Here is a 41,206-nt window from a genome sequence, read left to right as displayed (position 1 = left end):
GCGTGGGACCGGTTCATTCCGTTCTTGGCGTTCCCGCCCGAGCTCCGCAAAGTCATCTACACCACCAACTCGATCGAGTCGCTGAACTACCAGCTCCGCAAGGTCATCAAGAATCGGGGACACTTCCCCAACGATCTCGCGGCGCGCAAACTGCTGTGGCTGGCGATCTGCGACATCGAGGACAAACGGGCCCGGCAACGCGAGAAGGAACGCGGCAAGCCCGCCGCCACGCGCAGAGCCCCCGGCAGGCTCGTCGAGGGCCAAGTCGTGACGAACTGGAAACAGGCCCTCGGGCAACTAGCCCTGGCCTACCCCGACCGCATCGAACCCCACCTCAACTAGACCCAACCAGCAACCACAGGAAACCCAGGAGTCACGTTCTTACACAGACATCTTGACAAGCTCCGCCGACCCAGCCAGGTCGGCGGCATAGTCGTCGATCGTCGTCGCGCTACTTCTGAAGCCAGATGCGCGGCCCCGCGATGAGTTCTGACGAGCAGGCATGTCTATCCCTGCACAACACACTCGCACCACTCGCCAGGAGAACATGATGAGCCGCAACACCGTCACCGCAGGCACCGCCGACCCGGCGGGCGCAACTGACACCACCGCCTCCGATGAGGCGCAACCGACCCGCAGGAACTGGCGTCGCACAACGGGAATCGTCATCAGTGTGCTGATCGGCGCCTTCTTGGTCTTCGACATCGTGATCAAGCTGACGCGTCCGCAGGAGGTGGTCGATTCCATGGCGAAACTCGGTTTCCCGATCGACCAGGCGCTTGTCATGGGTATCGTCCTGCTGGTCTGTCTCGTCGTGTTCGCAATCCCGCGCACCGCAGTCCTCGGCGCCCTGGGGATCACGGCTTACCTCGGAGGCGCGGTCACCGCCAACATGCGAATCGAGGCACCGCTGTTCGACACGGTCTTGTTCGCGGTCTACACCGGCGTGCTGATGTGGATCGGGCTGGTCCTGCGCCGCCCTGAGTTGCTGAAGGTGGCCGGCCTGAAGCGCTGAGCGTCGCCGCTGCCCGGCCCCGCACCCGTTACTGATCTGGGATCGGACGGGTGCGGGGTCGTTGTGCATCTCTCGTACCGTTACGCGAGTGACTGGTGTGACCAGAGTGAAGCGCAGGAAACTGGCGGCGGCAGCGACGATCGCGGTCGCCGCCCTCGGCGGGGTGGCGGTCGGGACGTTGCCCGGACCGGACGCCTCGGTTGTGACGACGGCCTCCGCGATCGACCCGGCCGGCCTGTACAACAGCGCGCAGTCGAAGTTCGCCGGAGGTGACGTCGCGGGCGGACTCGAACTCCTCCAGCAAGTCCTTGCGGTGGCGCCGGCCGATACCGACGCGCTTGCACTCCAGGCGATCTGGTCGGACCAGGTCGACGACGTCGTCGCAGGACGCTCGGCCCTGAACCGGTTGTCGATGATGAATCCGTCCCTGGCGACAACGGCCCGCAACATCATCTCGGGCGTCGCGACCGCCGCGCAGATCGTCCCCGACACCACTCCCAAGGCGGTGTCGGGACGCCCGGCGATCGTCGTGCTCGGGTACGGCCTGAACGCGAACGGAAAGATGGCGCCGGAGCTCGTCAATCGCGTCTCCGCGGCGAAGGCACAGGCGGAACTGACCACCAACACACCGATCGTCGTCACCGGAGGGGTGCCGAAGAAGGGCATCACCGAAGCAGCCGCGATGCGGACCTGGCTCGTGGACAACGGTGTCAGTGCGGACCGGATCCTCGTCGAGGACAAGTCCGGGTCGACGGTCGCCAATGCACAGAACACCGCCGAGATCCTGCGCGCACAGGGAATCCGGGACATCGTTCTCGTCACGTCGCCCAACCACATCCGGCGCGGGGCGGCAGACTTCGGTGCCATGGGTCTGCGCGTCGTCGGGACACTCACCACCGCGACGGACCTGGAGAAGTACCGGACACCGCTGGCCAAGGCGCAGCAGACCGGCATACGTGTGGAGGCCACCCGGACCGCGCGTATCCCGGCTACCCATGAGCCCGGGCTCCTGCCGCAGAACCTACCCGAGACCGGCCCCGGATTGATCCCGGAAATCGGCGGCCGGATCCTCCAAGAGCTCCTGAAGGCGGGATCGTCGGCCTGACGGGCCGATCTCCTCGCACCGGGCGGCCGAGTCCGGTGAAGTGAATCACAGTGTTGCGCTGCTGCCCTGCGGTTTCACAGCTTCCCGATGGCAGAGTTCATCTGGAGTCAACAAACCGTCGGTAAGTTCGGACATATGCGAACAAAGGGGAGTCGGGGCCCCCGAATTCGCGAGGTGGTGCGGTACGACCTACCGGCATCTCTCGTCGTTTTCCTTGTGGCCCTGCCATTGTCATTGGGCATCGCGATCGCATCGGATGCCCCCGTGCTCGCCGGTCTCATCGCCGCGGTCGTCGGCGGGATCGTCGCCGGTCTGATAGGCGGTAGCGCACTCCAGGTTTCAGGACCGGCCGCGGGCCTGACCGTGGTGGTCGCCGACATGGTCGCCAATTTCGGTTGGCGCGTTACATGTTTCATCACCGTCGGTGCGGGTGCGTTGCAGATCCTGTTCGGCCTGAGCCGGGTCGCAGGTGCCGCGCTGGCCATCGCTCCCGTGGTCGTCCACGCGATGCTCGCCAGATCGGCATCACGATCGCGTTGCAGCAGATTCACGTGCTCCTCGGCGGCAGCTCGGCCAGCAGTGCATGGGAGAACGTGACGTCGCTGCCGGCCGGGATCGCCGACATCGAGACGTCGGACGCGCTCGTGGGAGGCACCGTGATCGCGCTTCTCCTCATCTGGCCACTGATGCCCTCGGCGGTGCGCAAGGTGCCGGGACCGCTCGTCGGTATCGTCGGGGCGACGGCACTGACCATCGTCTTCGGCCTGGACGTCGAACGGATCAGTATCGACGGCAACTTCTTCGAAGCGATTACGCTTCCGGAACTACCGGACAGCAGTTGGGGCGCAGTGCTTCTCGGAGTGTTGACGGTCGCCCTGATCGCGAGTGTCGAGTCCCTGCTGTCAGCGGTCGCGGTGGACAAGATGCACACCGGCCCACGCAGCGATCTCAACCGGGAGCTGCTCGGTCAGGGCAGTGCGAACATCACCTCCGGGATGCTCGGCGGGTTGCCCGTCACCGGAGTGATCGTGCGCAGCACCACCAACGTCAACTCCGGGGCGCGAACGTCGGCCTCGGCGGTGATGCACGGCGTGTGGGTGCTCGTCTTCGCGGCACTGCTCACTGGTCTCGTCGAGCAGATCCCCATGGCCGCGCTGGCCGGCCTGCTAGTGGTCATCGGTATCCAGCTGGTCAAGCTGGCGCACATGAAGATCGCGCTGCGGACGGGCGACCTGTGGGTGTACGTCATCACGGTGCTCGCGGTCGTCTTCCTCAACCTGCTCGAAGGCGTCGCGATCGGTCTGGCAGTGGCGATCGGACTCGTCGTATGGCGGGTGGTTCGCGCCGAGATCACCTCGCAGGCAGGCAGTACCGACGACAAGCGTCAGTGGACCGTACGTGTTCGCGGCTCACTGAGCTTCCTGTCGCTGCCGAAACTGAACAAGGCGTTGTCGCAGGTGCCGGACGAGGCGCACCTGACACTGGAACTCGACACCGACTTCCTCGATCACGCGGCGATGGAGATGCTCGAGGACTTCCGTTGGGCGCACGAGGCCGGCGGCGGCACGGTCCTCCTGGTGGAGAAGGGTCGCGCTCGGCTCGTCGACGCCCCTCGACGGCCACCGCGGCGCCACACGTCCGGATTCGCCGGTCTGACGCCGTGGCGTAACCGAACCGGGTCGCAGGCGTCCGCGTCCCCGGACCGCCCGGCCGCACTCAGATCGGTTCTCGGCGGCGTCGACGAGTACGAGAACGAGCACGCCGACGCCCTCCGCGCCATGCTCGCCGATGTCACCGAGTCTCAGGATCCCGACTCGTTCTTCGTGACGTGTGCCGATTCGCGATTGATGCCGAACATCATCACGGCGAGCGGCCCGGGGGACCTCTTCACGGTGCGCAACGTGGGCAATCTGATACCGACCGACAGCGACGACGACGTATCCGTGGAGGCCGCACTCGAATTCGCCATCGGCGAGTTGGGTGTGTCGTCGATCGTGGTCTGCGGCCACTCGTCGTGCGGGGCCATGCATGCGCTGCTCGACAGCGAACAGGTCGATGTATCCGACCTCCCGGCCGGATCCGAGAGCACGCCGATCCAGCGATGGCTCAAGCACGCGATCCCCAGCCGGGTGGCCTTTCGGCACGGACACCCCGCCGGGCGCGCCGCGGCCGAGCTGGGACTGGCCGAGGTCGACCAGCTGGCCGTCGTGAACGTGGCCAAGCAGATCGAGACCCTGGCGCGGCACCCGCTCGTCGGGCGCGCCGCAGCAGAAGCGCGGCTACGCATCGTCGGTCTGTACTTCGACATCGCCACCGCGCGGGTCTACGAGGTCACCCAGCAGAGCATCGCACCGGTCGTCGAGGCGGCAGCCGCGCGACCGTGAACGCCGGTCGGAAAGGCGCCGTCCGTGGACGAGTGTGGGCTGAGGCGCCGGTGTCGACGGTCTGTTGCTACGAGCCGACGGCCGCCTGCACGGCCGCCTGCACGCCGTGGCCGGCAACGACGATCGGTTCGATGGAGCGCAGGGTGCGGCACAACACGAACGCACCTTCCAGCGCGGTCAGCGTGATCAACGCCAGCCGACGACGCTCCGGCTCGGTGATCTCGAGTTGTCCGAACCACGTTGCGAGGCCGGTCAACCAGCTCTCGAAAACCTCGGCCGATTCCAGCCTGAGACGCTCGTTGGTACTCGCGACCTCCAGTGCGATGGTCTCGATGGAGCAGGCCTCGCTGTAGTCCTGCGACTCCAACAGTTTTCCGGCGTTCTCGAACAGCGTCGGGATGCCGGTCAGGGGGTCGGTCGTCTCCAGCTGGGCGCCGACGAACGCGCCGTAGCGCAACCCTTCGCGTCGGATGACCTCGACGCTGATCGCTTCCTTGCCGCCGGGGAAGTGATGGTAGATCGAACCGTAGGGCGCTTCAGCCGCCGCCGAGATCTGTTTGATGCCGGTGGCCGGCATGCCCTGCCGCCGGTACAGCTCTGCGGCTGCCTCCAGGATCCGGTCGCGAGTAGCGGAATCTGCCATGACGTCTCCATCCCTTGCGCATCGTGCCGATGCCAGCCTATCTTGCTTCTAAGTAGAACGATCTATCTAGGAGGCGACGTGCCCACAGTCGACGTGCCGGCCGGCTCCATCTCCTACGAAGACACCGGCGGTCCCGGGCCGATCCTGGTACTCGGCCACGGGTTGCTGATGGACGGGCGGCAGTGGCGCAAGGTGATCCCGCTGCTTCCCGAATTTCGTTGCATCACACCGACGCTCCCGATGGGGGCGCACACGGAGCCGATGCACGCCGACGCGGACCTCACTGAGACGGGTGTGGCATCGATCCTTGCCGACTTCCTCGATGCCCTCGACCTCGATGACGTGACGCTCGTCCTGAACGACTGGGGCGGTGGTCAGTTCGTGATCTCCCAAGGCCGGGACAAACGCGTTGGGAGATTGGTGTTGGCATCGTGCACGGCTTTCGACAACTATCCTCCCGAGCCGGCGCGTCCCGCGGCGCTGTTGTGCCGAGTGCCCGGCGGCGGGTGGATTCTCACCCGGATGCTGGGCACTCGATTCTTCCGGCACAGCACGCGGGCGTATGGCGCGCTGACGAAGTCGGGGATCCCGGACTCGCTGTTCGACGAGTGGTTCCGCCCCGCTGTCGAAAACGCATCGATCAGAAGGGATCTGGTCAAATTCGCCACAGGCGCGCCCTCCCGCCGGAGGCTGCTCGAACTGTCGGACATGATGCGGCGGTTCGATCGCCCGGTGCTCGTGGTCTGGGCAATCGAAGACCGGATGATGCCCCTGGAGCATGCGGACCGCCTCGTCGAGCTCTTCCCGGACGCATCCAAGGTCGTCGTCGACGATTCGTGGACTCTCATCCCGGAAGACCAGCCGGAGGCGATGGCCGACCTGCTGCGCGGGTTCGTCAGATGACGCGTCGTCGTCGCCCCGCCGGGGGCGGTACCGAGTGTGCCGTGTCGCCGACGATGTAGCTCGCCTGCCTTTCGATGCCGAGCGCCGAAGCGCAACGGCCGATTGCCGGCACCGTCCTGAATGTCAGAACATCACCGATCGGAAGTGGGTGACGAACCGCTCGTCGTCGTAGAGATGGAACGCGATCCCCGGCGGCTGACCGCGGTTGACGACCTCCCGGCCTTCGAACGGCAGGTTCAGTGTCGACGACACACCCGGTGCGATGCACAGCGGGCGGTCGGCGAACGTGGTCACCGCCGGGGTGTGGGCGTGTCCACACAGGAACGCGACGATGTTCGGGTGCTGATCCACCAGGGCGGCGAGGCGGCCCTCGTCGCGCTGGCGGATCGAGTCCATGAACGGCATCAGCAGGTCGACCGGCGGATGGTGAAAGGCGATGAACACCGGTGTCGCCACGGACGTCGCGGTGAGCCGGTCCGACAGCCAGGAGATGGTCGCGTCGTCGAGACGACCGTCGTTGCGTCCGGGCATCGAGCTGTCGCACATCAGGAAGAGGACGTCGGAGCCGTCGCGCCCGCGCACCGTCCGCGCGTGATTGATCGGACCAGAGGTCTCGGTGCCGATCAGGGCCGCGCTGAACGGTTCCCGGACATCGTGGTTGCCGGCGGTGATGAGCATCGGCAGCGGACTCTCGAGCACCCCGTACGCCTCGCGGTACTCGCTCGCGGCACCTTCATCGGCGATGTCACCGGTGACCAGCAGGACGTCGATCCCGGCGGCGCGGGCGTTGATATAGCTCAACGTCGACTGGATACGGGCCCGATTGAACCGCGTCCCGTTGAAATGCAGGTCGCTGATGTGGGCGACAACGAACACGAAGAGCTCCTGTCACGGTTCCTGGCTCCCACGAGGCTAACCGCAGGCAGGGTCCGACGACGCATCGCCTCAGGGCCGCGAGGCGCAACGCACTCCCATGACGTCGGTGTGGTTCAGCCCGCTCGGGTGCCGGCTCCCCTGTAACGCACAGCGGCCGGCGAGCGACATCGACGATGAGTCGCCGACCTGCCAACCCCCGACCTGGCAGGTCGGCGACCGTCTTTTGTCTCCGTCGATGCAAGACTTCGGCGCTGTTTGCATTCTCCCGAGTTCGCGCGCACACTGGCGAGCGGTGTTAGTTGCGCTCTGCAACTAATTGCAAAGAGCAAGTAAAACTTCTCGGGTAGGCGGTGAGGACAGTGCTCGATCAACACGCGATCGACGACCTCTTCGAGACCCTTCTGCGCTTCGTCCGCATCCGCGAACGGGCGGTCCACACGACGTTCCGTACGCGTGAGGGCGAGTTCGAGGCCGCGGCGTTCAAGGCGCTCTTCCCGCTCGCGCGACGGTCGATGCGATCGCGCGACCTCGCCGAGACGATGAATGCCGACCCGTCGACGGTGAGTCGGCACGTGGCTCAGCTCGTGGAGCACGGCCTGATCCGCCGCGAGGCGGACCCGGACGACGGGCGCGCCACCATGCTCGTCATCACCGCCGCCGGACGGGATCGCGTCGTGGCCATGCGCGAGATGCGTCGCGCCGCCATGGCCGATGTCATGGCCGACTGGACCGACGACGAACTCCACACCCTCGTGACACTTCTCGGGCGGTTCGTCGATGCCGCCGACGCAGCCCTGCACCCGGCGTGCCCGGACCGCAGCCCGGACACAGATGCGAATGACCCGAAAGGACGACAGTGACAGACTCTTCGGCCGCCGACACGGTGAACCACGACGAGGAGGTCGCCGGCGCCGGACTGACCCATCGCCAGATCCTGACCATCCTGGCCGGACTCATGCTGGGCATGTTCCTCGCCGCCCTCGACCAGACCATCGTGTCGACGGCGATCCGGACCATCGCCGACGATCTGCAAGGGTATGACCTGCAGGCCTGGGTGACCACGGCCTACCTCGTCACCGCGACGATCGTGACCCCCTTGTACGGCAAGCTGTCCGATCTCCACGGCCGGAAACCGTTCTTCCTGCTGGCGATCTCGATCTTCATCGTCGGTTCGCTGCTGTGCACGATCGCGTCGTCGATGTATCAACTCGCCGCGTTCCGCGCCTTCCAGGGGCTCGGCGCGGGCGGCTTGATGACGCTCGCACTGACGACCATCGGCGACATCGTCCCGCCGCGGGAACGCGCCAAATACCAGGGCTACTTCCTCGCCGTATTCGGCACCTCCAGCGTCCTCGGACCGGTCCTCGGCGGTCTGTTCGCCGGCCAGGAGACGATCCTCTGGGTGTCCGGTTGGCGTTGGGTGTTCCTGGTCAACGTGCCGATCGGACTCGTCGCGCTGTTCGTGGTCTACAAGGTGCTCAACTACGACCAGCAGAAGGGCGTCGGCGGGCGCACCGACTACTGGGGGGCGACGGCACTCGCCGTCGCCGTGGCTCCGCTGCTCATCGTCGCCGAACAGGGGCGCCAGTGGGGATGGACCTCCGGACTGTCGTTCCTCTGCTACGGGATCGGCGTCGCCGGCATCGCCGCGTTCATCTGGATCGAGCACCGCATGGGCGACGACGCTCTCATCCCGTTGCGCGTGTTCACCAACCGGGTGTTCAGCCAGGGCATCATCATCTCGGTCATCATCGGCGCCGTCATGTTCGGCGGGATCTCGATGCTGCCGCAGTATTTCCAGGTCCTCCGCGGATCGAGCCCCATGATCGCCGGCCTCCAGATGTTGCCGATGGTGCTCGGTCTGATGGCCGGTTCGATCCTGTCGGGCCAGCTGATCTCGCGCACCGGACGCTACAAGATCTTCACGATCATCGGCGCCGTGCTGATCACCGCGGGCACTTTCCTGCTGCACCTGGTGGGCACCGAGACACCGCTCTACCTGGTCATGCTGATGGCCGCGCTCCTCGGCTTCGGGCTCGGCAATCTGATGCAGCCGATCACCCTGGCGATGCAGAACATCCTGCCGCCCAAGGACATGGGACTTTCCACCGGCACCGCCACCTTCTTCCGTCAGATCGGTGGAACGCTCGGTGTCGCGGTCTTCTTCTCGCTGTTGTTCTCCGTCATGGGGCCGAACATCAAGGACGAGATGGTCGCGGCGGCAGCCCAACCCGAATACCGGGCCGCGGTCGTAGAGGCCTCGCAGAGCAGCGACCCGCAGGTCAGCGCATTCGGGCACTCGCTCATCGCGGCCGCTCAGAATCCCGGTGTTGCAACCGGATCGTCGGACAGTGTCATGAGTGACACCTCGGTCATCGAGAGGCTGCCGGCCGAACTGGCCCAACCCATCAAGGAGGGGTTCGCCGACTCGATGGACCGGGTGTTCTTGGCGGTGTCGATCGTCGCGCTGCTCGCGATCATCGGAACGGTCACCTGGAAGGAACTCCCGCTGCGTCAGGGACGGCCGATCGGCGCACCGGAGTCGTCACCCGCGTCGTGAGCGTCAGTCGGAGCGGACCCACCTCACCCCGACAACGTCCGCCGGAAGAGAGCCTTGAGCTCATCGAAGTGATGTTCGCAGGCCTCGTGGTGATACGCTGCCAGATCGGACATCGTATACCCGTGCGGCGCACCGGGATAGACGGTCGCCGAGTGCGCCACGCCCCCACCGGTCAGGGCGTGCTCGAACTGCGCGACCGCCATCGCGGGCAGTGATGAATCCTTGTCGGCGTGGATGGCGAGGACGAACGCGTCGATGCCGACGAGATGCAGGTGCGGACTGTCGCGGTCGTCGGTCACCAGGCCGCCGGTGTGGAACATGCCGACCGCGGCGACGTCGTCGGGCCGGGCGGCGGCGATGTTCAGCGCGAGCCGGCCGCCCATGCAGTAGCCCGTGACACCGACACGTCCGGGTGTGACGCCCGGGAGCGATTGCAGCGCGTCGAGGTAGGCGACGAGATCGGGACGTACCGCCTCGGGCGTGAGGGTCCGTGCCCGCGGCATCGCGGATCGGAAGAATGCGGTCCGCGCCTCGGGCAGCAGCAGATCCTCGGTGGGCGCCCACTCGGCCGCGGACCCGTACCGGTGGAACAGGTGCGGCACCAGCACGACGTAACCCCAGGACGCAATGCGGTCGGCCATGGCCTCGATGCGAGGTCGTAGGCCGATCACATCGGTGAGGAACAGGACTCCCGGTGACGTCCCGGATGAATCGGGCCGCGCCACATAGGCTTCGGTCTCTCCGTCGGCCGCCGAGATGGTGATCGTCTCACCCGTCATGTCCACGCTCCTCTGCTCGGTTCACGCCCCGGGTCACAGATCACCGGGCAGTTTGTCCCTCCGGATCCCCCGCCAGCTGGGATGCCGCAGATGCCCGGCCGTCGTCCAGTCCATGAACCGGACCTCGCCGACGATCTTCGGCAGGACCCACACCGCGCTGGACTCGACGGGCCGGTCGAGTTTGTCCAGGAAGGGCGACCGCGAGATCTCCAACGGTCCGAGTTCCTCTGCAAGCGAACGCAACTGTGCGTCGGTGAAGCCGGTTCCCACGCGACCGACGTAGCGGAGTCCGGTCTCCTCGGGCAAACCGATGAGCAGGGAACCGATGGTGTGCGCGCGGTTGCCGCGGCCCGGCCGATATCCGCCGACCACGACCTCGATGTCGCTCCAGTTCTTGTGTTTCAGCCAGGTCGTCGACCGGCGTCCCTGCTGATACACCGAGTTGCGGCGCTTGGCGACAACGCCTTCGAGATTGTGTTCACGGCTGTACTCGACGGCGGCCGATCCCGGGCCCGGAAGCAGCGGCGGCACTTCGACGAAGGCGGAGTTGCGGAACGCGGGCGCCAGCTCCTCGAGGAGTTCGCGCCGAACCGACCATGGCTTGCGCAACAACGACGAACCGTTCAGGAACAGGATGTCGAACAGGTGTAGCCGCAACGAATACGGCTCGTCGGTGTGCCGACGTGAGGTCAGCAGCGTGAAATTGGTGCGGCCCGACGAGTCGATCGCGACGACCTCGCCGTCGAGCACCACGTCCATGAGGCCGAGATCGTCTGCGAGGCCGGTGAGTTCGGGGAAGTCGGCGGTCATGTCGATACCCGATCGGGAGGTGAGCCGGAACTCGCCGCCGACCGAACGGATGAGGAGCCGATATCCGTCCCATTTGCCCTCGAACGCCCAGTCTCGACCGTTGAGTCCGTCGATCGACTCGTCGGTCGCGAGCATCGGGCGCGGGTCGGTGAGGCTGTCGGGGACGATCGGACGCGGTTCGTCGCTCATCAGGTGGGCAAGCCAGTTCTTCTCACCGGTCCGGATCAAGGCGTACCGTCCCTGCACGCGCTCGCCGTGGAGGCGGACGATGACCTCCTTGTCCCGCCACTTCTCGAGCTCGAATGTGCCCCTGTCCCAGATGGACACGTGACCGCCGCCGTATTCGCCCGCCGGGATGTCGCCCTCGAAGTCGGCGTAATCCATCGGGTGGTCCTCGGTCTGCACCGCGAGCCGGTTCTGGTCGGGGTCGGTGGGCAGGTTCTTCGGTACGGCCCACGACACCAGGACCCCGTCGTGTTCCAGCCGGAAGTCGTAGTGCAACCGTCGGGCGTGGTGCTCCTGGATCACGAAGATCGGTGCCCTCTCGGTCTGCGTGTCCGAGGAATCAGGTTCTGCAGCAGAGCTCTCGGCTTCGATGCGCTGTCGATGCGCTTCATCGCCGAAGGGTTCGGGTGTCTTCGACTGGTCGCGCTTGCGCCGGTACTCCTTCAGGTTGATGACCTGTCCCGCCGCGGGCTCGACGACGACCTCCGGCTCGTCGTCGTAGGGGTCGTCCAGGCCGTCGAGGAGATCGCCGAACTCCTCGACGCGGTCCAGCACCTCGGTGTAGAGCAGTTGGGAGAGTCCGGGGTCCTCCATCTCCTCCCAGGTGCGCGGCGCGGCCACCCACGGCTGCTCGCGTCCGCGCATCGAGTACGGCGCGAGAGTGGTCTTGGCGGCGGTGTTCTGGCTCCAGTCGATGAAGACCTTGTCGTCGCGCAGCGATTTGGACATCTTGGCGGTGATGAAATCGCTGTGCTGACGGGCGAACTCGTTGGCGACCTCCTGAGCCACCTTGCGCGCCGCATCCGACGTCACGGGCTTCGGGAGCCGCGCGTAGAGGTGGATGCCCTTGCCGCCGCTGGTCACCGGGTACGTCGTCGCCCCGCCGAGCCAGTTGCGGATCTCGCACGCCACCTCCGCGGTCCGGTGCAGCGGCACCCGTGGCCCGGGATCGAGGTCGAAGACGATGCGGTTGGCCATCGGCGCGCCGTCGGGCCCCATGGGAAGCCGCCACTGCGGCGTGTGGATCTCGAGCACGGCCATCTGCGCGAGCCAGACCAGCGTGGCGCGATCGTCGGCCATCGCATAGTTGATGACCCGCTCGCTGTGCTGGATGCCGTGGCGTCGGATCCAGTCAGGTGCGCTCTCGGGAACGTTCTTCTCGAAGAACGGGGTCGACTCGACGCCGTTGGGCCACCGCTTACGGGTGATGAGGCGGTTGCGTACGTGGGGGAGGAGGACATCGGCGATCCGCGAGTAGTAGTCGATGACCTCGAACTTCCGCGTCCCCGTCGCCGGATAGAGCACCTTCGAGAGATTGGTGATCGAGATCCGCCGACCGTCGACCTCCAGTGTCTCGCCGCCTGCCATGCTCCTATTGTCCACAACGCCGGTCAGAACGTCGTGCAGCTTGCCGCCATCCGGCCCGGATCCCTGGCAGAATGGCCCCCATGCGCTCGATCTGGAAGGGCGACCTCAGCTTTGGCCTGGTCAACGTGCCGGTCAAGGTCTATTCCGCGACCGAGAGTCACGACCGGAAGTCGTATCAGGTCGACTCGTCGGACGGAACCCGCATCCGCTATCGCCGCGTGCGCGAGGGCACCGACACCGAAGTCGACTACGGCGACATCGCCAACGCCTACGAATCCGAGTCCGGCGAGACCGTGATCCTCACCAAAGAAGACCTCGCCACGCTGCCGGTGCAGAAGAGTCCCGAGATCTCGATCCTGGAGTTCGTACCCGCCGAGCAGGTCGATCCGATCTACTTCGACAAGCCTTACTACCTCGAACCGTCGTCGAAGTCGCCGAAGGCCTACGTCCTGCTGGCCAAGGCGCTGGAGGAGACGGACCGGCTCGCGATCGCCTCCTTCACTCTGCGCAACCGGACACGCGTGGCCGCGCTGCGCGTCGTCGACGGGGTGATGACGCTGCAGACGCTGCTGTGGCCCGACGAGGTCCGCAAACCCGACTTCGGCTTCCTCGACGACGACACCGAGATCCGCGATCAGGAACTGCAGATGGCGGCCTCGCTGATCGAGTCGATGGCATCGGACTACGACCCCTCCGAGTTCGAGGACACCTATCAGAACGAGCTGACGAAGCTCATCGAGGCGAAGTCCGAGGGTGGCGAGGCGTTCCCCGAATCCGACGACGAAGACAAGGACACCGAGGACTCCGACGTCGCCGATCTCCTCGCCGCGCTGCGCGCGTCGGTGAAGGACCGCGGGGGATCCGATTCGAAGGATTCGGACTCGAAGGACACCGCGGCCAAGAAGGCACCGGCCAAGAAGGCTGCGGCGAAGACGGCCGCGAAGAAGGCGCCGGCCAAGAAGACCGCTTCCAAGTCGACGGCGAAGAAGACCTCCTCGGGGTCCGGCGAGTCCGGGAGCAAGTCCACGGCCAAGAAGGCGCCCGCCAAGAAGTCCTCGCGCAAGGCGAGCTGACCCGCACCGCCGGGCAACGGCGGTCCGAAAAGGGTTGGCACCACGCCCACGGGTTCGGGCAAGCTCGAAGGGTGACTTCCGCCGCCGACTCCCGACTGCCCCGCGCGCTGCTGCCGTTCGCGCGTCGACAGTACCGGCTGCTCGCGTCCGGACTGATCCTCGCCATGTTCGCCGACGGCGTGTGGACGATCGCGGTGATCTGGCAGATCATCGCGCTCGGCGGCGGTCCGGGCCAGGTGTCGCTGGCCACCGGCGTGGCCGCGGTGGGAATGCTGTTCTCCACGTTGGCCGGTGGTGTGCTCGCCGACCGTATTTCGCAGCGCCACATCATGATCGGACTCGAGGTCGCGAAGATGATCGCGTTCGGTGCGATCGGTCTGGCGTCGATCGCGGGCGTACTGCAGCTCTGGCACGTGGTGGTGGCGTCCCTTCTGGGCGGCATCACCACCGGGATGTACTACCCCGCCTACTCGGCGTTGCTGCCCGGTGTCGTCGCGCCGTCGGAGCTGCAGGCGGCCAACGGGATCGAGGGCTTCTTCCGCCCGGTCGTCTTCCAGGCGGTCGGGCCGATGGTCGCCGGCGCGGTCATCGGTGCCTGGGCGCCGGGACCCGCGGTGCTGATGGCGGCGATCGCGGCCATCCTGTCGGGGGTCTGTTATCTCGGGATGGCCCCGGTCACCGCGCGTCGGTTCGGCGAGACGGGCGAGGACGCGCCGGAGGTCGTCGAGGGTGCGGGTGCCCGCCGGATCGTCGGCGACCTGGCCGAGGGGTTCGTCTACATGGCCCGGACCCCGTGGCTGTGGGGGACGCTGCTCTTCGCCTGCGTTTTGGTATTGGCGACGCTCGGCCCCATAGAGGTGCTCGTCCCGTTCGCATTACGTGAGCGCATCGACGGCGACGCGACCCAGCACGCCTGGGTGCTCGCTGGATTCGGACTCGGCGCGGCCGCGGCGTCACTGGTATTCGCCTCGATCCCGATGCCGCGCCGGTACCTCACCGTCATGTTCTCGCTGTGGGCGTTCTCCAGCCTGCCGCTGGTGCTGATGGGTCTCGCCGATTCGACGTGGATGTTCGTCGCCGCCGGTGTGATCATGGGCATCCTCTTCGACGGCCCGATGGTGCTGTGGGGAACGCTCTTACAGCGTCGGGTGCCGCCGGCACTGTTGGGTCGCATCGCCAGTCTCGACTTCTTCGTATCGGTCGCGCTGATGCCGGTGTCGATGGCGATCGCCGCCCCGGTCTCGTCGGCGATCGGCCTGACCGCCACGTTCGTGCTGGCCGGGTTGCTCCCGGTGCCGATCGCGTGGGCGTTCTACTTCGCGGCCGGCATGTGGCGCGACGAGATCGAGAACCCCCTTGTCGACGAGTCGAATCCGAAGTTGGTCGACTCCGCTGCGGTCCGTTGACGTGACCTGGAGCACATACTACGGTGACACATCATTCACAGGGCACGACGTGACGTAGCGGAGTGGGCTCGGCGGCTCGGCGCAGCCATTGCAGGAGGCGAAGACGATGGCGGTCTGCACGCCGGGTGACGTCCCGTCGATCATCACCGGCTACCTGGGGTTCGAGTGCGAGGGCGCGAATCCGATTGTCACGATCCGGAATCCGGCCGACCTCGAGCACTGGACGCAACCGGTCCTCGAGGTCACGATCATCCTCGGTGCCGTCCTCGCGCTGATCCACGCGATCCGCCGACTGCGTCGCGACGGCGACCCCACCAACCTGACGGTGTGGATCGGATCGTTGGTCTACCTGTTCGTGATCGAGCCGCCGCTGTACTTCCCGAACTGGTTCCACGCCGAAGAAGCGATGGGATTCATGTTCTCCCACAACGTGTTCACGGTCATGTTCATGTACGACCGGCTGTCGTTGTACATTGTTGCGTTCTATCCGGCCGTGAGCCAGGTCGCCTACGAGCTCGTGCGGGCGTGGGGCTTCTTCGACGGGTCGAAGCGCTCGGCGCTGCGCGGCTCGCTCGTTCTGGCCCTGGTGTTCCAGACCTTCTACGAGATCTTCGACCAGCTCGGCCCGCAGCTCAAGTGGTGGGCGTGGAACGTCGACGCGCCGTACTATCGCGACACCCTCGCCCAGCTCCGAGCCCAGGGCGTCGCCCCCGACGAGCTCGGCAATCCCGCCGCGGAGCCCACACTGGCCGCGGTGCCGTGGGGGAGCGTCTGGCTTTTCGCGACCGTCTCGTTCGCCGTGCTCGTCTACGTCGCGGTGCGCTTGGTCCAGATCCCCACCTCCCGAGGACGCGCCCCGCGCGGATGGTCGTTGTCATGGCGCGTCGTCGTGTCCGGTGTTGTGGCCGTTGTCAGCATGCCACTCCTGTCCATTCCGACGGCGCTGTTCGGCCGTGACGAGAACGCGAATCACGACGCGCAGACCGTCGTGTACTGGGTGGAGATGGCCCTGGTGTGGGGGATCGGACTGACACTTCTGTACGTGCAATGGCGACGCATGCGCAGCGACCCGACGCTGGGCGTCGACGACGCTCGCAGCGCTCGGCCCTTCCTCGTCGTGTTCCCGGTCCTGTTCCTCGGGGTGCACCTCGTACTGTGGTGCGCCGCGTTGCCCGCCTACCTTGACGCCGAGGACGGAATCACCGCCGACAACACACCGATCGGGAGTCTCCCCTACGTGATCGCCTGCCTCGTGGTCGCTGTGGGCGTGCTGGGCGTCGCTGTCGTTCGGGGCCGGCGCACGGTCGACGACAGCCCGGCGGTCGCGGGAACACCGTCGACCTCAGGCGTGTGACAACGTCCGATTCGTCCATAGCTGGGTCTGCCCGTCGTGGACGGCGACGAGTCGAGCGCGATCAGTGCTGGAGAACCCGCGCGGCGCCGTCGACGACGCTCGTCGTGAGTGTCTGCAGCAGAGGCGAACTCAGCTTCCAGTGCTGCCAGTACAGCGGGACGTCGATGTGGTGGTCGGCGATGAGGCGGACGCGACCGGTGTCGAGGGCGTCCGCGATCTGGACGACCGGGACGGCGCCCCAGCCGATGCCGAGCGCGACGGCGCGGTGGTATTCGGTCGACGCCGGGATGTAGACCGCGGGCGGGTCGACGGGCCGGCCGGCGAGGGCGGCCGAGATGTTCCGCTGGATGTGATCGTTGCGGTCGAACTGCACCATCGGGGCCCGGGCCAGTGCATCGGCATCGGGCCCGTCGGGTAGCCATGTGTCGATGAATTCCGGTGTGGCGACCGGCAGATAGCGCATCGTGCCGAGCGACTGCAGTGCGCACCCGCGGATCGCCAGTGGTTCCGAGGTCACCGCGGCGAGCACGTCGCCGGTGCGGAGCAGGGTGCTGCTGCGGGTTTCGTCGTCTCGGAAGACCTCGACCGCCACTGCGTGCTCCCGGTGGAATCGCGCGAGCACGGGCAGTAACCAGGTCGCGAGCGAGTCGGCATTCGTCGCGACCGGGAGATGGACACGGGGACGTTCGACCAGCGGCAGATCGTCGTCGTCGGGCGCGCCCACGAACTCGGCGCGGGTCTCGGCGAGCAGTAGTTCCCACTGCTTGGCCAACCGCACCAGCACCTCGCCATCGGGTGTGGCCGTCGCCGGCTTGGTCCGCCGGAGGAGTACCCGCCCGGCAGCGGACTCCAGCGCCTTGATCCGCTGGCTCACCGCCGACGGGGTGATGTGCAGGGCGGTGGCCGCGGCGTCGAAGGTGCCCTCGCGCAGGACCGCGGCCAGCGTGCGCAGGCCTTCCTGACTGATGTCCACGAGCCGAGGTTAGTGGTGTGTCCCGCCGGACAGTCGAGACACACCACCGCCGGCCGGATCAGGCGGGGACGGTGTCGCCCGCGGAGTCGGCCCGCCGTCCGCGCACCATGCCGAGTGCGAGGAGCGCGGCGCCGACGGCAATCCACCCGAGGAGAACGGCGACCTGTCCGGTGATGCTCGCCGCCGGGAAATACGCGACCGAACGGAGCAGCGTGCCGCCGGCGCCGGGCGGCAACCACTGGCCGATCGTTCCCCACGGCGCGGGCAACAGGTACGGCGACGATGCCAGCCCCGACAGCGGGTTGGAGATCAGCACCATCACCAGCGCGGACACCCCGACCCCGGCGGGTCCGAGCAGGCTGCCCGCACCAACCGTGAACCAGGTGATCGCTCCGATCATCAGGGCTGCGGCGAGTCCGACGGGGCCGATACCGCCGTCGATGACGCCCAACCATGACCACGTCGCCGCGAAACCGAACCCGGCCACGAGCGGCCCCAGGACCGCCAGTGTCGCCTGCATGGCGACTGGGCCGCGCAGCCCGATCGCGGCGGCTCCGCCGAGTGCCATGCCGGCGATCAGCAACGGCAACAGTCCGGCGGCGAAACCCGTTCCGCGTGTATCAGTCTCGGGAGTGGGGACCACGGATTCGACGGCGACCGGTACACGCTGGGCGGTGGCGATGCCGTTCCCGACCCCGGCGACGACCTGCGCCAGCACCGGCGAACCCGCCTCCGCGGTCAGCACCGTGACCCCGCCGGGCCCGACCGCGATCGCGCCGACCAGGTCGCGCCGTTCGATGGCGGCACGCGCGTCCTCGGTGTCGGCGAATCGTTCGACGGCGAAGGCGTCTTCACCGGCCCGGTCGGCGAGCGCCGTCTCGATCGCCTGTGCCGCGGGCGGCGGTGCGACGAGACCCAGTGGGGCTTGATGCGGCTCGGGATCGACGGCCAGTGACACGAACGTCGCGGCGATCGCGATCACGAACGTCGGGATCAGCAGCGCCATCACCGCCACGAGGCGCCAACTGGGTGCCCGCCCGGTCGGGGGCGCACCGTCGGCCTCCGCGGTCGCAACGGGCGCCCGATCGCGCGAATCTGTCGAGTGCAGTTCAGTGCTCATGACCACTCCTAAAAAGAACGAATCTTCGTTTTTCTGAGTATGCGCGGAGGGCCGCGAGGAATCAAGAACGAATATTCGTTTTAGACTGTCGGCATGCCCAAGATCAGCGACGAACGCAAGCTCGAAAGAAGCCGGCAGATCCTCGCCGCCGCTCGCCGATGCTTCGTCGACAAGGGGTTCCACCGTGCGTCGATGTCTGACGTGATCCGGGAATCCGGGCTCAGTGCGGGTGCCGTCTACTCGTACTACTCGTCGAAAGAAGAACTGATCGCCGCCGTTGCGCGGTCGATCTTCGCCGCCTACGAGTCGGGGATCAGCAGCTTCGACGACCCGGTAGAGCAACCCCCGTCGCCTGAGGCGGTTGTACGCGCGCTGGCCGAACGGGTCCTGCTGGAGATCGCGCCGATGACCGACGGCTTCCGGATGGTCCTGACGGTATGGGGTGAGGCCGCCAACAACCCGGAGCTGCGCGAGACCGTGCGCGACATCATCCGTGGGCTGCGGGGCGTCTTCGAACGCGTGCTGACGGCCTGGCGGGCCGCGGGCCACGAATTGCCCGCGGAGCCTGCGGTGCTCGCGCAGGTGATGGTCTCGGCGATGCAGGGGGTGGTCGTTCAGCAGGGCCTGGTCGGCGACGTGGACGTCACCGACTACATCGAGGCCTTGTGCGCGGTTCTACGCGGCATCGGACTGGGCGACGATGCGTCCACAATCTGAAGTTCAACTGTTTATTCGTGAAAAAGTTTCGCTGTACTGACCGGGGCGTGTCGCCCTAGCGTCGTCCCGGTGACCGCCTACCTCGTACCGACACTTGCCGGGCTTCTCACCGGCGCCGGTCTGATCATCGCCATCGGACCCCAGAACGTTTTCGTGCTGCGTCAGGGCGTCGCCCGCAGGCACACCGGTCAGATCGTGGCGGTCTGCGCCCTCTCCGACGTCGTACTCATCGTGGCAGGGGTGGCCGGCCTCGGCGCGCTCGTCGCCGCGCACCCGGAGGTGGTGACGTTCGCGAAAGCGGCCGGCGGACTGTATGTCGGGGCGTTGGGCGTCATGGCCGCCAGACGCTGTGTGCGCAGTGACGAGGCCATCGCAGCCGCTGACGAGATCGGGGCCGAGTCCACCGGCCGCTGGGTGGCGGTGGGTACGGCCCTGGCTCTGACCTGGCTCAACCCGCACGTCTACCTCGACACGGTCATCACCATGGGTGCCATCGCCAACGGCCACGGAAACGGCAAGTGGGCGTTCGCCTTCGGTGCCTGCATCGCGAGTGTCCTCTGGTTCACCGCGCTCGGCGGCGGAGCTCGGAGACTGTCCGGATTCTTCGCGAGTCCGCGGGCGTGGAAGATGCTCGACGCGGTGGTCGCGGTCATCATGCTGGGGATGGCGATCGCGCTGTTCGCGTCGATCTGACACGCATTCCGAGCATGTGCGGGGCGCTCGTCGGTGACCGGTGTCGTCACCCGGGTTCCCCCGGCAGCCGGACGGGTGCAGGACAGCGGTGGAGGCGACAGTGTGATCACGCTGGAGTCACCGAGGACTCAGATCGGACACTGCTGCGGCGCGAGTGGGGTGTTTCGGGTATCCCGGAGGGGTGACACCGCGCCGATCGGCCCCGACGGTGACTCGCGACACCACGATCCGCGAGCAGACGACGACGTTCGACGTGCGTGCGTTGGTGACCGATGTGCGCCATGTACTGGGCCGCGGCGACCTCGCCGCGGCTGCTGCCACCCTCACCTACTTCGCGGCGATCGCCGTCGTGCCGTGGGCGCTGCTGGGGATCTGGTCGACGACCTGGCTCCGCGGCCCGTCCGCCGAGGAGTCCCTGGCGGAGCTGCGCGTCCTCATCCCACCGGCCATGGGCGGCCGTGGCGTGTTCGACGAGGCCGTCGCGGTCGGTACCGGACTGACGCTGATGGGCGCACTGGTGTTGCTGTTCCCGGCGTCGTTCTACGGCGAGGGTCTTCGCCGCGCGTGTATGACGTTGTATCCGCGCGAGGACCGGTTCACGGGATGGCGGTCTCGGATCTGGGTGCTGGGATTGGTGGTCGTCGTGCCGCCACTGGCGTATGTGGTCGTCGGCGTCGCGGGCACACTCACGACGTTTGCGCCCGAGGGAGGCGGAACGGGTGGTTTCGGCGACCTCGTGGTCCGGATCGTGGTCGAGTTCATCGTCGTGTGGATGCTGGTCACGGTGGCCCTGACCTGGGTGTACTGGAAGGTGACGCCCGGTGAGCCATCACTCGGGGTGGCGGCGGCCAGCGCTCTCGGCACCGCGTCGTTCATCGCCGGATTCACCCAGGGCTTCCTGCTGTTCCTGTCCCTGCCGATCGATGTCGGGATCCCGTACGGGGGTCTCCGGGTGATCGGCGGGGTGGTCGCGGTCGGTTTGTGGCTGTACGTCGCGCACGTCATCGTCATCATCGGATGGGCGTTCGGGCAGGCGATCGAGAAGCAGAGGAGGGGACGTGTCCGCGGAGCCTGAGCGAGCGGGCCGGAGCCTCACGGCGGCGTCGGGTGCGGAGCGGACGACGAGCGCCCGGGACGAGGCACTCGACTCGTGGTCGAAGCTCCACGGAGGGCTCGATCCGCGCGCGAGTTTCTGGGTCCGGAACTGGGTGCTCGTCAGCCACGCCTGCGCGCGACCGTTGGCCCGACTGGGCCTCACGCCGAACACCGTGACAGCTCTCGGAGTCATCGCCACCGCGATCGCGCTGTGCCTGACCATTCTCGGCGACTGGTGGCCGCTGCTCGCCGCACTCGTCATCGTCCTGGCGGCGCTCCTCGACGGGATCGATGGTGCCATCGCGGCCCAGACCGGAACGGCCTCGCGGTGGGGGCGTATCAACGACTCGGTGGCGGACCGGTTCTCGGACGTGATGCTCGTCGGCATCGTGGTGGTCGTGGGTGCACCGCCATGGCTCGGCGCGACGATCGCGGTGCTCACCCTCATCCTCGAGATCACCCGCGCCACGGCCCAGGCGGTGGGCATGAAGGGGCCAGGGACGGTCACCGTGTGGGAGCGGCCGTCGCGGGTGATACTGGCGGTCGTCGCCACTGTGAGTGCGGGTTCGTGGTGGTGCTCGGGACTGAGCTCAGCCGTCGCGTCCGGCCTGGCTCTATTCATCGCGGCAATCGGCGCGGCACTGGCGTTGATCGGGACGGTCCAGTTGGGGATCGCGGTGCGGAGGCAGACCCGACGGCTCGGATGAGTTCTCGTCGCGGGCGGCTCCCATCCGGTTCGCGCTCCGGTGACGAACAATGGTGCGAAGAGCAGCTCGCCCGATCTCGATGCGATGAGGAAATGTCGATGACGAACGACTCGGTGGTTCTCGCCGACGCCGACGGCCGCCCGTGCGGCACCGCCGACCGCGAGGGGGTGCACGGACCGGACACCCCGCTGCACTTCGCCTTTTCGTGCCATCTCGTCGTCGACGGCCGCATCCTCATGACACGCCGGGCGTTGTCCAAGCGCAGCTGGCCCGGGGTGTGGACCAACTCGTTCTGCGGTCATCCGCGCCCCGGCGAGGACGTCGTCGACGCCGTGCACCGGTATGCCCGGCGCGAGCTCGGTATCGAGGTGGCCGATGTCCGCTGCATCCTGCCGGACTTCCGGTACCGGGCGGTCGACGCGAGCGGCATCGTGGAGAACGAGATCTGCCCGGTGTTCGTCGCACGTCCGCTGGGAACACTTCGACCGGATCCCGATGAGGTCGCCGAGCACGCCTGGGCCGACGTCGCCGACGTGTGGTCGCTCGTCGCGAACACCCCGTGGGCGGTCAGTCCGTGGTTCGTCGAGCAGGTGCGGCAGCTGCCGACCGACGACCCCGGTTCGGTCTACGACACCCATCCGGTGATGTCCCGGGCGTCGAATTCATGACGTCAGGCAATTGGCGTTCAGTCACCAGGTCGAGGAGCGGTCGGATGATGCACATTCCCGGTCACACTCAGGTGATCCCACCGCACCGGCGATACGACGAGGTCGCGGAAGCCTGTGCGGCGATGGTGATCAGGTCGTACTCGAGTTCGTTCGGACTCGCTTCGCGTCTGCTCACGCCGCGGATTCGGCGCGACGTCCAGAACATCTACGCGCTCGTGCGGGTGGCCGACGAGATCGTCGACGCCCCGCGCCCGGAGCAGGGGCTCGTTGACCGCAGCAATGAACTCGACCAGCTCGAGGAGCAGACCAGCGTCGCGCTCGTCACCGGGTCGAGCAGCAACCTCGTCGTCCACGCCTTCGCGCAGACCGCCCGCCGGGTCGGCATCGATCTTGATCTGGTCGGCCCGTTCTTCGACTCGATGCGCAGCGATCTGACCCAGGTCCAGCACGACTTCGAGTCGCTGGCCACCTACATCTACGGCTCGGCCGAGGTGGTCGGTCTGATGTGCCTGCGGGCGTTCCTCGCCGACGAGCCGAAATCCGCCGCCCAGTACGACCACCTCGCACCCGGCGCCCAACGGCTGGGCGCGGCCTTCCAGAAGATCAACTTCCTCCGCGACTTCGGCGAGGACAGCGACGGGCTGGGGCGGCGCTACCTGGTCGGCCTCGATCCCGACGATCCGGCGGACTCCGCCTGGTCGCTCTGGCTGGACGACATCGACCTCGACCTGACCGCCGCTGCGGCCGCCATCCCGCACCTGCCGGCGAGCAGCCGCGTCGCGGTGTGCACCGCGCACGACCTGTTCGCCGAGCTGACGGCCCGCCTTCGCGAGTCGTCGGCCACCGAGGCCCGCCGTACCCGCGTCCGCGTCCCGAACGCCGGGAAGGCGAAGATCGCGGCGGCCGCCGTCGCCCGCCGCGGTATGCCGCGACCCGCACGTGCCGACGCCGCCGGTCTGAACAGAAGGAAGAGCAACGTATGAGCGAGTCCCGACGCGTCGTCGTCATCGGTGGCGGAGTCGCCGGCCTGGCCACCGCCGCCCTCCTCGCCCACGACGGGCACGACGTCGAACTCGTGGAGAAGAACGACGACCTCGGTGGTCGGGCCGGTACCTGGGATCGCGACGGGTTCCGCTTCGACACCGGTCCGTCGTGGTGGTTGATGCCGGAGGTGTTCGACCATTTCTTCGAGATGCTCGGGACGTCGACCGCCGAGCAGCTCGATCTCGTCCGCCTCGACCCCGGTTACCGAGTGTTCTTCGACGACAACGGGTCCGACGAGAAGCCGATCGACGTGTTCGGTGACCAGGACCGGAACCGTGCGCTCTTCGACGAGATCGAGCCCGGCGCGGGAGCCGCACTCGACGACTATCTGCGCACCGGCAGGCAGGCGTATGACCTTGCCGTGGAACGGTTCCTGTACACCAGCTTCGACTCGCCACGTGCCTTCCTCGGCCTGCCGGTGTTGCGGCACGCGAAAACGCTTGTCACGCTGCTGACGACCTCGCTGCAGTCCTACATCGCGGCCCGCTTCACCGACCGCCGGCTCCGCCAGGTCCTCGGGTATCCGGCGGTGTTCCTCGGTTCCTCGCCCGAGCGCACCCCTGCGATGTATCACCTGATGAGCTGGCTCGACCTCGCCGACGGTGTGCGGTACCCCAACGGCGGCTTCACCACCCTGGTCGACGCGCTGGAGCGGGTTGCGCGGGAACGGGGCGTACGCATCTCCACCGGCACGGCCGCGACCGCCATCCTCACGCGGGAACGCGCGGGGAAACGGTCCACGCCGTCGCGTCGTCGCGCCGAGGTGGCCGGCGTCCGCGTCGAAGGAGCCGACGGCATACCGCGAGAACTGGTCGCGGACATCGTGATCGGTGCCACCGATCTGCACCATCTCGAGACTCGGTTGCTGCCCCGGGAACTCCAGACCTTCCCCGAACGGTACTGGGACCGCGCCACCTCCGGCCCGGGGGCGGTGCTCGCACTCCTCGGCGTACGCGGTGAGATTCCCGAGTTGGCGCATCACTCCCTGTTCTTCACCGAGGACTGGAAGACCAACTTCGACGCCATCTTCGAGAGTCCCACGCGCGTACCGGACCCGGCGTCGCTCTATGTGTGCAAGCCGTCGGCCACCGACCCGTCGGTCGCGCCGTCCGGCTCGGAGAACCTCTTCATCCTGGTGCCCGTCCCGCCCGACCCGGGTCTCGGCCACGGCGGCGTGGACGGCGGCGGCGACCCCGACATCGAGAAGGTGACCGACCGGGCCATCGCGATGATCGGACAGTGGGCAGGGGTTCCCGATCTCGCCGATCGTGTCGTCGTCCGCCGCACCATCGGCCCCGCGGACTTCGTCGACTCGGTCAACTCGTGGTGTGGCGGAGCCCTCGGCCCGGCGCACACGCTGCGGCAGAGCGCGTTCCTGCGCTCGACGAACCGGTCACGCAAGGTCGACGGGCTCTACTACGCCGGGTCGAGCACCCGTCCCGGCATCGGCCTGCCGATGTGCCTCATCAGCGCCGAACTCATCCGGAAGAAGCTCCGCGGCGACCGGTCGGTGGGGCCGATGCCGGTCGCGACACGCTGACCTGCGCCGGAAGGTTTGGAACGCAGATCATCCGGGTACGGTCGCGTGACAGGGCTCACAGCGAGCGGCGCGAAAGGTACCGGTGAAATGGAGAACTCACGGACGAATGCATGGTGGCGCGGCCCGCGATGGACGTGGTCGCGCCGGGACCTTACCCCCGAAGAGCGGCGGAACCTCGAGGCTTCCCGTGTGCCGGTTGCGGTCGTGACCGCGTCGCTGGGTGGACACGCGTACAGCTATCGCGACCGGGTCTGATCTGACGCTTCGAGGTCCCACGACTCGCTCAACACATCGTGCCGATGACGATTGAAGCAGGTGCTTAATCACCGTACAGTGTACGGGATAGATCGCTGTGTACGAGGTGACCAGGAGCGAAGTGACGATGCCGAAACCCCAGCACACCCCTGCGCCACGCTGGCTCAAGCCGATGAACAAGGTCTTCCTGCTGCTGCAGCGGCTCGGCGGGATGAAGCAGCTACCAGTTCTCGTCGTCGCCGGACGGCGCACCGGAAAGCCGCGACGGACGCCGCTCACCGTGATCGACCTGAGCGGCGAGCGCTACCTTCTCGAGGGCTTTCCCGGGGCGGACTGGGCACGCAACGTCCGAGCGGCCGAGGGACGTGCCCAGCTGTCGGTTGGAGGCACGATGAGCGACGTCCGCCTCGTCGAACTCTCGGCCGATCAGGCCGTTCCGGTGCTACGCGCCTGGCCGGAGCTGGCGGGCACCGACGGCCCGAAGATGATGAAGGACGCGGGAGTCGTCGACGACGTGACCCCGGAAGCCTTCGCTGCCGCGGCGGGCCGATGCGCCGTGTTTCGGATCGATCCGCGCTGACGGCTCCGATGAGCAAGGCCTATCGGTCAGTGACTCACGGCCGGACCGATCAGCTCCGCCACGATCTTCGCCGACATGACGACAAGCGGCAGACCGCCGCCGGGATGCGACGACCCGCCGACGAGGTAGAGGCCCGGTACCGGTGAGGTGTTCGACGGCCGGAGGAACGCCGAGCGGGGTCCGTTCGACGACGATCCGTATATCGAGCCACCTGGCGTCCTGGTCCGGCGTTCGAGGTCGGCGGGCGAGACGATGAGACGGTGACGGACCCGTCCGGTCACATCGAGCCCACGGTCGGCCATGACGTCGAGGACCCGGTCGGCGTAGGAGTCCGCCAACCCGTTGGCGTCCCAGTCGACGCCGTGCTCGGGGTCGTGGCGGGGTGCGTTCACCAGCACGAACCACGCCCCGGTTCCCGGGGCGGGCACGATCTCGGAATCGGTGGGGGCCGAGATGTACACGGTCGGTCGCGCGACCGGACGTGGTGGGCCGCGGAATCCGAAGACCGCGTCGAACTCCTCGGCGTAGTCCTCGGCGAACAGCACCTGGTGGTGCGGCGCAGCGGGCGGATCGTCGAGGGCGAGGAGGAGCACGAATCCGGACAGCGACGGCGTCGTCCGTCGCAGCAGCGCCGCGGGCCGGCGGGCGGCGCGACGCGGTACGAGGCGGTCGTAGACCTGCTGGGCGTCGGCGTTCGCGACGACCAGATCGGCCCGGCGTCGGCTTCCGTCGGTGAGCACCACGCCATCGGCCCGGCCGGTGTGGTCCACCGAGATCCGGTCGACTTCGACGCCGAGTTCGACCCGCCCGCCGAGTTCGACGAGACGGTCGTGCATCGCGGTGGCGATGCGGCCCAATCCGCCTCGTACGTACCATGATCCGAACGCCTGCTCGGACCACGGCACAGACGCGAGTGCTGCCGGCGCGCGGCGTGGGTCGGAACCGGTGTAGGTCGCGTAGCGGTCCAGCAGCATCCGCAGGCGCGGGTCGTCGAGGTAACTCTCGCCGAGTCCGCGCAGCGTGCGCCACGGCGCGACGGTCCGCACGTCCGACGGCGTGGCGATCCCGCCGACCATCGTGCGGATGCTCATCGGTGATTCCAGGAAAGGCTCGTGCGTGACGTCCCAGACACGTTGTGCGCGTTCCAGAAACGATGACCACTGGGCGCCTCGCCCATTCCCCAGTGCGGCGTCGAGGGCGGCGGGGATGTCGTCGAGCGTTCCCGGCATGTCCAGTTCGGTGCCGTCCGGGAAGCGGTAGCGCGCGGCGACGGGGAGTCGTTCGAGGGTCAGATGGTCGTGGATCGACGATCCGGTGGCGTCGAAGAGTTCTTCGAAGACGTGCGGCATCGTGACGAGCGACGGCCCGGTGTCGAACACGAACCCGTCGTGCTCGATGACCCCGAGTTTGCCGCCGACGTCGTCGAATTGCTCGAGAACGGTGACGTCGTGGCCGGTCGCGGCGAGGCGCATCGCGACGGAGAGTCCGCCGACGCCCGCGCCGATCACCAGGACCCGTGTCATCGACGGACCTCGATGGGGCGTCCCTTCCATTGCAGGTCGCCGCGCTGTCGGGCCAGCGTCGAATCGACTGCGAGACCGGTGAAGACGAGGACGGAGAGCGGATGGGCGAAGGCGTCCGGCCATCCGCGTCCGCCGGTGCAGCGTGCGGACACCACCCGTGAGGCCACCCCGGCCAGGTATCCGACGAGACCCGTCCGGGAGCCGAACAGCGCTGCTGCCGCGGGGAGTACGTACATCAGGCACAGCAGACCGGTGACGCCCAGCGTCCCGCCCGGCGACCCGAAGGCCGACCACAGCGACTTGCGGTAACCCGCGCGGACCTCGTCCCAGCCGCGGTACATACGGCAGGTGGCGACGTCGCTTCCCTCGGCCACGACGCCGCGACCGCCGGCCGCCTTGACGGCGCGCAACAGGGCGATGTCCTCGAGGACCACGTCGTGCACCGCCTCGTGACCGCCGGCACGACGATACATCGCGGCATCGACGACCAGGAACTGACCGTTTGCGGCGGTGAGGGATTCGCGCGGTGAGCGCTCGGCGAGACCGAGGGGCAGGGTGCTCAGCCAGGACCACTGCAGCAGCGGTTGCACCAGTCGCTCGCCCGCGCCGACCGCGACCTGCCGGGGGTACGGGCTCACCAGATCGAGTCCGGCGTTGCGGAGCAAGGCGAACGATGAGGTGAACGCGTGGGGCTCGACCACGACGTCCGCGTCGAGGAAGACGTGGACCCCGCCGGGGAACGCCTTCTCCGCGAGTTGGGCGCAGGCCCAGGTCTTTCCGAGCCACCCGGGAGGAGGCGCCGAGCCGGGGTGGACACGAACCCGGTCGTCCATCGAGGCCAGGCGGGCGAGCACGGCGTCGGTTCCATCCGCCGAGCCGTCGTCGAGCACGTGGATCCGGGCCGGTCCTGGCCAGCGATCCGCCGCCTCGAGGACGGCCAGTAGGCAGCGTTCGGCGTTGTGCGCCTCGTCGCGCATCGGGATGAGAACCGACAGTGGTTCCGGCGCCGGGATGTCGGCGAGACCGGGCCGACGGACCCGGCGGGCGTTGTCGAGGGTCAGGGCCAGCGACGCCAGCGACATAGCGGTTCCCGTCGCGACCAGCGGCCGCAGCAGGTCAGACACCCGCACGGCGACCCCTGATCTCGACGACGAGCAGCGGGATGGCGATGACACCCATGAGGAGACCGCCCGTGAGGGCGACGGACGGACGGCCGAAGAACACCGCGTGCGCCATCACCGAGGAAAAGTAGGTCCACAGGTACGCGGTGATGGGCACGGCGTCCATCCCGGAAGACCCGGTCGCGTAGGGATCGTCGCGGCGGATGAGGAGGTCGAGCACGCCGACGATGAGAAACGAGACCAGCAGCCAGCCCGCGAAATTCGTCAGCGGGATGTCGGCGACCCCGGGCAGCGACGGCGTCGGGTGCCGCCACACCCAGTTGCCCTGGTCGACCATCTGCGGGTCGAGGAACACATCCCACGCCGTGAGTGCATACGCACCGAGGACGGCGGTGGCGGGCCGAACCCACCGTCCGGCGATCCCCATCGCACGGACGAGTCGTCGGGTCACGACCAGCGCGGGCCACGACATCATGATCCAGGCCAGCGGGACCAGGACCGGCACGCCGAGGACCTTCAGTCCGAGCCCGTCGGTGTACTCGTATGTGCCGAACGGAAACCCGGTGCTCACACCGACGGATTCGGCGATCAGTCCGCCACCGCCGGCCACCACCGCGAGGGCGACCGCGGCGGCGGCGCCGCGGGTTGCCGCGACGTGGACGAGCGACGCCGACGCCAGGAGCAGCACGCTCGCGACGGTCAGCGGCAGGGTGCCGCCACCGGTCAGCGGAAACGCGATCTGGACGCCGATCGTCGCGGCCAGCAGGATCCACGCCAGGGTGACCAGCCCGCGGTTCCAGGGCGCGGTGCCGTCGGTTCGCCGCGTTCGCGACGATTGGCCCGATCGGTGCGAAGTGGAGCCGTCCAGGAGACTCACGCCGGTCTCCCCTCATATGTGCCGACGACCTCGGTGACGGCGAAACGGGCGAACAGTTCCTCGGCATACCAGCGCGACGGTGCGGTCCGCCGAACCGCCGACAGATGTGCGGGGGAGCGGTAGGCGAAGCCGGTGAGGTCCTGCGCCGATTCCCAGATCGAGAACGTGCCCTGCACCCCGAGCGGGAGTTCGCCGACGCCGAGGGCCAATCGATTGCCCTGTGCCCCGGCGAGTTCCGTCGCCACCGGCGGGACGGCACGCCAGAACGATGCCATCTTCGTGGGCCGGAGGCGTGCCCGGGTCAACGCGGCGACCGGGCCCGTCCAATCCGGTCCGGACGCGTCGTGGTCGATCGACGATCGCACCGTCTCGAACGGGTCGACGCGCGACCAACGGCCCTTTGACCGGAGTGGTCGCATGGTGATCCGGAGTTCCTCCGTGCTGGACTCTCGCCATCGACGGAACACGACGGAATCGCTTGCAGCCGAAGCGGCGTCGGCGTCATGCCAGACCGTCAGCGCGGCCCAGTGTCTCAGGTCGGCGCTCTCGAGGGTGAAAGTGCGTGCGGTGCCCGTGCCCAGCAGTTTGGCGAAACGCAGACCGGGGGTACGGCGCAGCATCCGTCGACCCGACGACATCCGGCCGAGCGCCGGTAGCACACGGTCGACACCCCAGACGCGGAGTTCGACCGTCGGGCCGGCGGGAGCGGTCATGCGCGCCGCCACACGCAACGTTCGATGAGGGCGGTCAGTGCGTGCCGGCTCGCCGGGTCCATCGGAGCGGCGTCGACGATGCCGAGCGCTTCCGCGTGCAGGTCGGCGATACGCTGTTCCACTCGTTCGACGGCGCCGGTGGAGTACAGCACCTCACGCATCCGCGCGGCACCGTCGGCGTCGAGGTCCGGATTGCCGAGACCGTCGGCGAGCACGCGGCGCTCCATCCGTCCCGCCGATTCCTCCGCCGCCGCGATGAGCATCGTGCGCTTGCCTTCCCGTAGGTCGTCGATGGCGGGTTTGCCGGTGACCTTCTCGTCGCCGAAGACGCCCAGGATGTCGTCGCGCAGCTGGAAGGCCTCGCCGGCGGTGATGCCGATCCGATCGTATGCCTCGAGAAGCGCCGACGGGGCACCCGCGAGCGTGCCGCCCAGCCGCAGCGGCTGACCGATCGTGTACCGCGCACTCTTGTAGCGCAGTACGCGAGCCGTGCGATCGGCGTCGGTGGTGTCCTCGGTCTGACTCAGCATGTCCAGGTACTGGCCCGCGTAGGCCTCGTCGCGCATCAGCGACCAGGTGTCGCGGACCGCGCGTCGGGTGTCCTCGGACACGTCGTCCACCGCGGCAGCGGCGAGGTCGTCGGACCAGGACAGGCACATGTCGCCGACCAGGATCGCGACGGCGGTGCCATGGCGCTCGGCGTCCCCACGGCGTCGCGCGCGCAGATGATCGTCGGCGAAGTGCCGATGCACGGTGGGCAGGCCGCGCCGGACGTCGCTGTCGTCCATCACGTCGTCGTGCACGAGGGCGGCGAGATGGAACAGTTCGATGGCGGCCGCCATCTCGACGATGCCCGCGACGCTCCGGCCCCCGGCGGCGCCTCGGGCGCCCCAGAGGCAGAACGACGCGCGCAGGCGTTTACCTCCGCCGATCCGCGCCGAGAGGACGTCGATCGCCGGCGTCAATTCCCCGCCGACCTGCTGCAAGGTGGTGGCGTGGCGGCGAAAGTGCGCCGCCAGCACCTCTTCGACGAGTTCGAGATCCGTCGTCGAGGCGCTGATCGGGTGCAGATCGGGAGCCGGGGATGCCGACTGTGCAGGCGGGGCCGAAGAGTCGGTCATCTCGGCGGTCGGTGTCATGACGGAACCCTTCGAAAGTCCGGGGGAGCGGTCGGTTACCCCGTCTTCGGAGCCGCGATCGCGAGCGGATGGGTGACGGCGACATGTGGGCGTCGGCCACGCCGCGGCGTCGCGCCTGGGGTTTGCCGCACAGGAAACGCTGAACCACCGTCGATCGGTTGCCCATGTGTCCTGCCCGCCCCCGAAGGTCGGGAACGGGCAGGACCGTGTCGAGACGTCAGAAGAGCTGGTAGACCGTCGTTCCGCCGATGGTTGTGGCCGTGTAGTTGGCGGCGACCCACTCGGCGATCTCCGAGTTGCCGCCCGGACCGCCGCCGTCGTTGCCGAGGTAATAGGCGATCTTGCCGTCCTCGACGTAGGCGATGAACTGCTCGAGCGTGGGGGCCGGATCCCCGCTCCATCCACCGATCGCCATGACAGAGGTGCCGGTGGCGATCTCGATCTCGGCGGCGGATTGCGACCCGTTGGTCGCGGCCGCCCACGTTGTCGTGGTTGCCCTCAGCGCGGCAACGAGTTCGGCGTTCGACGCGGTGTCGCCACCCGGGCCGCCCGTCATTCCGCTGCCGCCCTGCATGGCGGTGGGCGGGTTTCCCTGTTGGCCCGGGCGGGCGCCGGCCGGCTGGGCACCGGGCTGTCCGCCGTCCGCCCGACCCCCGGGGCCACTGCCCATGCCACCGCCGGGGCCGCCCATTCCGCCGCCATCGATCGAGGTCGACACCGCGGTCGGGATCGAGCCGTTGTGGGGGGTCGCCGCGGTTGCGATCGAGAACGCTGCCGTCCCGCCGAATCCGGCGAGCGAACCCGCGATGAGTGCCGCGGCAACCGCACGTCGCCACCCGCGTGCAGCACCGATGAGGAGGGCCACCACCGAGATCGAGGCGACCACGCCGATCAGCCAACGACACCAGGTCGGGCCGAAGTCGTTGCGGTTCAACAGGACAATCGACCACGCCGCGGCTGCACCGACCATCGCCGCCAGGGCGATCCTGGCCGCCCAGCGGTTGCGTCGACGCCAAGCGAGCACGCCGCCGAGTCCGATGACTGCGCCGATCGCCGGCGCCAGTGCCACCGTGTAGTACGGGTGGATCGTCCCGCTCATGAAGGAGAAGATCATGCCGGTGACCAGCAGCCAGCCGCCCCACGAGAGCACGGCTGCGGATTCCGTGCGTGCCAGACGGTGTTCGAAGCGGAAGACCGGGAAGCTGCGCACCACCAGGTAGCCGGCGAAGAACAGCGCGATGAGTGCGGTCGGAAGCAACCAGGAGATCTCGTTGCCCATCTCGGAACCGAAGAGTCGGTCCAGCCCGGTGGACCCGCCGAAGGACCCGCCGGCCTGACCGCCGCCTCCTCCGCCTCCTCCGCCGCCGCCGGAGGCACCACTGATGCGGCCGACGCCGTTGTAGCCGAAGACGAGGTCCATGAACGTGTTGTCCGTCGAACCACCGATATAAGGACGTGCCGATTCCGGCACGAGCATCGTGACCACCGGGAACCACAACGCGGAGACAAGCAATGCGGCGGTCGCACCGATGAGGTGGGCGATTCGTTTGCGCCACCCGGTCTTCGCGAACAGCAGGTAGGCGAGCCCGAAGAACGGCAGGATCAGCAGGCCCTGCAGCATCTTGGTGAGAAAGGCGAATCCCAGGGCGACGCCGACCAGGGCGAGCCACCGACCCGAGTTGGTGGCGACAGCCCGGGTCAGCGCGTACGCCGCAGCGACCATCAGCAACACCAGCAGTGCGTCCGGGTTGTTGAAACGGAACATCAACGCGGCCGCCGGGGTGAAGGCCAGCACGGCGCCGGCGATCAGGCCGGCCGCGGCACCCAGTTGGGGGTCGCGGATCGTCCGACGCATCGTCGGGTAGAGGAGCCCGACCGCGGCCACGCCCATCAGCGCCTGGGGCGCCAGAACGGCCCACGAGTTCATCCCGAAGATGCGGACGCTGAGTCCGCTCACCCACAGTGAGGCCGGCGGCTTGTCGACGGTGATGAAGTTCGATGCGTCGAGTGCACCGAAGAACCAGGCCTTCCAACTCTGTGATCCGGCCTGCGCCGCAGCGGCGTAGAAGGTGTTGGCGTACCCGCTTGCGGACAGGTTCCACAGGTAGAGCACCGCGGTGACGGCCAGGAGTCCGACGAGGCCGAGCCGTCCCCACCATGGCCGGGCGGCGACGCGTCGTCGGTGCGCCGGGGCGGCGGGATCGGACGGCGACGGCGCCGGTGGTTTGTCCAGTACTGCGGTCATGGGTCCTCCTCAGATGATTCCTGTCCAGAGTCGACGCCTCCGCCACCGTCAGCCTGGAGATCGGCTGGCAGGTGGCTGTGAACGGTTTCGGGAACCCAGACGTAGCCTGAGTCGCATGGCTGTGGATGCAACGGTGCCCGTGGTGGCAGTCGGTCTCGTCGGTGGTTTCGCGGTCGCGCGCTACAGCGGGCGACGCGAACTCGGTGGTGTGGTGCTCGGCGCAGCCGGCGCCTGGTGCACTCGCCGGTGGGCGTCGACGAAGGGCCCCGCGGTCGCGGGCGGTCTGCTGGCCGGTTACCTGGCGGCGTTCGGCGGCTCGCACCCGCTGGCGAAGAAGATCGGCGCGTGGCCGTCGGTCGCGGCCGTGACCGTCGCCGCGGCGGGCGCCACTGCCGTCGCCACACGCTGAGCGGCGCGCCCCGGCAATACCGGCCGGACGCCCCGATGGCGGCACTACCATCACCACCCATGACCGCGGGATATGGGCGTGCACGGCAGAACGACATCTACACCGCCGGGGTGCACCGGCGAAAGCCGCGTGTACCAACGGATTTCGCCGAGCTCGAGCGACGTGCGAGACGTGCGATGTCGGCGCGTGCGTGGGCGTACATCGGCGGTGGTGCCGGTGAGGGACGCACCATGGCCGCCAACCGCGCGGCACTCGACCGCTGGGCGATCGTGCCGCGCATCCTGCGGGATGTCTCGCAGCGCAACCTCGAGGTCGAATTGTTCGGTCGCCGCATCACGGCGCCGGTGCTGTTCGCGCCGGTCGGCGCCGGTTCGCTCGCCGCGCCCGACGCCGACGCCCTCATCGGGCGTGCGGCCGCGGAACTCGGTGTCCCCTACATCTTGTCGAATCAGGCGAGCGTCTCGATGGAGGACGTCGCGGCCGCGATGGACGACACGAGCGCCGGGGCGCCGCGCTGGTTCCAGCTGTACTGGTCCACCGACGACGACCTCGTCGACAGCCTCCTGGAGCGCGCGGCGGCCATCCGCGCCGAGGCCGTCGTCGTCACGCTGGACACGACGATGCTCGGGTGGCGGCCGCAGGACCTGAACCTGGGTTCGCTGCCGTTCGCGCAGGGTGAGGGCATCGCCCAGTACACGTCCGACCGCAGGTTCGTCGACATCGTCGCCGAACGGCTACGTGGCGCTGCTGACGAACGTCCGGAGATCTCCCTCGGCGCAATCGCCACCCTCCTCTCCATCACCCGCAACGCCCCGGGCTGGTTTCTGCAGAACCTGCGGTCGCCCCAGCCGCGCGCCGCGGTGCAGACCTTCCTCGACATCTACTCGCGACCGTCGCTGAACTGGGACGATCTTGCCGGCCTGCGCGCCCGCACCGCTCTTCCGATCGTGCTGAAGGGCGTGCTGCACCCCGACGATGCGCGTCGCGCCGTGGACGCCGGGGTGGACGGCATCATCGTCTCCAACCACGGCGGTCGGCAGGTCGACGGCGCGATCAGCACGATCGACGCTCTCGACACCATCGCGCCGGTCGTCGACGGTCGCATCAAGGTCCTCATCGACTCCGGGATCTACACCGGTTCCGACGTGTTCAAGGCGCTCGCACTCGGGGCCGACGCCGCCTGCATCGGACGACCGCACATGTACGGCCTGGCGCTCGCGGGAGCCGACGGTGCCCGCGACGCGGTCGCCGACATCATCGCCGAACTCGACCTCACCCTCGGACTGTCCGGGCACACCGACGTCGCCGACCTCGACCGCGAGGCGCTGCGCCGGATGTAGGCCGTCTGGCGTCTGTTCGAGAGAGAGACCCACTGCTCCCTGAGCAGCGCCCGAAGCTTGCGGAGGGTGCGTCGCGAAGGGTCAGACCAGCGGCCGCCCGGTGCGCATGCGCCACCGGACGTCGGCGAGCAGGACGTTGAACGGAAAGCCGCGCACCCACCGCGGGGCCCGCGTGATGATCGCGCGCAGGACCGCGTTGTGCTTGTCGAAGTACAGCTCCTGCCACGGCGAGAGCTGGACGCGCATCTTGCGGCGGAAGTTCTCCGGCAGGAAGCCGATGGCCATGATCTCGAAATGCCAGCCGAAGAGCCGCGAGATCACCGGGCCGAGGAACTCGGCGCGCGCGATCGACATCAGGTACTCGCGGATGGTGTCGTCGATCTCGAGCGTCTCGACCGTGTCGTTCCAGTAGGTCTCGAAGTCCTCGCGGGTGGCGGGCCACATCTCGCGGGGGACCTGCAGCGTCGTGCCCAGAACGGCGCCGGCCTGGTAGCGCTCGTCGGTCACCTCGGTGACCCCGCCGAAGATGCGATGGACGTCCTCGGTGCCTCGGTACAGACACGCGGCGACCCACAACTGCAGCTTCGGATCGAAGGCGTTGTACTTCACCGGGCTGTCGGCGGCCGAACGGACCTGCGCATGGGCCTTGCCGATGGCCTTGCGGTAGGCCTTTCTGTCCTTGGCGCTACCGAGTCCGGCGACGGCGAGGTAACTCAGCGTGGTACGACCACGCTTCATCGGATGCTTGAACAGGTTTCCCGAGTCGACACGGCTCTCGTACACGCCGTAACCGACTGCGGGGAGGCTGAGCTGCATGATCACGTTCGCGGCGCCGGCGATCACGCCGATGCCGAGCGGATCGAGGTCGCTGGTGGGAAGCGCGTCGAGCTCCGCCCGGGACATACGGGCGGAGGAGGGGAGGAACTCGGTGTCGGGGCGCTCCGCGGTGAAAAACTCCTGCACTTCGGCGGTCACATCCGTCACCGGTTGTGCTGACAGTGCCGAACTTCCACTGGTGATAGGCTCCGTTGCCATCGAACACCCCTCCTGCTCGAATTCTGGAAACGTCTGTTTCCCGTTGTATGACACACGTAACTTACCGGGGTGTCAAGATAGGAACCATGGGACGAGCACCATCGACCCCGGACAGCCGATCCGGTGCGGCGCCGGACGCGGCCGGCACGCTTCGGGCCTACGGCGGCGAGGGCGGCGACACCCGGGTCGCGCGGCGTCGATCAGCCCTCATCGATGCAGGGTTGGACCTGCTCGGCGCCGATGACGTGGGCGCGGTGACCGTACGCGGCGTGTGTCGGCAGGCCGGCCTCACGGCGCGCTACTTCTACGAGAGCTTCGAATCCGTCGATCAGCTGGTCGGCGTCATGTACGACGAGGTCATCGAAGAGATCGCGCAAGCCAGTCTGGCAGCCTTCTCCGAGGGGGCCAGCATGCGTGCGAAGGTCGCCGGTGCGGTGTCGGCGATCGTCGACGTCATCGACGCGGACCGCCGCAAAGGCAGGCTGCTCTTCTCGCAGGCGCTGTTGAGTCCGGTGATCGCGGCCAAGCGGATGGAGTCGACGACGCTGTTCGCCGGCCTCACCCTGCAGAGCACGTCGGCGATTCTCGACGTCCACGTCGGGCCGGCGGCAGCGGTCGGCGTTGCGCACTACCAGGTCGGCGGACTCAGCCGGTTGCTCGCGGCGTGGCTCGAGGGTGAGGTCGAACTCGGCAAGGCCGACGTGGTGGATCTGAGCATCGCGCTGCTCGTCTCACCCGCCGAGATGCTCGAGAAGAGTCTCTCGCGTCGCACCGGCGATGCGGAGTAGGTCCGCATGTCGGGATATGTTTGATGGCATGAGTGGCGGAACCGGCGAAGCAGACATCCGTCCGGCGACGCGGCCACTGGGCGGCTGGCGGGATTACGGCGAGCCCGAACTGCCGGTCCCGTTGGCGGCGGCGCTGGCGGCGTTCGCCGAACAGGGCTACCACGGGACCTCGGTCCGGGAGATCGCCGCGCGGGCCAATTTGTCGGTGCCAGGGCTCTATCACCACTACCCGTCGAAGCAGTCGTTGCTGCAGGGGCTCCTCGAACGCACGATGACCGACCTCCTGGCACGCTCGGAGGCCGCGATCGTCGAGGCAGGTCCCGAGCCGATCCGGCAGTTCGACGCCGTCGTCGAGTCGCTTCTGCGGTTCCACATGTATCGCCGCGAGCAGGCGTTCGTCGGTTCCACCGAGATCCGCAGCCTCGACGACAACTACCGGCCCACCTACATCGGACACCGGGACCGCCAGCAGCGGATGGTCGACGTGATCGTCTTCGCCGGCGTCGAAACGGGTGAGTTCACCACCGAGTACCCGAAAGATGCGGCGCGTGCCGTGGCCACCATGTGCGTCGGGGTGTCCACCTGGTTCAAGCTCGACGGTCTGCTGGGTCCGGACGAACTCATCGCGCGCAATCTCCAGATGGCCCGCGCGCTGGTCGGGTATCGCACACCCTGACGGCCGTCGCGCAGGGCGCCGTCTGCTGGGCCGCTTGACCCGGCGGGTATCGCCTGGCAAGGTATGCAACGCCGAGCGATCGATCGGTCGGTGTTCGGGGATCCCCACCCTGCTCATGCGTTAAGGAGTCACCATGCCCATAGACCTGCGGCACGACGACGACGTGCTCGACGTCGTCGCGAAGACCGAGGCCTTCGTCCGCGACTACGTCCTGCCCATCGAAGACGAGGCGGCCGGTGACATCACGGCGGCCGGTGGTGACGACATCCGTCGCGAGATGAACGCCAAGGCCAAGGAGGCAGGGGTCTTCGGCCCGCATGCCCCGGTCGAGTACGGCGGACTCGGTCTCAACATGTGTGACCGCGCGCCGGTGTTCGAGGCGGCCGGGTATTCGACGTTCGGTCCGATCGCGCTGCACATCGGTGCGCCGGACGAGGGCAACGTGCACATGCTCGCGCACATCGCGAGCGAGGATCAGCGGCAGAAGTACCTCGCCCCGCTGGCCGCTGGAGATGTCCGTTCGGCGTTCGCGATGACCGAACCGGCTCCGGGCGCCGGTTCGGATCCCAACGCGCTGCGCACGGAGGCCGTCCGTGTGGACGGCGGCTGGAAGATCAACGGCGACAAGCACTTCATCACCGGCGCCGACGGTGCGGGCTTCTTCATGATCATGGCGCGGACCTCGGGCGCGCCCGGTGACCGCGGCGGCGCAACCATGTTCCTCGCGCCCGCCGATGCGCCCGGGTTGACCGTCGGGCGCCACATCAACACTATCGACAGGTCGATGATCGGCGGTCACTGCGAGGTGACCTTCACCGACCTCTTCGTTCCCGACGAGGACATCCTCGGCGAGGTGAACGAGGGTTATCGCTACGCCCAGGTCCGGCTCGGGCCGGCTCGGATGACCCACGTGATGCGCTGGCTCGGCTCGGCGAAGCGCTGCCAGGACGTCGCCGTCGACTATGTCTCGCGCCGTGAGGGATTCGGTGGCCGCCTCGGAGATCTGGGCATGATCCAACAACTCGTCGCCGACAACGAGATCGACCTCGCCGCGACTCGCGCGTTGCTGCTGAATGCCTGCCACGAGCTCGATCTGGGCAACCACGCGTCGGACGAGACATCGATCGCCAAGACCTTTGCTGCCGAGGCGTATTCGAGGATCGCCGATCGCAGCATCCAGATGTGTGGCGGGCTCGGTGTGTCCGCCGACCTCCCGCTGGCCCGCCTGTCGCAGGAACTCCGGCCGTTCCGCATCTACGACGGCCCGTCCGAGGTCCACCGGTGGGCGATCGCCCGTCGCGCCGTCGGGCGTGCGAAGAAGGCCCAGCAGGCACTCGAGGCGAAGGCATCGGCGGGTGCCCGATGACCGCCACGGACGCAGCGCTCGACCAGGATCGCCTGCGCCGGTTGCTGATCGACAACGGGGTCGAGCCCGCAGGTGAGCTGACCATCGACCTCATCAGTGGCGGCAAGTCCAATCTCACCTACACGGTCACCGACGGCGTGACCACGTGGGTGGCGCGCCGACCGCCGACCGGCGGACTGACGCCGTCGGCTCACGACATGGGCCGTGAATGGGCGGTCACCAGTGCGCTGCAGTCGACGTCGGTCCCGGTTGCGCGGACCGTCGCTTTCGACGCCGACGGCTCGGTCATCGGTGCGCCGTGCACCGTGGTGGAGTTCGTGGACGGCCGCGTCGTCCGGACCGCGGAAGACCTCGGCGCCTATTCCGACGACGACGTCGCCCGCAATCTCGATGCCCTCGTCCAGACGCTCGCCGACCTGCACGCGGTGGACTATCGCGAGGTCGGGCTCGGCGAGTTCGGTCGGCCCGCGGGTTTCGCCGCCCGCCAGGTGAAGCTGTGGGCGCGGCAGTGGGGGCACGTGAAGACGCGTGAACTCCCCGACGTCGAGCGTCTCGTGGACGCGCTCGCCGCGCGAGTTCCGGAGCAGGCACGAGAGTCGGTGGTGCACGGTGACTTCCGGGTCGACAACACGATCATCGACGCCGACGATCCGGCCCGGATCGCGGCCGTCGTCGACTGGGAGATGTCGACCCTCGGAGATCCGCTCACCGATGTCGCGCTGATGTGCGTCTACCGCACCGGCGCCTTCGACCAGGTTCTCGGCTTCTCCGCGGCCTGGACCAGTGACCGTTATGCGTCGGTCGACGAGATCGCTCAGAAGTATTCGACCGCAACGGGTGTCGACCTGGGTGACTGGGACTTCTACCTGGGGTTGGCGAACCTGAAGCTCGGCGTGATCGCCGAGGGGATCACCTACCGCGCTCTTTCGGGGGCGTCGTCGGGCGACGGCGCGGAGAAGGCGGGCGAGGCGACGGCGGCGTTCATCGCCGACGGTCTGCGCCACATCAGCTGATCGAGCAACGGCGTCAACAGAACACAGTCGCGCGGTGCGCGCGCCGAAGGGGGTAGTTCAATGGGTGAATCGGGCAGCAACCGTTCTGCGCTGGTGACCGGGGCGTCGAGGGGGATCGGTGCGGCCATCGCCGACCGGTTCGCCGCCGACGGCTGGGACCTGACCATCAGTGCACGTGGTCGAGAAGCGTTGGAGAAGAAGGCGGCCGAGCTTCTCGAGCGTGGCGCCGGGCGGGTGGAGGTCGTCCCCGCCGACATGACCGACGCCGACGCCATCAGCGCGCTCGGTACGGCTCATGCGGAGGCATTCGGACGGTTCGACGCGCTGATCGTCAACGCCGGGATGGGCTCGAAGGGTGCGATCGCCGACCTACCGGTGAAGCGATTCGACCGGCTGTGGCTCTTCTGACGTCAAAGTGGGTGCCTTCTCGCGAGCCTAACGCACGCAACGCCCAGTCTCACTTAGGTTTTGATTTGCGAAGAACAAGACCAAAGGGAGTGGGCGTTGCGCACTGTCAGAGTACTGCAGAAGTTGCTGGGAATCGAGCGTGCCCGTGTCGTGGGTGTCAGGTTCGATGAGGATGATCGTGGGCAGGTCATCGTGGTGACATTGGAACTGCACAAGAACGCACGATCACGGTGCCCGCAGTGTAAGAAGCGTTGCCCTGGATACGATCAGCCGCCGGCACCGCGACGGTGGCGACATCTCGACATGGGTGGCTGGCGATGCTTCCTCGAGTTGCCCGCCAAGCGCGTGGAGTGTCCTCGCCATGGTATGAAGACTGAGTTGGTTCCGTGGGCACGTCCGGAAGCGAAGATGACCAGGGCGTTCGACGACACCGCCGCATGGCTGTGTGCGCACGCCCCGATGACCGCGGTGAGTGCCTATCTGCGGGTTTCCTGGCGGACGGTGTCTCGTATCGTCGAGCGCGTGGTCGACGACCATGTCGGGTTAGCTAGTGGTGTGTCTCGGTTTTAGCTAACTCCTTGTTCGAGTGCGGCGCGGGCGCGGGCGACCTTGGCCAGGATCGACCTGGAGGTTGCGGTCCAGACATATGGTGTCGGGTTG

At 67.8% G+C, this 41,206-nt stretch carries 37 protein-coding genes and 2 pseudogenes; 26 read left to right on the top strand and 13 right to left on the bottom strand.

Features of this window, described 5'->3' with window-relative positions; translation table 11 throughout:
* The 4 genes and pseudogenes from FFS52_RS20045 to FFS52_RS20030 form a co-directional block, all read left to right on the top strand.
* A partial coding sequence (locus FFS52_RS20045) for a transposase (protein ID WP_137810711.1) occupies positions 1–342 on the top strand: 342 nt, incomplete at its 5' end.
* 208 nt (positions 343–550) lie between these two features.
* Complete coding sequence (locus FFS52_RS20040; protein ID WP_058252328.1) at positions 551–1,015, top strand: DoxX family protein; 465 nt, start codon at positions 551–553, stop codon at positions 1,013–1,015.
* Between the two features lie 97 nt (positions 1,016–1,112).
* Complete coding sequence (locus FFS52_RS20035; protein ID WP_058252307.1) at positions 1,113–2,120, top strand: YdcF family protein; 1,008 nt, start codon at positions 1,113–1,115, stop codon at positions 2,118–2,120.
* A 135-nt stretch (positions 2,121–2,255) separates the two neighbouring features.
* Positions 2,256–4,504, top strand: a pseudogene (locus tag FFS52_RS20030) (bifunctional SulP family inorganic anion transporter/carbonic anhydrase).
* A 67-nt stretch (positions 4,505–4,571) separates the two neighbouring features.
* Here FFS52_RS20030 and FFS52_RS20025 read toward each other — a convergent pair.
* Positions 4,572–5,147 carry a TetR/AcrR family transcriptional regulator gene (locus FFS52_RS20025; protein ID WP_058252305.1) on the bottom strand — a complete coding sequence of 192 codons (576 nt, stop codon included), beginning with the start codon at positions 5,145–5,147 and terminating at the stop codon, positions 4,572–4,574.
* A gap of 78 nt (positions 5,148–5,225) precedes the next feature.
* On the opposite strand from FFS52_RS20025, the gene FFS52_RS20020 reads away from it, so the two are divergent.
* Positions 5,226–6,050, top strand: a complete 825-nt coding sequence (locus tag FFS52_RS20020) for an alpha/beta hydrolase (protein WP_058252304.1) — start codon at positions 5,226–5,228, stop codon at positions 6,048–6,050.
* 123 nt (positions 6,051–6,173) lie between these two features.
* Here FFS52_RS20020 and FFS52_RS20015 read toward each other — a convergent pair whose 3' ends face one another.
* The gene (locus FFS52_RS20015) at positions 6,174–6,926 is read right to left on the bottom strand and encodes a metallophosphoesterase (protein ID WP_058252303.1); all 753 of its coding nucleotides are present in this window, start codon (positions 6,924–6,926) and stop codon (positions 6,174–6,176) included.
* A gap of 359 nt (positions 6,927–7,285) precedes the next feature.
* On the opposite strand from FFS52_RS20015, the gene FFS52_RS20010 reads away from it, so the two are divergent.
* Together FFS52_RS20010 and FFS52_RS20005 are read left to right on the top strand one after the other, a co-directional pair.
* Positions 7,286–7,786: a MarR family transcriptional regulator gene (locus FFS52_RS20010; RefSeq protein WP_058252302.1), complete on the top strand. Its 501-nt coding sequence runs from the start codon at positions 7,286–7,288 to the stop codon at positions 7,784–7,786.
* Positions 7,783–9,486, top strand: a complete 1,704-nt coding sequence (locus tag FFS52_RS20005; protein ID WP_058252301.1) for an MDR family MFS transporter — start codon at positions 7,783–7,785, stop codon at positions 9,484–9,486. The genes FFS52_RS20010 and FFS52_RS20005 overlap by 4 nt, the downstream gene beginning before the upstream one ends.
* Before the next feature lie 23 nt (positions 9,487–9,509).
* Here the strand turns inward: FFS52_RS20005 and FFS52_RS20000 are convergent, their stop codons facing one another.
* Both FFS52_RS20000 and FFS52_RS19995 read right to left on the bottom strand, forming a co-directional pair.
* Positions 9,510–10,265: a dienelactone hydrolase family protein gene (locus FFS52_RS20000; RefSeq protein WP_078113291.1), complete on the bottom strand. Its 756-nt coding sequence runs from the start codon at positions 10,263–10,265 to the stop codon at positions 9,510–9,512.
* A gap of 33 nt (positions 10,266–10,298) precedes the next feature.
* Positions 10,299–12,668, bottom strand: a complete 2,370-nt coding sequence (locus FFS52_RS19995; RefSeq protein ID WP_058252299.1) for an ATP-dependent DNA ligase — start codon at positions 12,666–12,668, stop codon at positions 10,299–10,301.
* A gap of 71 nt (positions 12,669–12,739) precedes the next feature.
* Between FFS52_RS19995 and FFS52_RS19990 the strand changes: the two genes are divergently transcribed.
* The 3 genes from FFS52_RS19990 (at position 12,740) to FFS52_RS19980 (ending at position 16,501) form a co-directional block, all read left to right on the top strand.
* On the top strand, positions 12,740–13,741 hold the full coding sequence (locus FFS52_RS19990; protein WP_058252298.1) for a Ku protein: 1,002 nt from the start codon (positions 12,740–12,742) through the stop codon (positions 13,739–13,741).
* Positions 13,742–13,812: 71 nt separating this feature from the next.
* Entirely contained in the window at positions 13,813–15,147 is a 1,335-nt protein-coding gene (locus FFS52_RS19985) for an MFS transporter (RefSeq protein WP_058252297.1), read from the top strand.
* Between the two features lie 106 nt (positions 15,148–15,253).
* Positions 15,254–16,501: a hypothetical protein gene (locus tag FFS52_RS19980; RefSeq protein ID WP_137810710.1), complete on the top strand. Its 1,248-nt coding sequence runs from the start codon at positions 15,254–15,256 to the stop codon at positions 16,499–16,501.
* Positions 16,502–16,562: 61 nt separating this feature from the next.
* Here the strand turns inward: FFS52_RS19980 and FFS52_RS19975 are convergent, their stop codons facing one another.
* Positions 16,563–17,474: a LysR family transcriptional regulator ArgP gene (locus FFS52_RS19975; protein WP_058252295.1), complete on the bottom strand. Its 912-nt coding sequence runs from the start codon at positions 17,472–17,474 to the stop codon at positions 16,563–16,565.
* Positions 17,475–17,532: 58 nt separating this feature from the next.
* The gene (locus FFS52_RS19970) at positions 17,533–18,594 is read right to left on the bottom strand and encodes an ABC transporter permease (RefSeq protein ID WP_058252327.1); all 1,062 of its coding nucleotides are present in this window, start codon (positions 18,592–18,594) and stop codon (positions 17,533–17,535) included.
* A gap of 93 nt (positions 18,595–18,687) precedes the next feature.
* Between FFS52_RS19970 and FFS52_RS19965 the strand changes: the two genes are divergently transcribed.
* The 8 genes from FFS52_RS19965 to FFS52_RS19930 all read left to right on the top strand — a co-directional run bounded on the left by FFS52_RS19965 (position 18,688) and on the right by FFS52_RS19930 (position 25,893).
* Positions 18,688–19,311 (top strand): TetR/AcrR family transcriptional regulator, encoded by a 624-nt coding sequence (locus tag FFS52_RS19965; RefSeq protein ID WP_058252294.1) that lies wholly within the window; start codon positions 18,688–18,690, stop codon positions 19,309–19,311.
* A gap of 69 nt (positions 19,312–19,380) precedes the next feature.
* Positions 19,381–20,004 carry a LysE/ArgO family amino acid transporter gene (locus tag FFS52_RS19960; protein ID WP_058252293.1) on the top strand — a complete coding sequence of 208 codons (624 nt, stop codon included), beginning with the start codon at positions 19,381–19,383 and terminating at the stop codon, positions 20,002–20,004.
* 208 nt (positions 20,005–20,212) lie between these two features.
* Positions 20,213–21,079, top strand: coding sequence for a YhjD/YihY/BrkB family envelope integrity protein (locus FFS52_RS19955; protein ID WP_058252292.1), 867 nt, complete (start codon positions 20,213–20,215; stop codon positions 21,077–21,079).
* Positions 21,063–21,806: a CDP-alcohol phosphatidyltransferase family protein gene (locus tag FFS52_RS19950; RefSeq protein WP_058252291.1), complete on the top strand. Its 744-nt coding sequence runs from the start codon at positions 21,063–21,065 to the stop codon at positions 21,804–21,806. The genes FFS52_RS19955 and FFS52_RS19950 overlap by 17 nt, the downstream gene beginning before the upstream one ends.
* 98 nt (positions 21,807–21,904) lie before the next feature.
* Positions 21,905–22,474: an isopentenyl-diphosphate Delta-isomerase gene (gene idi, locus FFS52_RS19945; RefSeq protein WP_058252326.1), complete on the top strand. Its 570-nt coding sequence runs from the start codon at positions 21,905–21,907 to the stop codon at positions 22,472–22,474.
* A 44-nt stretch (positions 22,475–22,518) separates the two neighbouring features.
* Positions 22,519–23,457 (top strand): squalene/phytoene synthase family protein, encoded by a 939-nt coding sequence (locus tag FFS52_RS19940; RefSeq protein ID WP_058252290.1) that lies wholly within the window; start codon positions 22,519–22,521, stop codon positions 23,455–23,457.
* Complete coding sequence (gene crtI / locus FFS52_RS19935; RefSeq protein WP_137810709.1) at positions 23,454–25,058, top strand: phytoene desaturase family protein; 1,605 nt, start codon at positions 23,454–23,456, stop codon at positions 25,056–25,058. The genes FFS52_RS19940 and crtI (FFS52_RS19935) overlap by 4 nt, the downstream gene beginning before the upstream one ends.
* A 382-nt stretch (positions 25,059–25,440) precedes the next feature.
* Entirely contained in the window at positions 25,441–25,893 is a 453-nt protein-coding gene (locus FFS52_RS19930; RefSeq protein ID WP_137810708.1) for a nitroreductase/quinone reductase family protein, read from the top strand.
* A 26-nt stretch (positions 25,894–25,919) separates the two neighbouring features.
* Here the strand turns inward: FFS52_RS19930 and crtI (FFS52_RS19925) are convergent, their stop codons facing one another.
* From crtI (FFS52_RS19925) to FFS52_RS19900, 6 genes are all read right to left on the bottom strand, one after another.
* A complete protein-coding gene (gene crtI / locus FFS52_RS19925; protein ID WP_137810707.1) occupies positions 25,920–27,416 on the bottom strand; it encodes a phytoene desaturase family protein in 1,497 nt (498 codons plus the stop codon).
* Positions 27,413–28,546, bottom strand: coding sequence for a glycosyltransferase (locus FFS52_RS19920; protein WP_137810706.1), 1,134 nt, complete (start codon positions 28,544–28,546; stop codon positions 27,413–27,415). Before FFS52_RS19920 ends, crtI (FFS52_RS19925) begins: the two co-directional genes overlap by 4 nt.
* Entirely contained in the window at positions 28,533–29,414 is an 882-nt protein-coding gene (locus tag FFS52_RS19915) for a carotenoid biosynthesis protein (RefSeq protein WP_137810705.1), read from the bottom strand. Before FFS52_RS19915 ends, FFS52_RS19920 begins: the two co-directional genes overlap by 14 nt.
* Entirely contained in the window at positions 29,411–30,127 is a 717-nt protein-coding gene (locus FFS52_RS19910) for a monooxygenase (protein ID WP_137810704.1), read from the bottom strand. The genes FFS52_RS19915 and FFS52_RS19910 overlap by 4 nt, the downstream gene beginning before the upstream one ends.
* Positions 30,124–31,266 (bottom strand): polyprenyl synthetase family protein, encoded by a 1,143-nt coding sequence (locus FFS52_RS19905; protein ID WP_137810703.1) that lies wholly within the window; start codon positions 31,264–31,266, stop codon positions 30,124–30,126. The genes FFS52_RS19910 and FFS52_RS19905 overlap by 4 nt, the downstream gene beginning before the upstream one ends.
* Positions 31,267–31,483: 217 nt before the next feature.
* Positions 31,484–33,511, bottom strand: coding sequence for a glycosyltransferase family 39 protein (locus tag FFS52_RS19900; protein ID WP_137810702.1), 2,028 nt, complete (start codon positions 33,509–33,511; stop codon positions 31,484–31,486).
* A gap of 115 nt (positions 33,512–33,626) precedes the next feature.
* Here FFS52_RS19900 and FFS52_RS19895 point away from each other — a divergent pair, with 115 nt between their 5' ends.
* Both FFS52_RS19895 and FFS52_RS19890 read left to right on the top strand, forming a co-directional pair.
* A complete protein-coding gene (locus tag FFS52_RS19895) occupies positions 33,627–33,920 on the top strand; it encodes a hypothetical protein (RefSeq protein ID WP_171011687.1) in 294 nt (97 codons plus the stop codon).
* 59 nt (positions 33,921–33,979) lie between these two features.
* Positions 33,980–35,260, top strand: coding sequence for an alpha-hydroxy-acid oxidizing protein (locus FFS52_RS19890; protein WP_137810701.1), 1,281 nt, complete (start codon positions 33,980–33,982; stop codon positions 35,258–35,260).
* A gap of 81 nt (positions 35,261–35,341) precedes the next feature.
* Here FFS52_RS19890 and FFS52_RS19885 read toward each other — a convergent pair whose 3' ends face one another.
* Positions 35,342–36,295 carry an oxygenase MpaB family protein gene (locus tag FFS52_RS19885; RefSeq protein ID WP_137810700.1) on the bottom strand — a complete coding sequence of 318 codons (954 nt, stop codon included), beginning with the start codon at positions 36,293–36,295 and terminating at the stop codon, positions 35,342–35,344.
* An 86-nt stretch (positions 36,296–36,381) separates the two neighbouring features.
* Here FFS52_RS19885 and FFS52_RS19880 point away from each other — a divergent pair, with 86 nt between their 5' ends.
* The 6 genes and pseudogenes from FFS52_RS19880 to FFS52_RS23785 all read left to right on the top strand — a co-directional run bounded on the left by FFS52_RS19880 (position 36,382) and on the right by FFS52_RS23785 (position 41,116).
* Positions 36,382–37,083, top strand: coding sequence for a TetR/AcrR family transcriptional regulator (locus tag FFS52_RS19880; protein ID WP_065630296.1), 702 nt, complete (start codon positions 36,382–36,384; stop codon positions 37,081–37,083).
* Positions 37,084–37,111: 28 nt separating this feature from the next.
* Complete coding sequence (locus tag FFS52_RS19875; protein WP_171011686.1) at positions 37,112–37,759, top strand: TetR/AcrR family transcriptional regulator; 648 nt, start codon at positions 37,112–37,114, stop codon at positions 37,757–37,759.
* 133 nt (positions 37,760–37,892) lie between these two features.
* Positions 37,893–39,125: an acyl-CoA dehydrogenase family protein gene (locus tag FFS52_RS19870; protein WP_137810699.1), complete on the top strand. Its 1,233-nt coding sequence runs from the start codon at positions 37,893–37,895 to the stop codon at positions 39,123–39,125.
* Complete coding sequence (locus tag FFS52_RS19865) at positions 39,122–40,138, top strand: phosphotransferase family protein (RefSeq protein ID WP_137810698.1); 1,017 nt, start codon at positions 39,122–39,124, stop codon at positions 40,136–40,138. Before FFS52_RS19870 ends, FFS52_RS19865 begins: the two co-directional genes overlap by 4 nt.
* A gap of 60 nt (positions 40,139–40,198) precedes the next feature.
* Positions 40,199–40,537: pseudogene (locus tag FFS52_RS19860) on the top strand (SDR family NAD(P)-dependent oxidoreductase); the annotation flags it as partial.
* A gap of 159 nt (positions 40,538–40,696) precedes the next feature.
* On the top strand, positions 40,697–41,116 hold the full coding sequence (locus tag FFS52_RS23785; protein ID WP_212743647.1) for a helix-turn-helix domain-containing protein: 420 nt from the start codon (positions 40,697–40,699) through the stop codon (positions 41,114–41,116).
* Positions 41,117–41,206: the final 90 nt, after the last annotated feature.

It is taken from the genome of Gordonia sp. ALPHA1B1, from assembly GCF_005502615.1.
In the GTDB taxonomy this organism is placed as follows: Bacteria; Actinomycetota; Actinomycetes; order Mycobacteriales; family Mycobacteriaceae; genus Gordonia; species Gordonia hongkongensis.
Note: the sequence above shows the minus strand (reverse complement) of the source record. Positions and strands in the feature narration are given on the sequence as shown.

Bases quoted from the DNA above. Each gene is read 5' to 3' on its own strand.
- FFS52_RS19995 (WP_058252299.1), bottom strand. From the start codon at position 12,668: ATGGCAGGCGGCGAGACACTGGAGGTCGACGGTCGGCGGATCTCGATC.
- FFS52_RS19980 (WP_137810710.1), top strand. From the start codon at position 15,254: ATGGCGGTCTGCACGCCGGGTGACGTCCCGTCGATCATCACCGGCTAC.
- FFS52_RS19940 (WP_058252290.1), top strand. From the start codon at position 22,519: ATGATGCACATTCCCGGTCACACTCAGGTGATCCCACCGCACCGGCGA.
- FFS52_RS19865 (WP_137810698.1), top strand. From the start codon at position 39,122: ATGACCGCCACGGACGCAGCGCTCGACCAGGATCGCCTGCGCCGGTTG.
- idi (WP_058252326.1), top strand. From the start codon at position 21,905: ATGACGAACGACTCGGTGGTTCTCGCCGACGCCGACGGCCGCCCGTGC.
- FFS52_RS19880 (WP_065630296.1), top strand. From the start codon at position 36,382: ATGGGACGAGCACCATCGACCCCGGACAGCCGATCCGGTGCGGCGCCG.
- FFS52_RS19965 (WP_058252294.1), top strand. From the start codon at position 18,688: ATGCCCAAGATCAGCGACGAACGCAAGCTCGAAAGAAGCCGGCAGATC.
- FFS52_RS19895 (WP_171011687.1), top strand. From the start codon at position 33,627: ATGGCTGTGGATGCAACGGTGCCCGTGGTGGCAGTCGGTCTCGTCGGT.
- FFS52_RS19885 (WP_137810700.1), bottom strand. From the start codon at position 36,295: ATGGCAACGGAGCCTATCACCAGTGGAAGTTCGGCACTGTCAGCACAA.
- FFS52_RS20040 (WP_058252328.1), top strand. From the start codon at position 551: ATGAGCCGCAACACCGTCACCGCAGGCACCGCCGACCCGGCGGGCGCA.
- crtI (WP_137810709.1), top strand. From the start codon at position 23,454: ATGAGCGAGTCCCGACGCGTCGTCGTCATCGGTGGCGGAGTCGCCGGC.
- FFS52_RS19990 (WP_058252298.1), top strand. From the start codon at position 12,740: ATGGCCCCCATGCGCTCGATCTGGAAGGGCGACCTCAGCTTTGGCCTG.
- FFS52_RS19910 (WP_137810704.1), bottom strand. From the start codon at position 30,127: ATGACCGCTCCCGCCGGCCCGACGGTCGAACTCCGCGTCTGGGGTGTC.
- FFS52_RS19870 (WP_137810699.1), top strand. From the start codon at position 37,893: ATGCCCATAGACCTGCGGCACGACGACGACGTGCTCGACGTCGTCGCG.
- FFS52_RS20025 (WP_058252305.1), bottom strand. From the start codon at position 5,147: ATGGCAGATTCCGCTACTCGCGACCGGATCCTGGAGGCAGCCGCAGAG.
- crtI (WP_137810707.1), bottom strand. From the start codon at position 27,416: ATGACACGGGTCCTGGTGATCGGCGCGGGCGTCGGCGGACTCTCCGTC.
- FFS52_RS19970 (WP_058252327.1), bottom strand. From the start codon at position 18,594: ATGAGCACTGAACTGCACTCGACAGATTCGCGCGATCGGGCGCCCGTT.
- FFS52_RS19875 (WP_171011686.1), top strand. From the start codon at position 37,112: ATGAGTGGCGGAACCGGCGAAGCAGACATCCGTCCGGCGACGCGGCCA.
- FFS52_RS19890 (WP_137810701.1), top strand. From the start codon at position 33,980: ATGACCGCGGGATATGGGCGTGCACGGCAGAACGACATCTACACCGCC.
- FFS52_RS19900 (WP_137810702.1), bottom strand. From the start codon at position 33,511: ATGACCGCAGTACTGGACAAACCACCGGCGCCGTCGCCGTCCGATCCC.
- FFS52_RS20000 (WP_078113291.1), bottom strand. From the start codon at position 10,265: ATGACGGGTGAGACGATCACCATCTCGGCGGCCGACGGAGAGACCGAA.
- FFS52_RS19905 (WP_137810703.1), bottom strand. From the start codon at position 31,266: ATGACACCGACCGCCGAGATGACCGACTCTTCGGCCCCGCCTGCACAG.
- FFS52_RS19930 (WP_137810708.1), top strand. From the start codon at position 25,441: ATGCCGAAACCCCAGCACACCCCTGCGCCACGCTGGCTCAAGCCGATG.